The 57,193-nt window shown below is 63.1% G+C and carries 47 protein-coding genes and 1 pseudogene (2 of these 48 only partly in view); 34 read left to right on the top strand and 14 right to left on the bottom strand.

What is annotated here, in order from left to right; genetic code table 11:
• The 3 genes in view from dgcB to LOY54_RS25475 are tightly spaced (at most 15 nt apart) and all read left to right on the top strand, a layout consistent with a single transcriptional unit that may run on beyond the window.
• A protein-coding gene (gene dgcB / locus LOY54_RS25485; RefSeq protein ID WP_213603034.1) for a dimethylglycine demethylation protein DgcB crosses the window boundary here: on the top strand, positions 1-1,615 show its 3' portion. Its footprint begins 335 nt before the window's first position; only the last 1,615 of its 1,950 coding nucleotides appear in the window; its start codon lies beyond the left edge, outside the window; the stop codon is at positions 1,613-1,615.
• Positions 1,615-2,838: an electron transfer flavoprotein subunit alpha/FixB family protein gene (locus tag LOY54_RS25480; protein ID WP_258608398.1), complete on the top strand. Its 1,224-nt coding sequence runs from the start codon at positions 1,615-1,617 to the stop codon at positions 2,836-2,838. The genes dgcB and LOY54_RS25480 overlap by 1 nt, the downstream gene beginning before the upstream one ends.
• Before the next feature lie 15 nt (positions 2,839-2,853).
• Positions 2,854-3,624: an electron transfer flavoprotein subunit beta gene (locus tag LOY54_RS25475; RefSeq protein WP_258608396.1), complete on the top strand. Its 771-nt coding sequence runs from the start codon at positions 2,854-2,856 to the stop codon at positions 3,622-3,624.
• A gap of 642 nt (positions 3,625-4,266) precedes the next feature.
• On the opposite strand, the gene gbcA is transcribed toward LOY54_RS25475, so the two are convergent.
• A complete protein-coding gene (gene gbcA / locus LOY54_RS25470) occupies positions 4,267-5,559 on the bottom strand; it encodes a glycine-betaine demethylase subunit GbcA (RefSeq protein ID WP_115084934.1) in 1,293 nt (430 codons plus the stop codon).
• Between the two features lie 286 nt (positions 5,560-5,845).
• Here gbcA and gbcB point away from each other — a divergent pair, with 286 nt between their 5' ends.
• A complete protein-coding gene (gene gbcB, locus LOY54_RS25465) occupies positions 5,846-6,946 on the top strand; it encodes a glycine-betaine demethylase subunit GbcB (protein ID WP_123565306.1) in 1,101 nt (366 codons plus the stop codon).
• Here the strand turns inward: gbcB and LOY54_RS25460 are convergent.
• Positions 6,867-7,787: a nitrilase-related carbon-nitrogen hydrolase gene (locus LOY54_RS25460; RefSeq protein ID WP_258608393.1), complete on the bottom strand. Its 921-nt coding sequence runs from the start codon at positions 7,785-7,787 to the stop codon at positions 6,867-6,869. The genes gbcB and LOY54_RS25460 overlap by 80 nt on opposite strands.
• Positions 7,788-7,953: 166 nt before the next feature.
• Between LOY54_RS25460 and LOY54_RS25455 the strand changes: the two genes are divergently transcribed.
• Entirely contained in the window at positions 7,954-9,780 is a 1,827-nt protein-coding gene (locus LOY54_RS25455) for a flavin monoamine oxidase family protein (protein ID WP_258608392.1), read from the top strand.
• On the opposite strand, the gene LOY54_RS25450 is transcribed toward LOY54_RS25455, so the two are convergent.
• On the bottom strand, positions 9,770-11,395 hold the full coding sequence (locus LOY54_RS25450; RefSeq protein ID WP_258608391.1) for a methyl-accepting chemotaxis protein: 1,626 nt from the start codon (positions 11,393-11,395) through the stop codon (positions 9,770-9,772). The genes LOY54_RS25455 and LOY54_RS25450 overlap by 11 nt on opposite strands.
• 274 nt (positions 11,396-11,669) lie before the next feature.
• Between LOY54_RS25450 and LOY54_RS25445 the strand changes: the two genes are divergently transcribed.
• The 4 genes and pseudogenes from LOY54_RS25445 (at position 11,670) to LOY54_RS27740 (ending at position 14,293) form a co-directional block, all read left to right on the top strand.
• Positions 11,670-11,900, top strand: coding sequence for a hypothetical protein (locus LOY54_RS25445; RefSeq protein WP_045202365.1), 231 nt, complete (start codon positions 11,670-11,672; stop codon positions 11,898-11,900).
• A complete protein-coding gene (locus LOY54_RS25440; RefSeq protein WP_038998322.1) occupies positions 11,897-12,199 on the top strand; it encodes a cell division protein ZapA in 303 nt (100 codons plus the stop codon). The genes LOY54_RS25445 and LOY54_RS25440 overlap by 4 nt, the downstream gene beginning before the upstream one ends.
• 156 nt (positions 12,200-12,355) lie before the next feature.
• Positions 12,356-13,432 (top strand): annotated as a pseudogene (locus tag LOY54_RS27745) (cache domain-containing protein); the annotation flags it as partial.
• A 123-nt stretch (positions 13,433-13,555) separates the two neighbouring features.
• Positions 13,556-14,293, top strand: coding sequence for a methyl-accepting chemotaxis protein (locus LOY54_RS27740; RefSeq protein WP_408980610.1), 738 nt, complete (start codon positions 13,556-13,558; stop codon positions 14,291-14,293).
• 78 nt (positions 14,294-14,371) lie between these two features.
• On the opposite strand, the gene LOY54_RS25430 is transcribed toward LOY54_RS27740, so the two are convergent.
• Entirely contained in the window at positions 14,372-15,412 is a 1,041-nt protein-coding gene (locus LOY54_RS25430; protein ID WP_093378747.1) for a low specificity L-threonine aldolase, read from the bottom strand.
• A gap of 231 nt (positions 15,413-15,643) precedes the next feature.
• Here LOY54_RS25430 and glyA point away from each other — a divergent pair, with 231 nt between their 5' ends.
• The 7 genes from glyA to fdhA all read left to right on the top strand — a co-directional run bounded on the left by glyA (position 15,644) and on the right by fdhA (position 24,455).
• The gene (gene glyA / locus LOY54_RS25425) at positions 15,644-16,897 is read left to right on the top strand and encodes a serine hydroxymethyltransferase (protein ID WP_195885194.1); all 1,254 of its coding nucleotides are present in this window, start codon (positions 15,644-15,646) and stop codon (positions 16,895-16,897) included.
• A gap of 20 nt (positions 16,898-16,917) precedes the next feature.
• Positions 16,918-18,168, top strand: a complete 1,251-nt coding sequence (locus LOY54_RS25420) for a sarcosine oxidase subunit beta family protein (protein ID WP_038998326.1) — start codon at positions 16,918-16,920, stop codon at positions 18,166-18,168.
• A 14-nt stretch (positions 18,169-18,182) separates the two neighbouring features.
• Entirely contained in the window at positions 18,183-18,512 is a 330-nt protein-coding gene (locus LOY54_RS25415) for a sarcosine oxidase subunit delta (RefSeq protein WP_045199126.1), read from the top strand.
• Positions 18,509-21,526 (top strand): sarcosine oxidase subunit alpha, encoded by a 3,018-nt coding sequence (locus LOY54_RS25410; protein WP_213603043.1) that lies wholly within the window; start codon positions 18,509-18,511, stop codon positions 21,524-21,526. Before LOY54_RS25415 ends, LOY54_RS25410 begins: the two co-directional genes overlap by 4 nt.
• A gap of 67 nt (positions 21,527-21,593) precedes the next feature.
• A complete protein-coding gene (locus LOY54_RS25405; RefSeq protein WP_258608389.1) occupies positions 21,594-22,226 on the top strand; it encodes a sarcosine oxidase subunit gamma in 633 nt (210 codons plus the stop codon).
• 11 nt (positions 22,227-22,237) lie between these two features.
• The gene (purU, locus tag LOY54_RS25400; RefSeq protein WP_093378767.1) at positions 22,238-23,095 is read left to right on the top strand and encodes a formyltetrahydrofolate deformylase; all 858 of its coding nucleotides are present in this window, start codon (positions 22,238-22,240) and stop codon (positions 23,093-23,095) included.
• Positions 23,096-23,255: 160 nt separating this feature from the next.
• The gene (gene fdhA, locus LOY54_RS25395) at positions 23,256-24,455 is read left to right on the top strand and encodes a formaldehyde dehydrogenase, glutathione-independent (RefSeq protein ID WP_045199135.1); all 1,200 of its coding nucleotides are present in this window, start codon (positions 23,256-23,258) and stop codon (positions 24,453-24,455) included.
• Between the two features lie 65 nt (positions 24,456-24,520).
• Here the strand turns inward: fdhA and LOY54_RS25390 are convergent, their stop codons facing one another.
• Positions 24,521-24,976, bottom strand: a complete 456-nt coding sequence (locus LOY54_RS25390; protein WP_258608387.1) for an REP-associated tyrosine transposase — start codon at positions 24,974-24,976, stop codon at positions 24,521-24,523.
• A 493-nt stretch (positions 24,977-25,469) separates the two neighbouring features.
• On the opposite strand from LOY54_RS25390, the gene LOY54_RS25385 reads away from it, so the two are divergent.
• From LOY54_RS25385 to LOY54_RS25360, 6 genes are all read left to right on the top strand, one after another.
• Complete coding sequence (locus LOY54_RS25385) at positions 25,470-25,775, top strand: DUF3077 domain-containing protein (RefSeq protein ID WP_258608385.1); 306 nt, start codon at positions 25,470-25,472, stop codon at positions 25,773-25,775.
• A 172-nt stretch (positions 25,776-25,947) separates the two neighbouring features.
• Positions 25,948-26,514, top strand: a complete 567-nt coding sequence (locus tag LOY54_RS25380) for a DUF2780 domain-containing protein (protein WP_258608383.1) — start codon at positions 25,948-25,950, stop codon at positions 26,512-26,514.
• Between the two features lie 71 nt (positions 26,515-26,585).
• The gene (locus LOY54_RS25375) at positions 26,586-27,014 is read left to right on the top strand and encodes a DUF350 domain-containing protein (protein WP_093378770.1); all 429 of its coding nucleotides are present in this window, start codon (positions 26,586-26,588) and stop codon (positions 27,012-27,014) included.
• Between the two features lie 16 nt (positions 27,015-27,030).
• The gene (locus tag LOY54_RS25370) at positions 27,031-27,798 is read left to right on the top strand and encodes a DUF1190 domain-containing protein (RefSeq protein WP_195885191.1); all 768 of its coding nucleotides are present in this window, start codon (positions 27,031-27,033) and stop codon (positions 27,796-27,798) included.
• A 13-nt stretch (positions 27,799-27,811) separates the two neighbouring features.
• Positions 27,812-28,408 carry a DUF1190 domain-containing protein gene (locus LOY54_RS25365; RefSeq protein WP_258608381.1) on the top strand — a complete coding sequence of 199 codons (597 nt, stop codon included), beginning with the start codon at positions 27,812-27,814 and terminating at the stop codon, positions 28,406-28,408.
• A gap of 9 nt (positions 28,409-28,417) precedes the next feature.
• Complete coding sequence (locus tag LOY54_RS25360) at positions 28,418-29,575, top strand: glutathionylspermidine synthase family protein (RefSeq protein WP_258608379.1); 1,158 nt, start codon at positions 28,418-28,420, stop codon at positions 29,573-29,575.
• On the opposite strand, the gene LOY54_RS25355 is transcribed toward LOY54_RS25360, so the two are convergent.
• Complete coding sequence (locus LOY54_RS25355) at positions 29,576-30,463, bottom strand: acyltransferase (protein WP_258608377.1); 888 nt, start codon at positions 30,461-30,463, stop codon at positions 29,576-29,578.
• A 180-nt stretch (positions 30,464-30,643) separates the two neighbouring features.
• Here LOY54_RS25355 and LOY54_RS25350 point away from each other — a divergent pair, with 180 nt between their 5' ends.
• The 4 genes from LOY54_RS25350 to creD all read left to right on the top strand — a co-directional run bounded on the left by LOY54_RS25350 (position 30,644) and on the right by creD (position 34,807).
• Entirely contained in the window at positions 30,644-31,147 is a 504-nt protein-coding gene (locus LOY54_RS25350) for an ATP-dependent zinc protease (protein WP_258608375.1), read from the top strand.
• A gap of 113 nt (positions 31,148-31,260) precedes the next feature.
• Positions 31,261-31,944 carry a two-component system response regulator CreB gene (creB, locus tag LOY54_RS25345; RefSeq protein WP_258608373.1) on the top strand — a complete coding sequence of 228 codons (684 nt, stop codon included), beginning with the start codon at positions 31,261-31,263 and terminating at the stop codon, positions 31,942-31,944.
• Positions 31,944-33,377 carry a two-component system sensor histidine kinase CreC gene (creC, locus tag LOY54_RS25340; RefSeq protein WP_093378787.1) on the top strand — a complete coding sequence of 478 codons (1,434 nt, stop codon included), beginning with the start codon at positions 31,944-31,946 and terminating at the stop codon, positions 33,375-33,377. The genes creB and creC overlap by 1 nt, the downstream gene beginning before the upstream one ends.
• A 95-nt stretch (positions 33,378-33,472) precedes the next feature.
• Positions 33,473-34,807 carry a cell envelope integrity protein CreD gene (gene creD, locus LOY54_RS25335; RefSeq protein ID WP_045199151.1) on the top strand — a complete coding sequence of 445 codons (1,335 nt, stop codon included), beginning with the start codon at positions 33,473-33,475 and terminating at the stop codon, positions 34,805-34,807.
• A 150-nt stretch (positions 34,808-34,957) separates the two neighbouring features.
• Here creD and LOY54_RS25330 read toward each other — a convergent pair whose 3' ends face one another.
• The 5 genes from LOY54_RS25330 to aceE all read right to left on the bottom strand — a co-directional run bounded on the left by LOY54_RS25330 (position 34,958) and on the right by aceE (position 43,681).
• Entirely contained in the window at positions 34,958-35,590 is a 633-nt protein-coding gene (locus LOY54_RS25330; RefSeq protein WP_045199153.1) for a glutathione S-transferase, read from the bottom strand.
• 9 nt (positions 35,591-35,599) lie between these two features.
• Positions 35,600-36,268: a peptide-methionine (S)-S-oxide reductase MsrA gene (gene msrA / locus LOY54_RS25325; protein WP_093378790.1), complete on the bottom strand. Its 669-nt coding sequence runs from the start codon at positions 36,266-36,268 to the stop codon at positions 35,600-35,602.
• Positions 36,269-36,399: 131 nt separating this feature from the next.
• Positions 36,400-39,093 carry a bifunctional diguanylate cyclase/phosphodiesterase gene (locus LOY54_RS25320; protein WP_045199157.1) on the bottom strand — a complete coding sequence of 898 codons (2,694 nt, stop codon included), beginning with the start codon at positions 39,091-39,093 and terminating at the stop codon, positions 36,400-36,402.
• Between the two features lie 297 nt (positions 39,094-39,390).
• On the bottom strand, positions 39,391-41,022 hold the full coding sequence (gene aceF / locus LOY54_RS25315; RefSeq protein WP_093378794.1) for a dihydrolipoyllysine-residue acetyltransferase: 1,632 nt from the start codon (positions 41,020-41,022) through the stop codon (positions 39,391-39,393).
• A gap of 13 nt (positions 41,023-41,035) precedes the next feature.
• The gene (aceE, locus tag LOY54_RS25310) at positions 41,036-43,681 is read right to left on the bottom strand and encodes a pyruvate dehydrogenase (acetyl-transferring), homodimeric type (RefSeq protein WP_045199161.1); all 2,646 of its coding nucleotides are present in this window, start codon (positions 43,679-43,681) and stop codon (positions 41,036-41,038) included.
• Between the two features lie 434 nt (positions 43,682-44,115).
• Between aceE and glnE the strand changes: the two genes are divergently transcribed.
• From glnE to LOY54_RS25270, 8 genes are all read left to right on the top strand, one after another.
• Positions 44,116-47,052, top strand: coding sequence for a bifunctional [glutamate--ammonia ligase]-adenylyl-L-tyrosine phosphorylase/[glutamate--ammonia-ligase] adenylyltransferase (gene glnE, locus LOY54_RS25305; protein WP_258608370.1), 2,937 nt, complete (start codon positions 44,116-44,118; stop codon positions 47,050-47,052).
• 156 nt (positions 47,053-47,208) lie between these two features.
• The gene (gene waaF / locus LOY54_RS25300; protein WP_045199166.1) at positions 47,209-48,258 is read left to right on the top strand and encodes a lipopolysaccharide heptosyltransferase II; all 1,050 of its coding nucleotides are present in this window, start codon (positions 47,209-47,211) and stop codon (positions 48,256-48,258) included.
• A complete protein-coding gene (gene waaC, locus LOY54_RS25295; RefSeq protein ID WP_045199168.1) occupies positions 48,259-49,317 on the top strand; it encodes a lipopolysaccharide heptosyltransferase I in 1,059 nt (352 codons plus the stop codon).
• Positions 49,317-50,441 carry a glycosyltransferase family 4 protein gene (locus LOY54_RS25290; RefSeq protein WP_258608368.1) on the top strand — a complete coding sequence of 375 codons (1,125 nt, stop codon included), beginning with the start codon at positions 49,317-49,319 and terminating at the stop codon, positions 50,439-50,441. The genes waaC and LOY54_RS25290 overlap by 1 nt, the downstream gene beginning before the upstream one ends.
• Positions 50,438-51,244 carry a lipopolysaccharide core heptose(I) kinase RfaP gene (gene rfaP, locus LOY54_RS25285; RefSeq protein WP_045199171.1) on the top strand — a complete coding sequence of 269 codons (807 nt, stop codon included), beginning with the start codon at positions 50,438-50,440 and terminating at the stop codon, positions 51,242-51,244. Before LOY54_RS25290 ends, rfaP begins: the two co-directional genes overlap by 4 nt.
• A complete protein-coding gene (locus LOY54_RS25280) occupies positions 51,244-51,978 on the top strand; it encodes a lipopolysaccharide kinase InaA family protein (protein WP_045199173.1) in 735 nt (244 codons plus the stop codon). The genes rfaP and LOY54_RS25280 overlap by 1 nt, the downstream gene beginning before the upstream one ends.
• A complete protein-coding gene (locus LOY54_RS25275) occupies positions 51,975-52,727 on the top strand; it encodes a lipopolysaccharide kinase InaA family protein (RefSeq protein WP_258608366.1) in 753 nt (250 codons plus the stop codon). The genes LOY54_RS25280 and LOY54_RS25275 overlap by 4 nt, the downstream gene beginning before the upstream one ends.
• Positions 52,727-54,169 (top strand): lipopolysaccharide kinase InaA family protein, encoded by a 1,443-nt coding sequence (locus LOY54_RS25270; protein WP_258608364.1) that lies wholly within the window; start codon positions 52,727-52,729, stop codon positions 54,167-54,169. Before LOY54_RS25275 ends, LOY54_RS25270 begins: the two co-directional genes overlap by 1 nt.
• Here the strand turns inward: LOY54_RS25270 and LOY54_RS25265 are convergent.
• The 3 genes from LOY54_RS25265 to LOY54_RS25255 all read right to left on the bottom strand — a co-directional run.
• Positions 54,166-56,865 (bottom strand): dermonecrotic toxin domain-containing protein, encoded by a 2,700-nt coding sequence (locus LOY54_RS25265; RefSeq protein WP_258608362.1) that lies wholly within the window; start codon positions 56,863-56,865, stop codon positions 54,166-54,168. The two genes, LOY54_RS25270 and LOY54_RS25265, sit on opposite strands and share 4 nt — an antisense overlap.
• A 69-nt stretch (positions 56,866-56,934) precedes the next feature.
• Positions 56,935-57,120, bottom strand: coding sequence for a hypothetical protein (locus tag LOY54_RS25260; RefSeq protein ID WP_258608361.1), 186 nt, complete (start codon positions 57,118-57,120; stop codon positions 56,935-56,937).
• Positions 57,117-57,193: the 3' portion of a PepSY domain-containing protein gene (locus LOY54_RS25255; RefSeq protein WP_045199179.1), read on the bottom strand. Its footprint extends 1,057 nt past the window's final position; the window shows 77 of its 1,134 coding nt (coding positions 1,058-1,134); its start codon lies off the right edge, out of view; its stop codon occupies positions 57,117-57,119. The genes LOY54_RS25260 and LOY54_RS25255 overlap by 4 nt, the downstream gene beginning before the upstream one ends.

The following is a 57,193-nucleotide window of genomic DNA, read 5'->3' as shown; positions in this document are numbered from 1 at the left end:
TTACAAACGCCGGCTCAATCCGCCGTCGCGGCTGTCCAAAGGCCCATGGATGCGCTTGCCGAAAAGCCTGCTGGTGTTCGCCGCAAGCTTCTTCATCGCCACCTTGCCGGTCGCCGGGATCCTCCCCGAAGGCTTCGGCGGCTGGCTGCTGGTGGCGCTGCTGGGGCTTGGCGTGTTGTGGGGCGTGTCCGAGCTGTTCTTCGGCATGACCTGGGGCGGGCCGATGAAGCATGCCTTCGCCGGTGCCCTGCACCTGGCCTGGCACCGGCGTGCCGAGCGCTTTGGCGGTGGCCGTTCGACCGGGCTCAAGCCCATCGACCTGGAAGACCCGCAAGCGTTGCTGGGGGTAGAAAAGCCCAAGGATTTCACCTGGAACCAATTGCTCGGTTTTGACGCCTGCGTGCAGTGCGGCAAGTGCGAGGCCGTGTGCCCGGCGTTTGCCGCCGGCCAGCCGCTGAACCCGAAAAAACTCATCCAGGACATGGTCGTTGGCCTGGCCGGTGGTACCGATGCCAAGTTTGCCGGCAGCCCCTATCCTGGCAAAGCCATTGGCGAGCATGGCGGCAACCCGCACCAGCCGATCGTCAACGGCCTGGTCGATGCCCAGACCCTGTGGTCGTGCACCACCTGCCGCGCCTGCGTCGAGGAATGCCCGATGATGATCGAGCACGTCGATGCCATCGTCGACATGCGCCGCCACCTGACCCTGGAAAAAGGCGCGACACCGAACAAGGGCGCCGAGGTGCTGGACAACCTGATCGCCACCGACAACCCCGGCGGCTTCGCCCCGGGCGGGCGGATGAACTGGGCGGCGGACCTCAACCTCAACCTGCTCGGCGACATCAAGACCGCCGAGGTGCTGTTCTGGGTCGGCGACGGTGCCTTCGACATGCGCAACCAGCGCACCCTGCGCGCTTTCGTCAAAGTGCTCAAAGCCGCGCAAGTGGACTTCGCCGTGCTCGGCCTGGAAGAGCGTGACAGCGGTGACGTGGCCCGGCGCCTGGGCGATGAAGCGACCTTCCAGCAACTGGCCCGGCGCAATATCCAGACCCTGGCCAAGTACAGCTTCAAGCGTATCGTCACCTGCGATCCGCACAGCTTCCACGTGCTCAAGAACGAATACGGGGCTTTCGGCGGCAACTACCTGGTGCAGCACCACAGCACTTACATCGCCGAGCTGATTGGCGCAGGCGCGCTCAACCTGGGCCAGCACAAGGGCGGCAGCGTGACCTACCACGACCCGTGCTACCTGGGCCGCTACAACGGTGAGTACGAGGCGCCGCGCGAGGTATTGCGCGCGCTCGGCATCGAGGTCAGGGAGATGCAGCGGTCGGGCTTGCGTTCGCGCTGCTGCGGCGGTGGCGGCGGAGCGCCGATTACCGATATTCCGGGCAAACAACGGATCCCCGACATGCGTATGGATGACATCCGCGAAACCGCCGCCGAGCTGGTGGCCGTGGGTTGTCCACAGTGCACGGCGATGCTTGAGGGCGTAGTCGAACCGCGTCCGCTGATCAAGGACCTGGCGGAGCTGGTTGCCGACGCCATTCTCGAAGAACCGGCGGCGCCGAGCAAACCCGCTCCGGCACAGCGTGAACCTGCGGAGGTGCACTGATGAGCGACATTATTCGCCGTGATCCGCGCGCCGAGTGGATCGCCCGCAACCGCCTGCACCCGCTGCACGCGGCCATGCAGCAGGGCCAGCAACACAGCTGGATGGGGCCCAACGGCATCATTCGCAAGAACCCGCACGGGGTCGGCTTCATCGGTCCCAATGGCCTCAAGCGCATCGACCGCAGCGGCGCCCAGCAGGGTGGCAGCAGCAAGCGCACGGCTGCGGCCGTGGTGCAATTGCCGCTGCACCAGGTGGCACAGCCGGCGTTCTACATCGCCGTGGTTCCAGACATGGTCGGCGGTCGCCTGGGCAGTCACGACCGCGACCTGCTGGGCCTGGCCCACAGCCTGGCCGGTAGCGACGGCGCGGTGCTGGCAGTGGTGTTTGGCGAACACAAGGAAAGCAACTTTTCCACAGCCGGCGTCGATCGCCTGCTGGTCATCGAAGGTGACGAGTTCGCAGGTTACGCACCGGAGCAGTTGGTGCAGGGCCTGCGCGCTGTGGATAACCAGTACAGCCCACGCCATTGGCTGCTGCCAGACAGCCGCACGGGTGGCGGCGAGCTGGGCCGGCGCTTTGCTGCGGCCATTGGCGAACGCCCGGCGACTCGGGTCTGGCAGGTCAAGGACGGGCAGTGCAGCGGCCGCGCCGGCGCTGGTCAGCAAGACCTGGTGCGCGGCTTGCCGCGCTTGATCCTGGCGGCTGTCGAATGCGCGGAACCTGTCAGTGAAACCCGCCACGAAGCCTTGCCGGTGCAGTTATCCACAAGTGCTGTGCGCAGCTTGTCGCGCATTGAAGACCTCGGCCCGGTGGCCGTCGATCCGGCGGCCATCGCCATGGCCGAGGCCGAATTCATTGTCTCGGGCGGTAACGGCGTCAAGGATTGGGAACTGTTCCACCGCGCCACCGTGGCCCTCGGCGCTACCGAAGGCGCCTCGCGGGTGGCTGTGGATGATGGCTTTATGCCACGCAATCGCCAGGTTGGTGCCACTGGTACCTGGGTGACCGCGCGGGTTTACCTGGCTGTGGGTATCTCCGGGGCGATCCAGCACCTGCAGGGCATCGGCGCCTGCGACAAAGTGGTGGCGATCAACATGGACCCGGGCTGCGACATGATCAAGCGTGCCGACCTGTCGGTGATCGGCGACAGCGCGGCGATTCTCCAGGCGCTGATCGAGGCTGTGGAAAACTACCGCAACGACGTCAAGCGCGATGCGGCTTGAGGGCAGGGGATAACTATGCACACCAAGGTCATCAGTCTGGTTTCAATCGGTGCCCACCCAAGCTCCGGCCGCACTCGACGTGCCGAGCAGGATGCCCGGGCGGTAGAGCTGGGCCTGCAGCTGGCTGGGGATAACTTGCAGGTGCTGCACGCCGGCGACCCGCAGGAGCCGGCCTTGCGCGCTTACCTGGGTATGGGCCTGGAGCACATCGACGTGCTCGAACAGCCACATGGCGCCGATGCCCTGGGCGTACTCGGCGATTACCTGCGCGACGCTGGCGCTCAATTGGTGCTGACCGGCAGCCAGGCGGAAACCGGCGAAGGTTCGGGGATGCTGCCGTTCCTGCTGGCCGAGCGTCTGGGCTGGCCGCTGGTGGTGGGCCTGGCCGAAGTTGAATCTATCCACAATGGTGTCGCCCAGGTGCTGCAGGCCCTGCCACGGGGCCAGCGGCGGCGTCTGAAGGTACGCCTGCCGCTGCTGGCGACTGTGGATAACGCCGCGCCCAAGCCGCGCCAGAGCGCCTTTGGCCCGGCCCGGCGCGGGGTGTTGGCAGCGCGCCAGGTGGATATTGTCGAAGACGAGTTATTCACAAGCGCCGAGCTGCAACCGGCCAAGCCACGGCCCAAGCGCCTGAAAGTGATCAAGGCCAAGAGCGGCGCCGACCGCATGAAAGCTGCTACCGCCAAGGCCAGTGGCGGTGGTGGGCAAGTACTCAAGGACCTCTGCCCCGCAGACGGCGCGCAAGCCATCCTCAAGCTGCTGGTGGAAGAGGGCGTATTGCGCTGACAGTTGCTCACAAAGTCTGTTGGCCGATCTGTGGATAAAGTGTTCGTGTATGGCTGCAGGGCACGCATTGCGTGCCCTTCGGCGTTATGGTTAAAAAATGATCAAGCTAAGTTGTGGATTTTTCGAGGTTTTCTCCCTCTGGCTCGGCTGAGTTTGCCCACAATCGCTGTTGGCGGGTCTGTGGATAATATGTTCGCCCATGGCTGAGAGGCCCGTGTGGCAAGGGCTGCGCACGGTTGATCAAAAACTAGCCAATTGCCGTGTTTATGCCTGCCCACGCCCGTTGTTTCGGTTGTTCAGGGCGTTATCCACAACGCTTTTTCACCGCTGGGACTTTTGCACACAAAGTCTGTTGGCGTCTCTGTGGATAAGGTGTTCGCCTTCCGCTGTGAGCCTTGTATTTAAAGGCGTGCAGAGATTTGATCAAATATTGATCAATAAAATTTAGTGGGAAAAACAACGACTTGCCCACATTAGCTGTGGGCTGTCCTGTGGATAAAGTGTTTGTTCTATCGAGGGCCCCAGTAAGGCCGGGGTGTTGCGGGGTATGGTCAAAATTTGATCAGCTCCCACAGGATTTACAGGTACCTACAAATCCGGTGGGAGCGGCGGTGCGACGCCTCGACTTGCCCCGCGATAAGGTTACTGCGCAGCCACACCCTTCAGATAAGGCGCCGGCGCCGCCCCCAGGTTGCTCAGCATCCGCTCGCTGTACCAATCGACGAAATTAACCACGCCAAACTCATAGGTCTTCGAATAAGGCCCGGGCTGATACGCCGTGGAGTTGATCCCACGCTGGTTCTCTTCAGCCAGGCGCCGGTCCTGGTCGTTGGTGGCGTCCCACACCTGGCGCATGCGCGCCGGGTCGTAGTCCACACCTTCAACCGCATCCTTGTGCACCAGCCACTTGGTGGTGACCATGGTCTCCTGGGCGCTGATCGGCCATACGGTGAAGACGATGATGTGATCGCCCATGCAGTGGTTCCACGAGTGCGGCAGGTGCAGGATGCGCATCGAGCCGAGATCCGGGTTCTTGATCCGGCCCATGAGCTTCTGGCAGCCCTGCTTGCCATCCAGGGTCATCGACACCGTGCCCTTGAGCAGCGGCATGCGCACGATACGGTTACGCAGGCCGAAGCTTGCGTGGGCGTAGGGGATCTTCTCGGCATCCCAGGCGGCAGCCGAGGCGGCGACGTGGTCCTTGAACGCCTGGTCGGCGCGTGGGTCGGTGACGTCGTCCCATTCCAGCAGGGTTTTCAGCAGTTCAGGATGCGAGCCGCTGCAGTGGTAGCACTCGCGGTTGTTTTCCAGCACCAGCTTCCAGTTGGCCTTCTCCATCAAGGTGGTTTGCACCGCCACCTTGGTGTTCTCCATGTCGTAGGGTTCCATGTAGTGGGTCAGGGTGGCGAGGAAGTCGTCAATCGCCGGCGGGTTCTCGGCCAGGCTGATGAAGATGTAGCCACCGGCGGTCTTGACGTTCACAGGCTTGAGGCCGTACTGCTTCATGTCGAAATCGGCGCCCATTTCGGTGCCGGCAAACAGCAGGCGGCCGTCCAGCTCGTAGGTCCACTGGTGGTAATGGCAGACCAGCTTGGCGACCTTGCCCTTGTCGCTGGTGCACAGGCGTGAACCGCGATGGCGGCAGACGTTGTGGAAGGCGTGCACCTGGCCTTCGGCACCGCGCACCACCAGGATCGGGTTCTTGCCGATCTGCAGGGTGATGAAGTTGCCCTTGGTCGGGATCTCGCAGGTCATCCCGGCGATCAGCCATTCCTTCTGGAAGATTTCTTCCATGTCGATCTGGAACAGGCGCTCGTCGCAATAGAACGGCTGTGGCAGCGAGAAGGTTCGCTCGCGGCTCTGCAGCATCTCGGCGGTGGCCTTGCGTGCAGGTTCCAGTGGATCGCCCAGACTCAAAGTTGCGGTGACGTCCATCGTGTAGGTCCTCATGGCCAGTGCTTGTGGCCGGTGAAAGTGGCTAATCGTTGTTATGGCGACGCAAGGCTCAAGTACAGCAGGATCATGTGCGATGGAGTGTGCGTTCGAAGGGCGCAGGAACCATATCCATGGACGACATGATCAGATCCGTTTCCGACGCGTAAGCCCGCGTGGCTGGGGGCTGGTCGCGATAAGCACGCCAATGTCGCGGATAGGTAAGTGTCGCCTGCGCGGCTTAAGCAGAATCGCAGCCATCAGGCCGCAGTCGGCCGTGGAGACGAGCATGTCCAACAGCTTCCTCAATCCGGTCAGCACCCAGACCTGGGCCAACGGCCGCCACATCGTCCGTTGCGTCAAGGTGATCCAGGAAACCTGGGACGTGCGCACCTTCTGTTTCATGGCCGACCAGCCGATCATGTTCTTCTTCAAGCCCGGGCAGTTCGTCACCCTGGAGCTTGAGATCGATGGCGAGCCGATCATGCGTTCGTACACCATCTCAAGCTCGCCGTCGGTGCCCTACAGTTTCTCGGTGACCATCAAGCGCGTGCCCGGTGGCAAGGTCTCCAACTGGCTGCACGACACGTTGCACGAGGGCCAGGAGCTGGCGGTACACGGCCCGGTCGGGCTGTTCAATGCCATGGATTTCCCCAGCCCCAAGGTGCTGTACCTGAGTGGCGGCGTCGGTATCACCCCGGTGATGTCCATGGCCCGCTGGTTCTATGACACCAACGGCAATGTCGACATGGTTTTCGTTCATAGCGCGCGCTCACCGAAAGACATCATCTATCACCGCGAGCTGGAGCACATGGCCTCGCGGATCGACAACTTCAGCCTTCATATCATTTGCGAGAAGCACGGCTTGGGCGAGCCCTGGGCGGGCTATCGCGGCTACCTGAACCAGAAACTGATGGAGTTGATCGCCCCGGACTACCTGGAACGGGAGATTTTCTGCTGCGGCCCGACGCCCTACATGAATGCAGTCAAGCGCCTGCTGGAAAGCAGCGGCTACGACATGAGCCGCTACCACGAGGAGTCGTTCGGCGCGACCCCGGCAGAGGTCAAGGCCGATGCCGTGGAACACGCCGAACAAGCCGCTGAAGCTGCCGAGGTGGACGCCGGCGACCTGCACCAGGTCGAATTCACCGCCACCGGCAAGAGCATCCGCGTGGCCCCGGGCGAGACCGTGCACGCGGCGGCGGCCAAGCTCGGGCTGATGATCCCCAAAGCCTGCGGCATGGGCATCTGCGGCACCTGCAAGGTGCTCAAGCTGGGCGGCGAAGTGGAGATGGAGCACAACGGCGGCATCACCGAAGAGGATGAGGCCGAGGGCTATATTCTGTCTTGCTGTAGCGTGCCGAAGGGCGACGTGCGGATTGAGTACTAGTGTTGCAGACACCGCCGTAGAGCTGCGGCTGGCGATCTTCATGGACATGGTTGTGGTCGCTGATCCACTTGTAGTCGGCGTCGCTCAGGTCCAGGTCGGCCAGCAGCAGTTGCGCTTCGGGCAGGCTGCTGGCGCCAGCCAGGGGAAAGCCGTCGGCATCGACAATGGTTGAACCGCCCACCCAGTCGACCCCGCGTTCGCTGCCATGGCGATCACAAACCGCGATGAACATGCGATTCACTGCTGCCCCCGCCTGAACCCGGACGATTTCTGCCGGGCGCTCCTCGGGAGGGCGGGGGAATTCTGGCCAGTTGGCGGGCGCACACAACAACTGTGCACCACCCAGCGCAGCCAGGCGTACCCACTCCGGGAGCTCTAGGTCATAACAGATCATCAGTGCTATTCGCCCTTTGGCCGTTCGCACAACCGGTGGCGGTTGCTCGCCCGGGGTGAAGATGAGTTTTTCCCGGTCCCACAGGTGCACCTTGCGATAACAGGTGATCCAGCCTTGAGGTTCGATCAGCACAACGCTGTTGGCGACTTTGGTTGCCGACAGGCGTTCGCACAGGCCGGCCACCACCATGATCTGGTGCTGCCGGGCGAGGGCGAACCAGCCCTTGACCGTGGCGTCGTACAAGCCCTCGGCAACGCTCAAGGCTTCGTCGCGGTCTTCAAACACGTAGCCGCTCTGCATAAGCTCCGGCAGCACGACCAGTTCCGCACCTTCCCGGGCAGCCTCGATGATCGCTGCATTGGAGACTTCGCGGTTATGGATTACATCGGCAACTTTCGGTGCAACTTGGGCGCAAGCAATGCGCAGCGGCAGTGATGATGTGTTCATGTGTGCTCTCCTGAAAATAATGATCAGGCGATATAAAGTAGTTAGCGTCAACTGGCATTTTTGCTAGTTCAAGTGCCGTGCTTTTGATTGCCAATCAATATAACTATTGAATACCCCCGGCTCTATGCTGTGAGTTCTTCATCACTGTTTTCAGACGGAGCCTGATATGTCCTCGATCCCTTCACGAATTCTTTCCGCCAAGCGTGTTCTGGATAATCAGGTTCGGGCGCTGATTCCAGACTTTCCTTTCGACTATGGGCAGTACCTGGCGGACAAGGGGCCGGCGCCGCTTGGCCGAATCCAGCCACAGCATCATGGCCAGCAAGTGCTGGTGGTGGGGGCCGGCGTGGCCGGGCTGGTTGCCGCCTATGAAGCGATGCGCATGGGCCTGCATCCGGTTTTGGTGGAGGCCAGCGGACGCATAGGCGGGCGCCTGTATTCGACCGCAGTTAACGATAGCGTGCCGTTTGAGCGCGGTGCCATGCGCTTTCCGTTGTCGGGCCAGGCGCTGATGCACTACTTCAGCAAAGTGCGCATGCGGGACAACACTGAAGACTTCCCCAATCCCGGAAGTGCCGCCGCCGTTAGTACTGTCGTTGATTATGCCGACGAAAAATATTACTACGAAGTCGGCAACGACAACTTTCCCCGGCCGCCGGCGTTCGAGAACATTGAAATCAAGTTCTTCGATGAGTTTCTCGAGCAGGCGCCTATCCATTTCAAGGAAATGGAACACGCCATGTCTGCCGGGACAATAGACCCGGCGAAAATCAAACTGTTGTGGAATGCCATTTTGCGCGAAGGCTGGGACAACCTCAGCTTTCATGCGGCGATGGTCGAGCAGGCGCGTTGGCCTGCCGACGAGATTAACCTGTTCGGCCAGATCGGCTTTGGTACGGGTGGCTGGAACACCGACTTTCCCAATTGCTTTCTGGAAGTACTGCGGGTGCTGTATACCGGGCTGGATATCAACCACCTGTTGATGCGCGACGGTGCCGACCAGTTGCCCCTACGGCTTTGGCAGCAACCTGCAGCGGCCTTTGGCGATGACAGCGTGTTCTGGCCGCAGAACATGACCCTGGAAGAACTGGCGAGCGCGTTTCCGGGCGACCCGCTGCGCCAGGAAGTTCGGCAGATCAAGCGCCTGACAGCGGGCGAAGGTGGCGGTTTCGAAGTGCTCTGCCATGACCTGCAGAGCGGACGCGACCAGCGCCTGCGCTACGCCAGTGTGGTCTACACCCCGCATGTGCGGATACTCGACAAGTTCCGCTACATGAACGGCGCCGAAGGCCTTGAGGCCAGCCGTTCGCTGCTGACGCAGCAGCAATGGGAAGCGGTGATGTATACCCACTACATGCAGTCGGCCAAGGTATTTGCCGCTACCCGCGAGCCGTTCTGGACCCAGCGCGGGCCGGACGGCAAGCAACTGATGAGTATTACCCTGTCTGACCGCCTGACCCGTGGCACCTACCTGGTGGACTACAGCCGAAACCCGGGAGCCTACAAAGGTAGTGGGGTTTTCTTGTCATATACCTGGAACGACGACAGCCTGAAGTTTCTCGGTGACCGTCAGGGCGACCTGCCGCAGCATGGCGAGTTGTGCACCGCCTTGCTCGATCAGGTTTATCCCGGCCTGGACCTGGCTTCGCATTTCCCTGCGCCAGACCCCTTTGTCGAGATCAACTGGGAGAACGAGCCTTTCTATCTTGGGGCTTTCAAGATGAACCTGCCGGGCCAGTACGAGTACCAGCGGCTGTTGTTCAGCCAGTTCAAGGAGGGCAGTGACGGTAGCGCGGTGGATGGCTTCATCCTGGCCGGCGACGATGTGTCCTGGACCGGCGGTTGGGCTGAAGGGGCGGTGACCACGGCACTTAATGCCGTGGACAAACTGGCCACGCGCTACAACAACGGCTTCAGCCCCGAGGGCGGTCCCATTGCGCAGTGGGACCCCCTCAAGCCGGCTGCGCTGGCCGATCTGCAGGTCAAACGCTAAAGCGCGCCACCAGCCCGCTCAGGTCCACCGCCAGGCGCGACAGCTCGGCACTGGCGGCGCTGGTCTGGTGGGCGCCGGTGGCCGACTGCACCGAAAGATCGTTGATGTTGACCAGGTTGCGGTCGACTTCGCGGGCAACCTGGGCCTGCTCTTCGGCGGCGCTGGCGATCACCAGATTGCGCTCGTTGATCTCGGCCACCGCGCCGGTGATGGTTTCCAGCGCCAGGCCGGCGCCACGGGCGATGTTCAGGGTCGACTCGGCGCGTTCGGTGCTGTTGCGCATGGAGTTGACCGCCTGCTCGGTGCCGCCCTGGATACTGCCGATCATCCGTTCGATTTCGCTGGTCGACTGCTGGGTGCGGTGGGCCAGGGCGCGCACTTCATCAGCCACTACGGCAAAGCCGCGGCCGGCTTCCCCGGCACGCGCCGCTTCGATGGCGGCGTTGAGTGCCAGCAGGTTGGTCTGGTCGGCCAGGCCGCGAATCACATCGAGCACCTTGCCAATATCACGCGACTCTTCCGCCAGGTTGCCGATCAGTTCGGCAGTGCCTTGCACGTCGGTGCTCATGCGCTCGATGGCGCTGACGGTTTCCATGACCAGGTCACGGCCGTCACCGGCCGAACGGGTGGCTTCCTTGGAGGCTTCCGAGGTGCTCACGGCATTGCGCGCGACTTCTTCGACGGCGCTGGTCATCTCGGTGACGGCCGTGGCGGCCTGTTCGATTTCGTTGTTCTGTTGCTGCAGGCCACGGGCGCTTTCGTCGGTGACGCTGTTGAGCTCTTCGGCCGCCGATGCCAGCTGGGTGGCCGAGCCGGAAATCTGCTGCAGGGTGTCGCGCAGCTTGTTCTGCATCTTGGCCATGGCCTTGAGCAGACGCGCTGCTTCGTCCTGGCCTTCGGCGTGGATGCTGCGGGTCAGGTCGCCTTCGGCAATCCGCTCGGCGGCCTGCAGGGCTTCGTCGATCGGCTTGACGATGCTGCGGGTCAGCAGCAGGGCGCAGATCAGGGTCAGGGCGGTGGCGGCCAGCAGCAGGCCGATCACCAGAGTCACGGCATTGGAATATTGTTCGGCGGCGGTGCGGTTGATCTCGCTGGTTTGTTCGGTGTTGATGCTGACCAGCTGATCCATGACGCTGTTGATCTGCTCGGAGCTGTCGAGCATGTCGCGGTTGATCAGGTTGCGCAGGGTCTCCAGGTCATTGTTCTGCGAGGCCAGGCGCATGCGGTTTTCCAGTTGGCGGTACTGGCCCAGCAACTGCACGTACTGGTTGTAGGCCGAGCGCTCCTGGTTGCCGAAGATCAACGGCTCGTAGTTGCGGCGCGCGTCGTCGATCTGCTGGTTGCGCTGGTCGATCAGCTTGAGGGTGGCCTGCAGGGTGTCGGCTTCGCGGTTGAGCAGCAGGCGGTACGACAAGGTGCGCAGGCGCAGGGTCAGCTGGGTCAGTTGGTCGAGGTTGGTCAGGCTCGGCACCGTCGAGGTCTCGATGGTTTCGCCGGCCTGGCGAATCTTGCTCATCTGGTTCAGGGCGAACAGACCTAGGGCCAGCATCAGCGCACCGATCAGAGCAAAGCCCAGAAGCGCGCGCGGGGCGATATTCATGTTGCGTAGGGACATGGTGGTATCCAGGAGGGAAAAGGGCACGCGAACCGTGCGCAGGAGTCAGGACTGCCATGCCTATCGGTCGGCCGGCTAAAGACTTGAGCGGGCGAAGATGAAATTGTGAGGCAGCTATCTTTTTTCCTGACCGGTGGTAGGCAAAACGGGGAACCGGACCCGCATCGGCGGGTCAATCTGCACCAGGCCGAAGCGTCTAAACCCGATATCCCTGGCTAGCACGCGGACTTTTCTTTATCGTGTGCGCCCCCTGAAACACCCCGAGAAGGCAATCATGTTGGAAACTTCCCTTAGTCAACTGGAGCAACTGGTCAGCGACCTGGTGCAGAAGAATCAGGAACTGACCGAGCGCAACGCGCAAATCAGTGCCGAACTGGCCCAGGCCAAAGATGAAAACGACAGCTTGCAATTGAGCCTGCTGGAGCAGGAAGAAAAGCAGGGCGCTACCGCCGCACGCATCCAGGCCCTGGTTGAGCGTGCCAGCGTTGGTGCCGTGAACGCATGAAAACCTCAGCGCAGCCGATCAATGTCGTGTCGATCCTCGGCAGCGATTATTCGATCAAGGCCCCCGAAGGCCAGGAGCAGGCGCTGGCGCAAGCGGTGCAGATGCTCAATGCCTCATTGGCCGATACCAAGCGTAAATACCCGACTCTGATCGGTGACAAGCTGCTGGTACTGGCAGCCCTCAACCTGTGCTCGCAGCAGATCGAACTGCAACAGCAGCACCAGCAGGCCCTCGACCGTTACCAAGAGCAAGTCAACGCCACGGTCGATGTGATTGCGCGGACCATCAGCAACAGCTGATCGCCTCCAAAGCCCCAAGCTAAACCTTTTTGCCAGCTCACCGCCTTCGGGAGGGTGGGCCGGCATTGCTGTGGATCACTGTCATTATTGTATTTCCTGTTGTATACAATCGGCCTGTCTCTTGCACTACAGGGCTTATTTACCCAGGGGAAATACATGCAGTTCTGGCGGCGCAGTATCCAGTGGCAATTGATCGCAAGCATGGGCGCAGCGCTGTTGCTGAGCATTCTGGTGGTGGTTGGCATCTACAGCGTGGCGGTCAATCGGCTGACCGAGCGTTACCTGGTCGACACTGCCTTGCCGGCGAGCATTGAGGCGATTCGTAACGACATCGAGCGCATGCTTGGCCGGCCGCTGACGGCGGCGGCGGACATCGCCAACAACACCCTGCTGCGCGACTGGCTGGCGGCGGGCGAAGACAGTGTCCAGGCGCCGCAATTCATCGAGTACCTCGAAGCCCTGCGCAAGCACAACCAGGCCTTTACCGCGCTGTTTGCCGCGACCGCGAGCAACCACTACTACAACGAGAACGGCCTGGACCGCACCCTCAGCCGCAGCAACCCGGCGGACAAATGGTTCTTCGGCTTCATCGACAGCGGCAACCCGCGCCTGCTGAACATCGATACCGATGGCAGCACCGGCGAACTGGCGCTGTTCATCGATTATCGGGTGGAAAAAGCCGGGCAACTGGTGGGCATCGCCGGGCTTGGCCTGCGCATGACCGAACTGTCCGAGCTGATTCACAACTTCAGTTTTGGCGAGCACGGGCGAGTCATGCTGGTGCGCGGCGACGGTTTGATCCAGGTGCATCCGCAGGCGCAGTTCAGCGGCAAGCGGCAGTTGGCCGAACAGATTGGTGGCGAGGCTGCCAAAGTTGTCTTGAGCCGTGAGCAGGGCCTGCACAGCAGCCGCTTCGAGCGCGATGGCGAGGGCTACCTGGCCCTCAGCCTGCCGCTGCGTGAGCTCAACTGGACGCTGGTCGCCGAAGTGCCAGAAGCGCAGATCTACGCCCAGGTACGCGAGACCGTCTGGCTGACCAGCCTGATTGGCGGCGCAGTGGCGTTGGTGTCGCTGTTGCTGGTGGTACTGCTGGCACGTGGTATCGTCCGGCCGATCCGCCGCGTGACCGCTGCCCTGATGGCCATCGGCAATGGCGGCGGCGACCTGACCCAGCGCCTGGACGAGAACCGTGCAGACGAACTCGGCGACCTGGCCCGTGGCTTCAACCGCTTTCTCGACAGCCAGCGTGACCTGATCGGCGAAGTGCTGAGCACCAGTGAGCGCCTGCGGGCCTCGGTGGCGCAAGTCACGCAAGTGGTGGACAACACCGCCGAGCGTTCCGGCCGCCAGCAGGAAATGACCGAGATGGTCGCCACCGCCGTGCATGAGATGGGCCTGACCGTGCAGGACATTGCCCAGAATGCCGGCAATGCCGCGCACGCCTCGCAAACTGCGCGCAGCGAAGCGCTACAGGCCCGCGACGTAGTGCGCCGCTCGATTGCCCATATCGAGGGCATGTCCGAGGAGATTGGCCAGGCGGCCAGTGCAGTGGGGGAGCTGGCTACGGAGGTGGCGTCGATCGACGAAGTGCTGGCGGTGATCCGCAGCATCTCCGAGCAAACCAACCTGCTGGCGCTCAACGCTGCCATCGAAGCGGCGCGGGCCGGCGAGATGGGCCGCGGCTTTGCCGTGGTCGCCGATGAAGTACGAACCCTGGCGCGGCGCACCCAGGTGTCCACCGATGAAGTGCAGCAGATGATCCTGCGCCTCAAGCAGGGTGCGGGCAGTGCGGTGGCGTCGATGCAGGCCGGGCAGGCGGCAACCGGTACGGGCGTGGAGTCGAGCCAGCAGACCGGTGCTTCGCTGGGGACCATCACCGAGCAGGTCGAGCACATCAGTGACATGAACCATCAGGTGGCGACAGCGACTGAAGAGCAGTCGGCGGTGACCGAGGAGATCAACCGCACGGTGCAGGGGATTTCCGATCTGGCGCGGGAAACGGCGGTGGATGTGCAGGGGTGCCGGGAGGAGTGCCAGGCGCTGCGCGGGCTGGCGGATGATCTGGCGCGGCAGATGGGAGGGTTTCGCCTTTGAAATTATCGCGGGGCAAGCCCGCTCCCACCGGATTTCATTGATCTTCGGTAGGAGCGGGCTTGCCCCGCGATAAGGCCCTCAAGCCCCCATCACCGCCCGGATATCCGCCGCCAGTTCACGCACCCGCGCCTCTTCGGTATCCCACGAGCACATGAAGCGTGCGCCGCCGCTGCCGATGAAGGTGTAGAAGCGCCAGCCCTTGTTGCGCAAGGCTTCCAGCGCCGGTTCCGACATCTGCAGGAACACCCCGTTGGCCTCCACCGGGAACATCAGCTCAACGCCCGGCACATCGCGAACCAGTTCGCTGAGCAACTGCGCGCAGTGGTTGGCATGCACAGCGTGGCGCTGCCAGGCGCCGTCTTCCAGCAAACCGACCCAGGGCGCGGACAAAAAGCGCATCTTCGACGCCAGTTGCCCGGCCTGCTTGCAGCGGTAGTCGAAGTCTTCGGCCAGCTCGCGGTTGAAGAACAGGATCGCTTCACCCACCGCCATGCCGTTCTTGGTGCCGCCAAAGCACAGCACATCGACTCCGGCCTTCCAGGTCAGCTCCGCCGGGCTGCAGCCAAGGAACGCGCAGGCGTTGCTGAAGCGGGCGCCGTCCATGTGCAGATTCAGGCCCAGCTCCTTGCAGGTAGCGCTGATGGCCTTGAGCTCGTCCGGGCGGTAAACGCTGCCGACCTCGGTGGCCTGGGTGATGGTCACCACCCGCGGCTTGGGGTAGTGGATGTCCTGGCGCTTGAGCGCCACTTCGCGGATCGACTCGGGGGTCAGTTTGCCGGCTTCGCTGCGCGCGGTGAGCAGCTTGGAGCCGTTGGAGAAGAACTCCGGGGCGCCGCATTCATCGGTCTCGACGTGGGCGGTCTCCGAGCAGATCACGCTGTGATAGCTCTGGCACAGCGACGACAGCGCCAACGAGTTGGCGGCGGTGCCGTTGAAGGCGAAGAACACTTCGCAGTCGGTTTCGAACAATTTGCGGAAGTATTCCGAGGCACGTGCCGTCCATTGGTCGTCGCCATAGGCGCGCTCGTGGCCCTGGTTGGCCTTTTCCATGGCGGCCCAGGCTTCGGGGCAGATACCTGAGTAGTTGTCGCTGGCGAATTGCTGGCTTTTATCTGGCATGACACTGTCCTGTGAACGACGCAGACGAGCACTCTAAACCAAGAATTGCGGCGTCGCCTATACAAAGCATTGCCCCCGTGGAAGCGGGCTTGCCCCGCGATGAGGCTACATGTCGTAAACGCACCTTTGCGTGGCGTCCGTAGGCATCTGGGCTGTCTGCGTCGGTCATACCATCGCTGCAAAAGGGCAATTGCCCGACAAGAACCGATGCCGCTGCCGGGAGAGACTGCGATGTTCAGCAAGCAAGACCAGATCCAGGGTTATGACGATGCACTGCTGGCGGCGATCAATGCCGAAGAGCAACGCCAGGAAGATCACATCGAGCTGATCGCCTCGGAAAACTACACCAGCAAGCGTGTCATGCAGGCCCAGGGCAGCGGCCTGACCAACAAATACGCCGAAGGCTACCCGGGCAAGCGCTATTACGGCGGTTGCGAGCATGTGGATAAAGTCGAGCAACTGGCCATCGACCGCGCCAAGCAGCTGTTCGGCGCCGATTACGCCAACGTTCAGCCGCACTCCGGCTCCTCGGCCAACAGCGCCGTATACCTGGCCCTGCTGCAGGCCGGCGATACCATCCTGGGCATGAGCCTGGCCCACGGCGGTCACCTGACCCACGGTGCCAAGGTGTCGTCCTCGGGCAAGCTGTACAACGCCGTGCAGTACGGCATCGACACCAACACCGGGCTGATCGACTACGACGAAGTCGAGCGCCTGGCGCTGGAGAACAAGCCGAAGATGATCGTCGCCGGGTTCTCGGCCTACTCGAAAACCCTCGATTTCCCACGCTTTCGTCAGATCGCCGACAAGGTCGGTGCTTATCTGTTTGTCGACATGGCTCACGTTGCCGGCCTGGTTGCCGCTGGCCTGTACCCGAACCCGCTGCCTTACGCTGACGTGGTCACCACCACCACCCACAAGACCCTGCGCGGCCCGCGTGGCGGCCTGATTTTGGCGCGCAGCAACGAAGAGATCGAGAAGAAGCTCAACGCCGCGGTGTTCCCCGGGGCCCAGGGCGGCCCGCTGATGCACGTGATCGCCGCCAAGGCGGTGTGCTTCAAGGAGGCGCTGGAGCCTGGCTTCAAAACCTATCAACAGCAGGTGATCGACAACGCCCAGGCCATGGCCGAAGTGTTCATCAAACGCGGTTATGACGTGGTTTCCGGCGGCACCGACAACCACCTGTTCCTGGTCAGCCTGATTCGCCAGGGCCTGACCGGCAAAGAGGCCGACGCCGCCCTGGGCCGTGCGCACATCACCGTCAACAAGAACGCCGTGCCCAACGACCCGCAGTCGCCGTTCGTCACCTCCGGCCTGCGCATCGGCACCCCGGCGGTCACCAGCCGCGGCTTCAAGGTCAGCCAGTGCGTGGAGCTGGCCGGCTGGATCTGCGACATCCTCGATAACCTCGGCGATGCCGACGTCGAGGCCGATGTTGCGAAGAACGTGTCGGCACTCTGTGCAGATTTTCCGGTTTATCGCTGAGTGGTCCAGGAGTAAAGACTATGCAACGTTACTCAGGCTTCGGCCTCTTCAAGCACTCGCTCAGCCACCACGAAAACTGGCAGCGCATGTGGCGCACGCCCACCCCGAAAAAAGTCTACGACGTGGTCATCGTCGGTGGTGGCGGGCATGGCCTGGCCACCGCCTACTACCTGGCCAAGGAACACGGCATCACCAACGTGGCAGTGGTCGAGAAAGGCTGGCTGGGTGGCGGCAACACCGCGCGCAACACCACTATCGTCCGCTCCAACTACCTGTGGGACGAGTCGGCGCACCTGTATGAACACGCGATGAAGCTCTGGGAAGGGCTGTCACAAGACATCAACTACAACGTGATGTTCTCCCAGCGCGGCGTCTACAACCTCTGTCATACCTTGCAGGACATGCGCGACTCCGAGCGTCGGGTCAGTGCCAACCGCCTCAATGGCGTCGACGGCGAGCTGCTCAATGCTCAACAAGTAGCTGAAGAAATCCCTTACCTGGACTGCTCGAAGAACACCCGCTACCCGATCATTGGCGCCACCGTGCAACGCCGCGGTGGTGTTGCCCGTCACGACGCCGTGGCCTGGGGCTTTGCCCGCGCCGCCGACGCCCTGGGTGTCGACCTGATCCAGCAAACCGAAGTGATCGGTTTTCGCAAGGAAAACGGCGTGGTCATCGGCGTCGAGACCAACAAAGGCTTTATCGGCGCCAAGCGCGTCGGTGTGGTCACCGCCGGTAACTCCGGGCACATGGCCAAGCTCGCAGGTTTCCGCCTGCCGATCGAATCGCATCCGCTGCAAGCACTGGTGTCCGAGCCGCTCAAGCCGATCATCGACAGCGTGATCATGTCCAACGCCGTGCACGGCTACATCAGCCAGTCGGACAAGGGCGACCTGGTCATCGGCGCCGGCATCGACGGCTGGGTCGGTTACGGCCAGCGCGGTTCGTACCCGGTGATCGAGCACACCCTGCAGGCCATCGTCGAAATGTTCCCGATCCTCTCGCGGGTGCGCATGAACCGCCAGTGGGGCGGCATCGTCGATACCACCCCGGACGCCTGCCCGATCATCTCCAAGACCCCGGTGAAGAACATGTTCTTCAACTGCGGCTGGGGCACCGGCGGCTTCAAGGCCACCCCGGGCTCGGGCAACGTCTTTGCCGCAAGCCTGGCCAAGGGCGAAATGCACCCGCTGGCCAAACCCTTTTCCATCGACCGTTTCCACAACGGTGCACTGATCGACGAACACGGCGCCGCCGCTGTCGCCCACTAGCAGGAGAAATCCCCATGTTGCATATCTTCTGTCCCCACTGCGGCGAGCTGCGCTCCGAAGAGGAGTTCCACGCCGCAGGCCAGGCGCACATTCCCCGGCCGCTGGACCCCAACGCCTGCTCCGACGAGGAGTGGGGCGACTACATGTTCTTTCGCGATAACCCCCGTGGCCTGCACCACGAGCTGTGGATTCACGCCGCTGGTTGCCGCCAGTATTTCAACGCCACGCGTGACACGCTGACCTACGAAATTCTCGAAACCTATCCGATCGGCGCCAAGCCGCAGGTCACCGGCAAGAACACCAGCCCGCAGTTGGCAGTCAGTGGTCAGGGAGAAAAGGTATGAGCCAGGTCTATCGCCTGTCCAACGGCGGTCGTATCGATCGCAGCAAAGTCTTGAACTTCACCTTCAACGGCCAGACCTACCAGGGCTTTGCCGGTGACACCCTGGCCGCTGCACTGCTGGCCAACGGCGTCGACATTGTCGGGCGCAGCTTCAAGTACTCGCGCCCGCGCGGGATCATCGCCGCAGGCAGCGAAGAGCCCAACGCCATCCTGCAGATCGGCGCCACCGAAGCCACCCAGGTGCCCAACGTGCGCGCCACCCAGCAGGCGCTGTACGCCGGCCTTGTGGCCACCAGCACCAACGGCTGGCCGAATGTGAACAACGACGTCATGGGCATCCTCGGCAAGGTCGGCGGCAAGCTGATGCCGCCGGGTTTCTACTACAAGACGTTCATGTACCCGCAGTCGTTCTGGATGACCTACGAGAAGTACATCCGCAAAGCCGCCGGCCTTGGCCGTGCGCCGCTGCAGAACGACCCGGACAGCTACGACTACATGAACCACCACTGCGACGTGCTGGTGGTCGGCGCCGGCCCCGCCGGCCTGGCCGCAGCCCTGGCGGCTGGCCGAAGCGGCGCGCGGGTGATCCTCGCCGATGAACAGGAAGAGTTCGGCGGCAGCCTGCTCGACAGCCGTGAAACCCTCGACGGCAAGCCGGCCGCCGACTGGGTTGCGGCAGTGGTGGCCGAGCTCAAGGCACTGCCGGAAGTCACCCTGTTGCCACGGGCGACGGTCAACGGCTACCACGACCACAACTTCCTCACCATTCACGAGCGCCTGACCGACCATCTCGGCGATCGCGCGCCGATCGGTCAGGTGCGCCAGCGCATGCACCGAGTACGCGCCAAGCGTGTGGTGCTGGCGACTGGCGCCCACGAGCGGCCTTTGGTGTACGGCAACAACGATGTGCCGGGCAACATGCTCGCCGGTGCGGTCTCGACCTACGTGCGCCGCTATGGTGTGGCGCCGGGGCGCAAGTTGGTACTGTCGACCAACAACGACCATGCCTATCGCGTGGCCCTGGACTGGCACGACGCCGGCCTGAACGTGGTCGCCGTCGCCGATGCCCGCCACAACCCGCGCGGTTCGTTGGTGGAAGAGGCGCGGGCCAAGGGCATTCGCATCCTCACCTCCAGCGCGGTGATCGAGACGCGCGGCAGCAAGCACGTGACTGCAGCCCGGGTTGCCGCCATCGACGTCAAGGCGCATAAGGTCAGCAGCCCCGGCGAGTGGCTGGATTGCGACCTGGTAGCCACCTCCGGCGGCTACAGCCCGGTGGTGCACCTGGCTTCGCACCTGGGCGGCAAACCGGTCTGGCGTGAAGACATTCTCGGTTTCGTACCCGGTGAAGCACCGCAAAAACGCGTGTGCGTGGGTGGCATCAACGGTGTGTTCGCCCTTGCCGACACCCTCGCCGATGGTTTTGAAGGCGGCGTGCGCGCCGCCACCGAAGCCGGTTTCAAGGCGGTGCTGGGGGTGATTCCGAAAGTCCTGGCACGCCAGGAAGAACCAACCGTGGCGCTGTTCCAGGTGCCCCACGACAAGAACACAGCACGGGCGCCGAAGCAGTTCGTCGACCAGCAGAACGACGTCACCGCCGCCGCCATCGAACTGGCTACCCGCGAAGGCTTCGAGTCGGTCGAGCACGTCAAGCGCTACACCGCGCTGGGCTTTGGTACCGATCAGGGCAAGCTGGGCAACATCAACGGCCTGGCGATTGCCGCCCGTTCGATGGGCATCACCATCCCGGAAATGGGCACCACCATGTTCCGCCCCAACTACACGCCGATCACCTTCGGCGCGGTGGCGGGCCGGCACTGCGGGCACCTGTTCGAGCCGGTACGCTTTACTGCCCTGCATGCCTGGCATGTGAAGAACGGCGCCGAATTCGAAGACGTCGGCCAGTGGAAGCGCCCCTGGTACTTCCCGCGCAACGGCGAGGACATTCATGCCGCCGTGGCTCGCGAGTGCAAGGCGGTGCGTGACAGCGTCGGCCTGCTCGACGCCTCGACCCTGGGCAAGATCGACATCCAGGGCCCGGACGCGCGCGAATTCCTCAACCGCATCTACACCAACGCCTGGACCAAGCTCGATGTTGGCAAGGCCCGCTACGGCCTCATGTGCAAAGAAGATGGCATGGTCTTCGACGACGGCGTCACCGCCTGTGTCGGCGACAACCACTTCATCATGACCACCACCACTGGTGGCGCGGCGCGGGTGCTGCAGTGGCTGGAGATCTACCAGCAGACCGAATGGCCGGACCTGAAAGTGTACTTCACCTCGGTCACCGACCACTGGGCGACCCTGACCCTGTCGGGCCCCAACAGCCGCAAGCTGCTCAGCGAAGTCAGCGATATCGACCTGGACAAGGACGCCTTCCCGTTCATGACCTGGAAGGAGGGCCTGGTCGGCGGTGTGCCGGCGCGGGTGTTCCGTATCTCGTTCACCGGCGAGCTGTCGTATGAAGTCAACGTCCAGGCCAACTACGCCATGGGCGTGCTGGAGAAGATCGTCGCTGCCGGCAAGCAATACAACCTGACCCCGTACGGCACCGAAACCATGCACGTACTGCGCGCCGAGAAGGGCTTCATCATTGTCGGCCAGGACACCGACGGCTCGATGACCCCGGACGACCTCAACATGGGCTGGTGTGTTGGCCGCACCAAGCCGTTTTCGTGGATCGGCTGGCGCGGGATGAACCGCGAAGACTGCGTGCGCGAGAACCGCAAGCAGCTGGTCGGGCTCAAGCCGGTCGACCCCAACAAGTGGCTGCCGGAAGGCGCGCAACTGGTGTTCGACCCGAAACAAGCGATCCCGATGGACATGGTCGGTCACGTCACCTCCAGCTACGCCAGCAACTCCCTGGGCTATTCGTTTGCCATGGGTGTGGTCAAGGGCGGGCTCAAACGCATCGGCGAGCGGGTCTACTCGCCACAGGCCGATGGCAGCGTGATCGAGGCCGAGATCTGCTCTTCGGTGTTCTTCGATCCGAAGGGCGAGCGGCAGAACATCTAACGCCGGCGTGATGTAGCTCCCACAGGGATCGCGTTACCAGGTCCACAGAATTCAAGGCAGGTGTGTAATGAGCACGATCAACCTCTACCAGCAACGCCCCGGCAACGACGCCAAGGCCGAAACGCCACTGCACCACGCCGACCTGCCGAGCCTGATCGGCAAGGGTCGCAAAAACGCCGGGGTAACCCTGCGCGAGAAAAAGCTCCTCGGCCACCTGACCATCCGAGGCGATGGCAAGGACCCGGCCTTTGCCGGCGGTGTGTTCAAGGCCCTGGGCCTGGAGCTGCCGGTGGCCCTGACCGTGGTCGCCAACGGCGAGATGTCGCTGCAGTGGCTGGGCCCGGATGAGTGGCTGCTGATCGTCCCCGGCGGAGAGGAATTTGCCGTCGAGCAAAAACTGCGCGACGCCCTCGATGGCCTGCACATTCAAATCGTCAACGTCAGCGGCGGGCAAACCGTGCTGGAACTGAGCGGCCCCAACGTGCGCGACGTGCTGATGAAATCCACCAGCTACGATGTACATCCAAACAACTTTCCGGTGGGCAAGGCCGTCGGCACGGTATTCGCCAAGTCGCAACTGGTGATCCGCCGCACCGGTGAAGAAACCTGGGAGCTACTGATCCGCCGCAGTTTCTCCGACTACTGGTGGCTGTGGCTGCAGGACGCCTCCGCCGAATACGGCCTGAGCATTCAGGCTTAAGGAGCAATGCCATGAGTCGTGCACCGGACACCTGGATTCTCACCGCTGACTGCCCGAGCCTGCTCGGCACGGTCGATGCGGTGACGCGTTATCTGTTCGAGCAGCACTGCTACGTTACCGAGCACCACTCGTTCGATGACCGGCTGTCCGGGCGCTTTTTCATTCGCGTGGAATTCCGCCAGCCGGATGATTTCGACGAGGCCAGCTTTCGCGCAGGCCTGGCCGAGCGCGGCGCGGCGTTTGGCATGCTGTTCGAGCTGACCGCGCCCAAGCACCGACCGAAAGTGGTGATCATGGTCTCCAAGGCCGATCACTGTCTCAACGATCTGCTCTATCGCCAGCGCATCGGCCAGTTGAGCATGGACGTGGTGGCAGTGGTTTCCAACCACCCGGACCTCGAGCCCCTGGCCCATTGGCACCGTATTCCTTACTACCACTTCGCCCTCGACCCTCACGACAAACCGGCGCAGGAGCGCAAGGTGCTGCAGGTGATCGAAGAGTCCGGCGCCGAGCTGGTAATCCTTGCCCGCTACATGCAGGTGCTGTCGCCCGAGTTGTGCCGCAAGCTCGACGGCTGGGCGATCAACATCCATCACTCGCTGCTGCCCGGCTTCAAGGGCGCCAAGCCCTACCACCAGGCCTACAACAAGGGCGTGAAACTGGTCGGTGCCACCGCGCACTACATCAACAACGACCTCGACGAAGGGCCGATCATCGCCCAAGGCGTCGAGGCGGTGGACCACAGCCATTACCCCGAAGACCTGATCGCCAAGGGCCGTGATATCGAGTGCCTGACCCTGGCGCGGGCGGTGGGCTATCACATCGAGCGGCGGGTGTTCCTCAACGCCAACCGGACGGTAGTGCTCTGACGGCCGCCATCGCGGGGCAAGCCCGCTCCCACACCGGTAGGAGCGGGCTTGCCCCGCGATGAGGCCTTCAAGGCAATAACAGATTCCAGTAACACAGCGCCGCCTACGGGCAGCGCACTTTGCACCGCTACATAACAATAAACTTTAGCGAGGTGAAAGCATGTCTGGTAATCGTGGTGTGGTGTATCTCGGCGCTGGCAAGGTCGAGGTGCAGAAGATTGACTACCCGAAAATGCAGGACCCGCGCGGTCGCAAGATCGAGCACGGGGTGATCCTGCGGGTGGTCTCCACCAATATCTGTGGCTCCGATCAGCACATGGTCCGTGGCCGTACCACGGCCCAGGTCGGCCTGGTGCTGGGCCATGAAATCACCGGCGAAGTCATCGAGAAGGGCAGGGACGTCGAAAACCTGCAGATCGGTGACCTGGTTTCGGTACCCTTCAACGTCGCCTGCGGCCGCTGCCGCTCGTGCAAAGAGCAGCACACCGGCGTCTGCCTCACCGTCAACCCGGCCCGCGCCGGCGGTGCCTATGGCTATGTCGACATGGGCGACTGGACCGGTGGCCAGGCCGAATACGTGCTGGTGCCTTACGCCGACTTCAACCTGCTGAAACTGCCGAACCGCGACAAGGCCATGGAGAAGATCCGCGACCTGACCTGCCTGTCGGACATCCTCCCTACCGGCTATCACGGCGCGGTGACGGCCGGGGTTGGCCCGGGCAGCTCGGTGTACATCGCCGGTGCCGGCCCGGTGGGCCTGGCTGCAGCGGCGTCGGCGCGCCTGCTGGGCGCTGCGGTGGTGATCGTCGGCGACGTCAACCCGGTGCGCCTGGCCCACGCCAAGGCCCAGGGTTTCGAAATTGCCGACCTGTCCCAGGACACCCCGCTGCACGAACAGATCGCCAACCTGCTGGGCGAGCCGGAAGTCGACTGCGCGGTCGATGCCGTGGGCTTCGAAGCCCGTGGCCACGGCCATGCCGGTGCCAAGCACGAAGCGCCGGCCACCGTGCTCAACTCGCTGATGGGCGTGGTGCGGGTTGCCGGCAAGATCGGTATCCCTGGCCTGTACGTCACCGAAGACCCGGGCGCGGTGGATGCCGCGGCGAAGATCGGCAGCCTGAGCATCCGTTTTGGTCTTGGCTGGGCCAAGTCGCACAGCTTCCACACCGGGCAGACCCCGGTGATGAAATACAACCGCCAACTGATGCAGGCGATCATGTGGGACCGCATCAACATTGCCGAAGTGGTGGGTGTGCAGGTGATCAGCCTCGACCAGGCACCTGAAGGCTATGGCGAGTTCGATGCCGGCGTGCCGAAGAAATTCGTCATCGACCCGCACAAGCTGTTCAGCGCGGCCTAAAAACATCGCGGGGCAAACCCGCTCCCACTGTGCCTGTGGGAGCGGGCTTGCCCCGCGATAGGGTCTCACAGCCAAACCGCATCCCAATGCGGATAATCTCCCAGCCTCTTCACCAGCCCAGCCCGCAGCGGGTTGGCCACCACATAGCGCGCCACCGCGCATACATTCTCTTCCCGACGCAAGCCATGGTCATGGTACCCAGGCTGCCACAGCCTGCCTTGCAGTGTGCCGAGCTTGTACAGCGCACAGCGGCTGCGTGACTTGAAGCGGCGCATCAGGCAGGCCAATGAGCCCTGCTGCAGTTCGATCAGCCAGTGCACGTGATCGGGCATCACCACCCAGGCCAAGGTGCGAGCGGCGCCTTCGAGTTGTGCCTGGCGAAACTGCCTGGGAATGCAGCGAGCGGCGTGGAAGTTGTCGAATATTGGCACTCGGTCGCGAGTAATGCTGGTCAGCAGGTACAGGCGGCCGGGTTCGGAGAAACGACCGCGACGCAGGCGATGGGAAGCGGGACTGTCCATGTCTTGGCTCCTTGGTTGGTGAATATTCAAGGTAGATGCCGGACGGTGGCGACAGTGGACCCGATTGAATCCTGATGTTGCCAGGACCTTTGTGGGAGCGGCGGTGCGGCGACCCGACTTGCCCCGCGATAGAGGTCTGTCAGTCACATCGGATCGCGGGGCAAGCCCGCTCCCACAAAAGTGGGTGACGGTGTTACTTCAGGATGTTTCCAGGCTGGTTAATTTTGGTCCTAGGAAATAACCTACGCAGTCTGTCGATGCCATTCTGATTGCCCTTGGAAACTCGGCCTTCTAGGCTCTCCGGATCGCTGTAGGTTCAGCGATCGGGTGTGGAAACCTGAACGGTATTGGTTGCAGTCGTTATGGCGGCTGTGCGCGGGAGACCTTCGGGTCTGCCGGGTTTTCCAATGCCTCGGTTTTCCACCCCGCGTACAGCTGCCACCTTTCGTGTGGAAACGAACGGTGCCAGCCTGACTCGCATTGGATACCGATCATGAAAAAACTCGTCCCAGATCCCCCAGCCTCTCTCTGCTCAACCCTCGAAAAACCTTTCGGCGACTGTGCCGCCGGTCACCCCCAACTCTTTTCTGTAAACGCCGGTATTGCCCCGCATGACGCGCTGGTACATATCACGTTGTATCTGCGCTGCGCCTATGACACGGGGTACAAGGCTTTTGAAGGGGTTGATGAGTCAGCCAAGGGCGTTCTCTGGTCCACCTTGCACTCGGTGGAGATGGCCAAGGGCATGGTAGAAGCCTTGCTGGATGCTCTGGAGAATCGGGAGCTGAACCAAATGTAGAACCACGGTGTGGGAGCGGCCGTGCGGCGACCCGACTTGCCCCGCGATAGAGGTCTGTCAGTCACATCGCATCGCGGGGCAAGCCCGCTCCCACCGGGTACAAGGGAACAATCCCCCGCCCACAAGGTCGAAACCTCGTTTTCCCTGCCTAAACGGCTGACGAGGTATTTCGATGAAACGTTTCGCACTGGTCACCCTGGTGGCCCTGGCTGCCACTCCGGTATTCGCAGGCTTCAGCCTCAATGACGCGGCCAATGTCTACAACGCCGCCAAGGGCCACAGCGGCGATGCCGCGGTACAGGCCCCCGCTGCTTCGGCGAACCTGCTCAATACCCTCGGCAGCGAACTGAAAGTCACCCCCGAACAAGCCATCGGCGGCACCGGCGCATTGCTGGGCCTGGCCAAGAACCAGCTCAACAGCGGCGATTACGAGCAACTGAGCAAAGCCGTGCCCGGCCTTGACCTGCTTTCCGGCGAGAAGGCCCTGGGCGGTTTGAACGGTCTGGGCACGCTGCTGGGCAAGAGCGACAAGTCCTCGGCCCTGAGCAATGCCCTGGGTAATGTCAAAGACACCAATGACCTCAACAACGCCTTCAGCGCGCTGGGCATGGACTCCGGCATGATCGGCCAGTTCGCGCCGTTGATCCTGCAGTACTTGGGCCAGCAAGGCGTCGGCGGCTCGCTGTTGCAGAGCCTGGGCAGCCTGTGGGGCACAGGGGCGGGCGTACCTTCCGTGTAAGCCAGCTATTTGCGCGGGCGGGGCGGTGTGCTATATGTCCCGCCCCGTTTTACAAGGAAGTGTGATTCGCCATGTTCATGGACGCCCTGAAGATGTCTTTGCCTGCCGACGCCGTGCTCGGCTTTGTGGTCTACATGCTCGGCGCCGCCGTGCTGTTCGGCCTCTACGCATTCATCTACACCCGCCTGACCCCCTACAACGAATTGCGCTTGATCCGCGAAGGCAACAATGCCGCCGCCATTGCCCTGGCCGGTGCCTTGATCGGTTTTGCGATTCCGGTGGCCAGTGCCATTTCCCATTCGATTTCGCTGCTCGACTTCCTGCTCTGGGCGCTGATTGCCGCAGTGGTGCAGTTGCTGGCGTTCGTGGTGGTCAACCGCTGCGTCAAAGGCATGGCTGAACGGGTTGCCCGCCAGGAAACCGCCTCGGCCATTTTGCTGGCCGCCGTGTCCATTGGTATTGGCCTGCTCAACGCCGCCTGCATGACCCCCGCCGCCTGATCAGGGACGATCGACAATGAAACGCAGCAAAACCATTCGCCTGGTCGCCCTCGGCAGCCTGCCGCTGGTGCTGTCCGCCTGTGGCGACCGGCCGACCAAAATCATCAGCGAAACCAAGCGCTACCAGGACGTCGACTATTGCGTCATGGACGGCAAGCCGCGCCAGGTGTGCCAGCAAGCCTGGGTCGCCGCGCAGAACCACCATGCCGCCAACGTCCCGCGCTTTTTGACCGCCGAGGCCTGTGAAGCGGTCTATTTCAAGTGCGATTTTCGCCGTTACGCCAACAACTACGTGCCGCCGATGGAAGGCTTTGCCCTGACCACCGAACGCCAGGTGTACGCCGACGATGAGGACAACAGCAGCAGTTCGTCGACCAACAGCTCATCGTCGAGCGGCGGCTCCGGCGGCGGTCGTCGCTATTACGAGTACACCGACACCGATGCGCGCTATTCGACCGAGGCGATCTATCACGAGCGCGACGGGCGCAATGCGTTCAAGGTCAGCACCCTGACCGAGCAAGTGGCAAACCACAATTACTACGCCGGCCTGGACACCTCGCACCCGGCCTCGCAGCCGTTCAGCGAAGCCGCGCAGCATGCGGCGGCGAGTGGCGGCGGTAGCGCCGTTGCCGGCAGCGACCCGGCGCACGTCGGCAGCGCCCATCCGGCGATTATCCCCGTGGCCCAGTCAAACAAGCTGATCAGCTCGGCCCGGCCGTTCGCGGTGGGTACCCACAACGGTTTTGTCTCGCGTGCTTCGGGGCGTGGCGGCTTCGCTTCCTGAACGAGGTCAGCCGATGAAACGCAGCAAATCCCTGCGCCTGCTGGCCTTGGGTAGCCTGCCGCTGGTACTCAGTGCCTGCGACAGCCAGGTGGCGGCAATCAAGCCGTATAGCGAGGTGCGTCACCATCAAGGGGTGCAGCAGTGCATTGGCAGTGGCACCCGCGCCGAAGCGTGCAACGAGGCGCGGGATGTCGCGCAGCAACTGCACTATGCCCACGCGCCGCGCTTTGACGACCTCAACGCCTGCCAGCTGCGCTTTGAGCACTGCCAGCAGGTCGAGGGCAACGGCTTTTTCCTGCCGGCCATGGACGGTTTCAACCTGACCACCGAGCGCCAGGTCTATGACGACGGGGTGCCGATCGACCAGGCGCACTGGACCAGCCTGCGCTATGTCGATGCCGCACCGCGCTACCTGGCGGAGCCTGTGTACCGGGCGCGCAAGGGCCGCGAGGCGTTTGTCAGCAGTGCATTGAGCGAGCAGGGCAGGGCCGACGTGGCGCCTGCCCTGTTGCGTGTTTTCGGCGGTAACAGCTACGGCTCGACGCGCTGGTTGACCCTGGATAGCAGCGGGTTCAACAGCCGTTCGTCGCTGCGCAGTTACAGCACCTGAGGATTACAGATGAAGCGAATTTCCATCGCCCCGCGCCCGGACTGGCGCGCCACCGCCGAGCAGTTCGGCTTCAATTTCCACACCTTCGGCGACGAGCCCTACTGGGACGAGTCGGCCTATTACCAGTTCAGCCTGCGGCAGATCGAAGACGATCTTGAAGAGCCCACCCGCGAGCTGCATGAACTGTGCATGGCGCTGGTGGCCGAGGTGGTCGACAGTGAAGAGCTGCTCGAGCGCCTGGCGATTCCGGCGCCGTACTTCGATTTGATTCGCCGCTCGTGGCGCGACGGCCACCCGCATTTCTACGGGCGCATGGACCTGTGTTACGACGGCAAGGGCCCGGCCAAGCTGCTGGAGGCCAACTACGACACGCCGACGTCACTCTACGAAGCCAGTTTCTTCCAGTACCTGTGGCTGGAGCAGCAGATGCAGCGCGGCATGCTGCCGGCCGACGCCGACCAGTTCAACAGCCTGGAAGACAAACTCACCCAGGTGATGGGTGCTAATACCTTTGCCACGCCGTTCTACTTTTCTTCGGTGAAAGACTCGATCGAAGACCGCGGCACCGTCGAATACCTGCGCGATATCGCCCTCGGCGCCGGGCTCGATGCGCGCCTGGTAGACATGGAAGACATCGGCCTGAGCCGCGGCGGGCGTTTTGTCGATGATGTTGGCGCACCGATCCCGAGCCTGTTCAAACTCTACCCCTGGGAAGACATCTTCCATGACCCCTACGGCCCGGCGATCGCCACTAGCGGTACCTTGTTCGTCGAGCCGCCGTGGAAGGCGATCCTTTCCAACAAGGGCATGCTGGCGCTGCTGTGGGAGCGCCACCAGGGTCATCCGAACCTGCTGCCGGCGTTCATCGAGCAAGCGCCGGGCGCGAGTCTCGACAAGGGCTGGGTGCGCAAACCGTTCTTCTCGCGCGAAGGCGCCAACATCGAGATCCACACCGGCAGTGGCAAGCGGGTGGTCGAAGATGGCCCGTATGGCGGCGGGCCGAGTATCATCCAGCAGTTCCAGGCGCTGCCGCGCTTTGGCGACAGCTACACGGTGATCGGCAGCTGGGTGGTCGGCGACCTGCCGGCGGGCATCGGCATTCGCGAAGACAACTCGCTGATCACCAAGGACAGCAGCCGCTTTTTGCCCCACGCGATCATCGACTGATCAGCGCAGCTCGGCGCGCAAGGCCTCGATGCGGGCGTCCTTGGCGTGCCAGAGCTGGTTGACCCAGTCCTGCACGGTCTGGCGAAACACCGGGTCGTTCTCGTAGTCGCCGCTCCACAGTGTCGGGTCCAGCTCATGCACCTGGATGTCGATGATCACCTTGGGCAAATTGCCGCTGAGCAGGTCCCAGAACCCTGGGGCCTTGTCGCCGGGGTAGACGATGGTGACATCCAGCAGGGCGTCGAGCTGTTCGCCCAGCGCCGCCAGCACGAAGGCCACGCCGCCGGCTTTGGGCTTGAGCAGATGCTTGAAGGGTGACTGTTGGGCGGCGCGCTTGGCCTCGGTGAACCGCGTGCCTTCGAGGTAGTTGACCACGGTCACCGGCTGGCGCTTGAACAGCTCGCAGGCGGCCTTGGTGATTTCCAGGTCCTGGCCCTTGAGCTCGGGGTGCTTGTCGAGGAAGGTCTTGCTGTAGCGCTTCATGAACGGGTAGTCCAGGGCCCACCAGGCCAGGCCCAGCAACGGTACCCAGATCAGCTCCTTTTTCAGGAAGAACTTGAAGAACGGTATGCGCCTGTTGAGCACCTGAATCAGCGCCGGGATATCCACCCAGCTCTGGTGGTTGCTGACCGCCAGGTACGAGGTGTCGAGGCGCAGGTCGGCGGCGCCGCGCACGTCCCAGATGGTCGGGATGCACAGGCGGAAGATCAGTTTGTCGATTTCGGCCCAGGTTTCGGCGATCCACATCACCGCCCACGAGGCATAGTCGCGGTAACGGCCGGGCAGGACCAGTTTGAGCAGGGCAAAGACCATCAGCGGGCCGATCAGGACCAGGGTGTTGAGCAGCAACAGCAAGGTCACAAGAATGCCCGTCAGCAAGCGGCGCATAAGAAAGCTCTTATATTCAAGTAAGCGGTCGACAATGATAAGCACCCGGTCGGCGTACGCCAAATGCTCCGGTCTGCTCCCGCCGGACAAATGTTTCACATTGTGTTGAATAAGCTATTGGCGCGAACCTATCCTGCCTTCGCAGTCTAAACACTGTCTTATCTCAAGGAAGCGGATCCTGTGAAATCGGTACTTGCACTGCTGTCCCTGTTAGCCCTGCCGGTCATGGCCGCCGAGCCGACCCTGTATGGCCGCTACGAATACATCAAACTGCCGGAAGTCGGTGGCCAGACCTTCAAGGCCAAGATGGACACCGGCGCGCTGACCGCTTCGCTGTCGGCCAAGGACATCGAAACCTTCACCCGTGACGGCGAAGAGTGGGTGCGCTTTCGGGTCGCCACCAAGGACGCCGACGGCAAGGTCTATGAACACAAGCTGGCGCGCATCAGCAAGATCAAGAACCGCGCCGATGAAGACGAAGACGGCGAGGGCGCCGAGATCAGCAAGCGCCCGGTGGTCGACCTGGAGCTGTGCCTGGGCGACGTGAAACGCACCGTCGAGGTCAACCTGACCGACCGCAGCAGTTTCAACTACCCGTTGCTGATCGGTGCCAAGGCGTTGCGCGAGTTCAAGGCGGCGGTAAACCCGGCGCGACGCTTTACCGCAGACAAACCGAGCTGCTGAGCAGCTCACTAGCTGCAAGCTTTAAGCGACAAGCTGCAAGAAAAAGCGGTTCAGTGTAACTTCACGCGATCCGCTTCTTCTTGAAGCTTGTCGCTTGAGGCTTGCCGCTCCAGATGCCCCACATTTTAATTGTCGAAGACGAAGCGGCCATCGCCGATACGCTGATTTTCGCCCTGCAAGGCGACGGTCACAGCACCGAGTGGGTGACCCTGGGCAGCGCCGCGCTGGAGCAGCAACGCCAGCGCCCGGCCGACCTGATCATCCTCGACATTGGCCTGCCGGACATCAGCGGCTTCGAAACCTGCCGGCAACTGCGCCGTTTCAGCGAGGTGCCGGTGATGTTCCTCAGTGCTCGCGATGGCGAAATCGATCGGGTGGTGGGCCTGGAAATCGGCGCTGACGATTACGTGGTCAAACCCTTCAGCCCCCGCGAAGTGGCGGCCCGGGTGCGGGCGATCCTCAAGCGCATAGCGCCGCGCGCGGAACCTGTGGTGAGCGCCGCCGAGCTGTTCCAGGTCGATACCCTGCGCATGCAGATCCACTACCGTGGCCAGGCCCTGAGCCTGACCCGCCACGAGTTTCGCCTGCTGCAAAGCCTGCTGGAGCAACCGGAGCGGGTGTTCAGCCGCGAGCAGTTGCTCGATGCCGTCGGGGTCGCCGCCGATGCCGGCTACGAGCGCAGCATCGACAGCCATATCAAGAGCCTGCGCGCCAAGCTGCGTGCGGTGGCTGCCGACGCCGAGCCGATCCAGACCCACCGCGGCCTGGGCTACAGCTACAGCCCGAGCCATAGCTGATGCGCCTGGGGATCCGGATTTTCCTGGTGTACTTCCTGTTCGTCGGGCTGACCGGCTACTTCATCCTCAGCACCGTACGCGAGCAGATCCGCCCCGGTGTGCGCCAGTCCACCGAGGAAACCCTGGTCGACACCGCCAACCTGCTGGCGGAAATCCTCCACGACGACGTCAAGGCCGGCACCCTTGGCCAGAGCCGTTTGCCGGTGCTGCTGCGCGCCTACGGCCAGCGCCAGCCCAAGGCCGATATCTGGGGCTTGTCGAAGAACCAGGTCAACCACCGCATCTATGTCACCGATGCCCAGGGCAAAGTGCTGCTCGACTCGGCCGGCGTGGCGGTAGGCGAGGACTATTCGCGCTGGAACGACGTCTACCTGACCCTGCGCGGCCAATACGGTGCACGCTCGACTCGCAGCAACCCGGACGATCCGGATTCGTCGGTGATGCACGTGGCGGCGCCGATCCTCGATGACGGCAAGATCATCGGCGTGATCACCGTGGCCAAGCCGAACAAATCGCTGCAACCCTATATCGACCGCTCCGAGCGGCGCCTGCTGTACCTCGGCCTGGGCCTGATCGGCCTTGGCCTGCTGGTGGGCGCAGCATTGTCGTGGTGGCTGGCGCGCTCGCTGCGCCGCCTGACGCGCTACGCCCAGGCGGTCAGTGAAGGCGAGCGCACGGCGCTGCCGCATTATCGCGGGGGTGAGTTGTGGCAACTGGCGGCGGCGGTGGAGCGCATGCGCACCCAGCTTGAAGGCAAGGATTACGTCGAGCGCTATGTGCACACGCTGACCCACGAGCTGAAAAGCCCGTTGGCGGCGATTCGCGGCGCCAGCGAGCTGCTCCAGGGGCCGATGAGCGACGAACAGCGCCAGCGTTTTGCCGGCAATATCGAAAGCGAAAGCGCACGTATGCAGCAATTGATCGAACGCCTGCTCAACCTGGCTCAGGTCGAGCAGATGCAAGCGCTGGAAGAACAGCAACAGGTGCCGCTGGCAGCATTGGTCGACGAGCTGCTGCTGGCCCAGGGCGCGCGGATCGAAAGCGCCGAGCTGCAGGTGCGTCAGCGTCTGCCCGCGGCCGCGCGCCTGCTGTGTGACCCGTTCCTGATGCGCCAGGCCATCGCCAATCTGCTCGACAACGCCCTGGACTTCACCCCGCCAGGCGGTTTGCTGGTGTTCGAGCTGGAGCACGGCGATGGCCGCGTGGCCTTGAGCCTGTTCAACCAGGGCGAGTCGATTCCGGACTACGCCCTGGGCCGGCTCAGCGAGCGCTTCTATTCGCTGCCACGACCGTTTAGTGGGCGCAAGAGCACCGGCCTGGGGCTGAATTTCGTCGAAGAGGTGATGCAGTTGCATGGTGGCGCGCTGGAAGTGGCCAACGTCGAGGACGGCGTGCGCGTACGGTTGTGGCTGCCGGCCAAGCGCCTGGGCTGAAAACTTCACAGAGTCTGCACACAGACTCCACATAAGTCCGCAAGGGCTCCATTTCGTTTGCGCAGACTCTGCCCATCGAAACCGGAGTCCTGTCCATGCACCGCAAACTGAGTTACAAACTGGCCGTGATCGGCTTTCTGATCGTATTGCTGCTGATCCCGTTGTTCATGATCGGCGGCTTGATCCAGGACCGTCAGTACCAACGCGATCGCGTGGTGCGCGACATTGCCGAAAGCTCAAGCTTCGCCCAGCAGATTACCGGGCCGATGCTGGTGGTGCCGTACCGCAAGATCGAACGGCGCTGGAAGACCGAAGAGGGCAAGAGCTTCCAGGAAATCAGCCAGGTCAACGGTCATTTGTATTTCCTCCCGGAAACCTTCGACCTCAACGCCAGCATCGACACCGAGCTGCGTTCGCGCGGTATCTACGAAGCGCGCCTGTTTCACGCCAATAGCCACATCAACGGCCATTTCGAGATCCCGGCCAACTGGGGCATTACCGAAGACTTCGAGGATTACCGCTTCGAACCTGCGTTCCTGGTCGTCGGTATCAGCGACATCCGCGGCATCGAAAAAGGCCTGCAACTGCAGCTCAACGACCAGCGCCTGGACTTTGCCGCCGGCACCAAGCTGGGCTGGATGAGTGGTGGTGTGCACGCGCTGTTGCCCGGCGTCGATGGCAAGGTCGCCAGCGTGCTCAACTATGCCTTCGACCTCAGCCTGCAAGGCACCGAACAGCTGCAGGTGGTGCCGGTAGGGCGTAGCACCAGCGTGGCCATGGCCGCCAACTGGCCGCATCCGAGCTTTGACGGCAACTACCTGCCGGTCAGCCGCAAGATCGATGCCGGTGGTTTCTCGGCGCGCTGGCAGACCTCGTTCTTCTCCACCAACCTCGAAGACGCCCTGACCCAGTGCGTGGTCAATGACAAGTGCAATGCCTTCAACGGTCGCGCTTTCGGGGTCAGCTTCATCGACCCGGTGGACCAGTACCTCAAGAGCGAGCGGGCAATCAAATATGCGCTGCTGTTCATCGCCCTGACCTTTGCCGGCTTCTTCCTCTTCGAAGTGCTCAAGGGCCTGAGCGTACACCCGATCCAGTACGGCCTGGTGGGCGTGGCCCTGGCATTCTTCTATCTGCTGTTGCTGTCGTTGTCCGAACACCTGGGTTTTGCCATGGCCTATGCCTTGTCGGCGAGCGGCTGTGTGTTGCTGATCGGCTTCTACCTGTGCCACGTGCTGCACAGCGTGTTGCGCGGCATGGGCTTTGCCTTGGGCCTGGCGATGCTCTACGGCATGCTTTACGGTCTGCTGACGGCCGAGGATTACGCTTTGCTGATGGGTTCGCTGCTGCTGTTCGCGCTGCTGGGTGTGTTCATGGTCCTGACCCGTCGCCTGGACTGGTACGGGGTTGGCCAGGTGAAACTGTCGTGAGCGGCTTGCGCGAGGAGAGGTATCTGGGGGCAGTGCTGGCGATGAAAATCGCCAGGCTGTTCGTGCGCTGGGAGGCAGAAGTCAGCATCGCGGGGCAAGCCCGCTCCTACCACGCACGTAGGAGCGGGCTTGCCCCGCGATAAGGCCGGCTCAGACAATCGACGGGTCAGTCGCGCGCATCGATTCACGCAGGCAAACCTGCGCATACCACCCCGCCAGCTGCGGCTGTTGCTCACGCCAGCCGAAGTCGGGGAAGCGCAGGTCGAGGTAACCCAGGGCGCAGGCCACACCGATGGCGGCGATGTCGAAGCCTGAGGCAAGGTCGGCGAAATGCTGCTGCTCAAGGTTGCTCAGGCCACGACGGATCTTGTCCTGCTGCGCCTCGATCCAGCTGTCCCATTGCTTGTCCTTGGGCCGCAGGAAGGTTTCGTAACGGGTCAGCACCGCGGCATCCATGATCGCATCGGCCAGCGACGCCAGGGTCAGGCGATGCCAGCGCGGCCAGCCGTCACGGGGGATCAGCGGGTTGCCAACATGCTGCAGGTCGAGGTATTCGCAGATCACCCGGCTGTCGTGCAGCACGCTGCCGTCAGCCAGGCGCAGGGCCGGGATCTTGCCGGCCGGGTTGCCCTGGTTGAGCTCGGCCACCGGATCGACCGGGGTGAGGTTGACGGTCTGCAGCGCCACCCGGTCGGTTTGCCCGGTTTCGTGCAGCACCACCAGGACCTTGCGCACGAACGGCGAGGCCGGCGAATGGAACAGGGTCATGCTTGGTGCGGACATGTCGATCCCTCAGTTGCCTTGCAGGCTCGGTGGCAGGCAGACACCGGTACCGCCGATGCCGCAGTAGCCGTCGGGGTTCTTGGCCAGATACTGCTGGTGGTAGGCCTCGGCAAAGTACACGGTCGGCGCCTGCTCGATCTCGGTGGTGATCTCGCCGAAACCGGCTTTGCTCAGTTCGGCCTGGTAGGCCTGCTTGCTGGCCAGTGCCTCGTCCAGTTGCTGGGGGCTGGTGCAGTAGATTACCGAGCGGTACTGGGTGCCGATGTCGTTGCCCTGGCGCATGCCCTGGGTCGGGTTGTGCAGTTCCCAGAACATCGCCAGCAGCTCTTGGTAGCTGACTTTGTCCTTGTCGAACACCACCAGCACCACTTCGGTGTGGCCGGTCAGGCCCGAGCAGACTTCTTCGTAGGTCGGGTTGGGAGTGAAACCGCCGGCATAGCCGACCACGGTGCTGACCACGCCTTCACGCTGCCAGAAGCGCCGCTCGGCCCCCCAGAAGCAGCCCAGGCCAAAGATTGCGAAGTCGATGGCGCCTTCGAAGAACGGGCCGAGCAGCGGGGTGTCCTTGAAGACAAAATGCTTCTCGGGCAGGGTCATCGGGGTTTCGCGGCCAGGCAAGGCCTGTTCGGCAGTGGGCAGGACGTTTTTGTTCACCAGAATCTCCGAGCGCAGGACCATGATCGTTCCTCTGCTGATTGGGGTAGGCAAGGCTGGTCCCATCGCGGGTCAAGCCCGCTCCCACTGTGGGAGCGGGCTTGGCCCGCGATGGGACCCGAATGAACCTATATTGCCCGAGACAAACGCCGCTGTCAGGCGATAGGGCCACGCGGATAGCGTTTGAGTTTGGTGATCAGCTCGCTGCCCGGAATCGGCCGGTCGAACAGGTAGCCCTGGCCGACATCGCAGCGGTGGCGACGCAGGAAGGCCAGCTGCTCGGCGGTCTCGATGCCTTCGGCCACCACCTTGAGCTTGAGGTTGTGGGCCATGGCCACCACCGCCGAGGTAATCTCCATGTCGTCTTGGTTGTCGGGGATTTCGTGGATGAAGCTGCGATCGATCTTGATGATGTCGATCGGGAATTTCTTCAGGTAGCTCAACGACGAATAGCCGGTGCCAAAGTCGTCCATGGCCAGGGTCAGGCCCAGTTGCTTGAGCTGGTCGAGCTGGCGGTGAGTGTCTTCGGTGGCTTCCAGCAGCAGGCCCTCGGTCAGCTCCAGCTCCAGCAGGTGCGGGGGCAGGGCTTCTTCCTTGAGGATATTGGCGATCGAGGCGACCAGGTCCGGGTCGGAAAACTGCTTGGGCGAGAGGTTGATCGCCACCTGCAGGTTGCCCAGGCCCTCCAGGCGCAGCGTCTGGCTCATGCGGCAGGCCTGGCGGGCGATCCACTTGCCGATGGGGATGATCAGCCCGGTCTCTTCGGCGACGCTGATGAACTGGTCGGGGCGAATCATGCCCTTTTCCGGGTGGTTCCAGCGCAGCAGCGCTTCCAGGCCCAGCAGGCGGCCGCTGCGCAGGCACAGCTTGGGCTGGTAGAACACGTCCAGCTCGTTCTGGGTCAGGGCGCGGCGCAGGTTGTTCTCGACGAACAGCTTGTAGCTGGCCTCGGCATTGAGCGCTTCGGTGAACACCTGGACCTGGTGCTTGCCGTTGGCTTTGGCCTTGTGCAGGGCAAGGCCTGCGTTCTTCATCAGCGTCTGCGGGTCGCGCCCGTGCAGCGGCGCGCAGGCCAGGCCCACGGAGCCGGTGACGTTGATCAGCTGGTTGTCGACGAACATCGGTTTGTCGAGGGTGCGCAGCAGTTGCTGGGCCACCTGCTGGCCGCTTTCAAGGTCGGTGTCTTCGAGCAGCACGGCGAATTCGTTACTGGCAAAGCGCGCCAGACTGCCGCCGGGGCTCAGGCTGTTGCGCAGGCGCCGGGCCAGGCTGATCAGCAGCTTGTCGCCGGTCTGGTGGCCGAGGCTGTCGTTGATCCGCTTGAAGTTGTCGATGTCCACCAGCAGCAGGCTGATCGGGCTGTCGCTGTCACGGGCGAAGCGCTCGTCGAGGTTGCGGATGAACGCCGGGCGGTTGCCTAGGCTGGTCAGGTTGTCGGTGTAGGCCAGGCGCTCGATGCGCTGCTGGGCCAGCTTGCTCTGGGTGATGTCTTCGTAGATGCCGATATAGTGGGTCAGTTCGCGATTGTCGCCGAACACCTTGGAAATCGACAGCTGGCCCCAGTAGGGCTCGAGGTTCTTGCGCCGGCTCTTGAACTCGCCTTGCCAGCTGTTGCCCATGGCCAGGCTCGACGGCGCGTCGAACAGCAGCTCGCTGAGGTTTTCCAGCGCCGGCAGCTCCGACAGGCGGTGGCCGTGGACTTCATCGGTGCTGTACTGGGTGATGGCGGTAAAGCTTGGGTTGACGTACTCGACCACACCGTCGCGGTTGACCAGCAAGAAGGCGTTGGCGCTTTGCTCGACGGCGCGCTGGAACAGGTGCAGGGCATTGGTCGCGGTGCGCCGGTTGTGGTTGTTGATGACCTGGGCGAACTGGTCGGCCAACTCGCCGGCAAAGGCGATCTCATCGGTTTGCCAGGCCCGCGCCGAGCCGGTCTGCTCCAGGCACAGCACCCCGACCACCTGGCCATCGATGCGGATACTGGCATCGAGCATGGCGTTGATATCGCGTGGGCGCAGGCTCTCGGCCATGTCGCGGGTGCGCGGGTCGTGGGTGGCGTTGTGGGCGTCGATGGCGCGGCTGGTGTGCAGCGCTTCAAGGTAGTCGGGAAAGCGGCTGGCGTCGATGGGCTCGGGCAGGCGGTATTCCTGGGTCGAACGGTAGAACGCCGAAATCGGCTGCAGTTGCTGCTCTTCCAGGTACCAGATGCTTGCGCAGTCGATCTTGTAGATCTCGCAGGCACTGCGGGTGATCAGCTCGGCGGCTTCGAGCAGCGAGTTGCTGGCGCTGTAGCGATGGCGCGCCAGGTGCAGGATCAGGTCCTGCTGGGCGCGCACCCGCTCCAGGTGCTCGAGCTGTTCCTGCTGGGCGCGCTGGTTGAGCTGCAGGGCGATCTGCAGGCGACTGTTGCGGGTCTCGAGGTCGGCGGCCGACAGGTCCGGGGTATCTCCCGGCTGGCTGTCGAGGACCATCAGGTAACCGCGCAGCAGCTGGCGGTTGTGCTGCTTGTAGGCTTCGCCCAGCTCCAGCAGGTGCAGCGGGCCCTGGCCGGTGTGCAGGGTGTAGCGCACCAGGTAATGCGGGCGCTGGGCCAGTTGCAGCTGGATGGCGTCGTGCAGTTTGTAGCGCGCTTCGGGCTCCATCAGGCTGGCGTAGGGCGAGCCGACCAGGGCGCAGAGTTCGACGGCGGCCAGGCCAAATTGCCGTTCGCAACCAGGGTCCAGATAGAGCAGCGCCCAGCTCGCCTCGTTCAGCCGCTCGAAACGCAGCATCCCGAGCCGCGAGGGCACGGGCAACTGCGTCACGACCTCGGCCACCATACGGCTGGCGGCATCAGGTTGGCTTTTCATCGAGAGCTCGCTTCAAGAAGGCTGTTCGCGCAAATAGAGCAATCTGCTACTACGCGTGTCGGCAAGGTTGCATCATGCGCTTGAGGCTGACAAGCGATACAGAGACCTCCGTACTAACTGTGTCGGCATTGGCGTAGGAATCTTAAGTCGGACACAGCGCATCGCGGGCTCAGCCCACTTCCACAGGACCTTTCCAGCAGATAAAAAAAGCCCCGCCAAAATGACGGGGTTGAGGTACGAGCGTGGCAGCTCGAAAAGGGAGCCTGTCTCCCCGGCAGGGGAGACAGGAAACAGCAATTACAACAGCATGGTGCGGATGTCGGTCAGCAGGTCGCCCAGGCGCTTGGTGAAGCGCGCAGCAGCAGCACCGTTGATCACGCGGTGATCGTAGGACAGCGACAGCGGCAGCATCAGCTTCGGCTGGAAGGCTTTACCGTCCCAGACTGGCTGGATGGTTGCCTTGGAGACACCGAGGATCGCCACTTCCGGCGCGTTGACGATCGGCGTAAAGCCGGTGCCGCCAATGTGGCCGAGGCTGGAAATGGTGAAGCAGGCGCCTTGCATGTCGTCGGCCGAAAGCTTCTTGGTCCGGGCTTTTTCTGCCAGGGCCGCCGCTTCGCCAGCCAGTTGCAGCAGGCTCTTCTGGTCGACGTTCTTGATCACAGGAACCAGCAGGCCGTCCGGGGTATCCACCGCGAAGCCGACGTTGACGTACTTCTTGCGGATGATCGCCTTGCCGCTAGGGGCCAGCGAGCTGTTGAAGTCCGGCAGTTCCTTGAGCAGGTGCGCGCACGCCTTGAGCAGCAGTGGCAGCACGGTCAGCTTGACGCCAGCCTTCTCGGCCACGGCCTTCTGGGCTACGCGGAAAGCTTCCAGCTCGGTGATGTCGGCGCTGTCGAACTGGGTCACGTGTGGCACGTTCAGCCAGCTGCGGTGCAGGTTGGTGGCACCAACTTGCATCAGGCGGGTCATCGGCACTTCTTCGATTTCGCCGAAGCGGCTGAAATCGACTTCCGGGATCGGCGGGATGCCAGCACCACCGGTGGCACCGGCGGCTGGAGCTTCCTTGGCCTTCTGCATCATGGCCTTGACGTAAACCTGCACGTCTTCCTTGAGCACACGACCGTGCGGGCCGCTGGCGGCAACCGCGCTCAGTTCGACGCCGAACTCACGGGCCAGCTGACGCACGGCAGGGCCGGCGTGAACCTTGGCACCGCTTGGTGCAGGGGCAGCGGCAGGCGCCGCTGCGGCCTCGGCTTTGGCAGCCGGAGCAGGTGCAGCAGCAGGTGCGGCTTCAGCCTTGGCGGCCGGGGCAGCAGCGGCAGGCGCTGGCGCCGGGGCAGCAGCGCCCTGGACCTTGAGCTTGAGGATGAAGTCGCCAGTGCCGACTTCGTCTTCAAGCTTGACGCCGATGCTTTCCACCACGCCGGCAGCCGGCGACGGGATTTCCATCGAGGCTTTGTCCGATTCCAGGGTGATCAGCGACTGGTCGGCTTCGACGCTGTCGCCGACCTTGACCAGCAGCTCGATGATCTTGGCCTTGCCCGAGGAGCCGATGTCCGGAACATGAATGTCCTGGACGGTTGCGGCAGCCGGTGCTGCGGCCGGGGCCGCTGGGGCCGGGGCAGCAGCAGGTTTTTCTTCGCCAGCAGGCGCTGCGGCAGGGGCGGCAGCCGCCGGGGCCGCAGCAGCGGCGCCCTCGACTTCCAGCTCCAGCAGTTCGTCGCCTTCTTTCAGACGGTCGCCCAGCTTGACCTTCAGGCTCTTGACCACGCCGGCCTTGGGAGCAGGGATTTCCATGCTCGCCTTGTCCGATTCCAGGGTCAGGATGCTCTGGTCGGCTTCGATACGGTCGCCAACTTTGACGAACAGCTCGATGACTTCACCTTCACCGCTGCCGATGTCAGGTACGCGAATGAGTTCGCTCACTTAAAAATACTCCTCAGCAGTCCAGTGGGTTGCGTTTGTCCGGGTCGATGCCGAACTTGGTGATGGCTTCAGCCACGACCTTCGGTTCGATATCGCCACGGTCAGCCAAGGCTTCCAGGGCAGCCAGCACCACGAAGTGGCGGTCGACTTCGAAGAAGTGACGCAGCTTCTTGCGGCTGTCGCTGCGACCGAAGCCATCGGTACCCAGGACTTTGAACTCTTTGCTCGGAACCCACTGGCGAATCTGCTCGGCGAACAGCTTCATGTAGTCGGTGGAGGCAATGACCGGGCCCTTACGGCCAGCCAGGCACTCTTCGACGTAGGTAACCTGAGGTTTCTGACCAGGCTTGAGGCGGTTGCTGCGCTCTACGGCCAGGCCGTCGCGACGCAGTTCGTTGAAGCTGGTAACGCTCCAGACGTCGGCGCCAACGTTGAACTCTTCACGCAGGATCTTCGCCGCTTCGCGAACTTCACGCAGGATGGTGCCGGAGCCCAGCAACTGAACGTGGTGCGCCGCTTCGCGGGTGTCTTCCTCGAGCAGGTACATGCCCTTGATGATGCCTTCCTCGACACCGGCCGGGATGGCTGGCTGCTGGTAGGACTCGTTCATCACGGTGATGTAGTAGAAGACGTCCTGTTGCTCTTCGGTCATCTTCTTCATGCCGTCCTGGATGATCACCGCCAGCTCGTAGCCGTAGGTCGGATCATAGGTGCGGCAGTTCGGGATGGTCGCGGCCAGCATGTGGCTGTGACCGTCTTCGTGCTGCAGGCCTTCACCGTTGAGGGTGGTACGGCCGGCGGTACCGCCGATCAGGAAGCCGCGGGTGCGGCTGTCGCCAGCGGCCCAGGCCAGGTCGCCGATACGCTGGAAGCCGAACATCGAGTAGAAGATGTAGAACGGCAGCATCGGCTGGTTGTGGTTCGAGTACGAAGTACCCGCAGCGATGAAGGAGGACATGGCGCCTGCTTCGTTGATGCCTTCTTCGAGGATCTGGCCCTTTTTGTCTTCGCGGTAGAACATCACCTGGTCTTTATCGACTGGCTCGTAGAGCTGGCCGACGGACGAGTAGATGCCCAGCTGGCGGAACATGCCTTCCATACCGAAGGTACGGGCTTCGTCCGGGATGATCGGGACGATGCGCTGGCCGATTTCCTTGTCCTTGACCAGTTGCGCGAGGATCCGCACGAAGGCCATGGTGGTGGAGATTTCACGGTCGCCCGAGCCGTCGAGGATCGCCTTCAGGGTTTCCAGTGGCGGGGTCGGGATGCTGAAGCTCTTGGCGCGGCGCTGCGGCACGAAGCCACCCAGGGCGCTGCGGCGCTCGGCCAGGTAACGGGCTTCGGCGCTGCCTTCTTCAGGCTTGAAGAACGGCAGGTTTTCCAGCTCTTCGTCCTTGACCGGGATGTCGAAACGATCGCGGAAGTGACGCAGGCTGTCGACGTCGACCTTCTTGGTGTTGTGCGCGGTGTTCTTGGCTTCGCCAGCACCGGTGCCGTAACCCTTGATGGTCTTGGCCAGGATGACGGTCGGTTGCTCTTTGTGGTTGACCGCCTGGTGGTAGGCCGCATAGACCTTGTACGGGTCGTGGCCGCCACGGTTGAGCTTCCAGATCTCGTCGTCGGACAGGTCGGCGACCATGGCCTTGAGTTCTGGGGTGTTGAAGAAGTGCTCACGGACGAACGCGCCGTCCTTGGCCTTGTAGTTCTGGTACTCGCCGTCGATGACTTCGTCCATGCGACGCTGCAGGATACCGTCGACGTCCTTGGCCAGCAGTGGGTCCCAGAAACGGCCCCAGACCACTTTGTTGACGTTCCAGCCACCACCACGGAACACGCCTTCGAGTTCCTGGATGATCTTGCCGTTGCCGCGAACCGGGCCGTCGAGGCGCTGCAGGTTGCAGTTGATGACGAAGATCAGGTTGTCGAGCTTCTCGCGGCCAGCCAGCGAGATTGCGCCCAGGGATTCCGGCTCGTCGCACTCGCCGTCGCCCATGAAGCACCAGACTTTCTGCTTGCCTGCAGGGATGTAGCCGCGGCTTTCCAGGTACTTCATGAAGCGTGCCTGGTAGATCGCCTGGATCGGGCCCAGACCCATGGAAACGGTCGGGAACTGCCAGAAGTCAGGCATCAGCCATGGGTGCGGGTACGAAGACAGGCCCTTGCCATCGACTTCCTGGCGGAAGTTGTTCATCTGGTCTTCGCTGATGCGGCCTTCCATGAAGGCGCGGGCGTAGACGCCAGGCGAGGCGTGGCCCTGGAAGAAGATCAGGTCGCCGCCGTGTTCTTCGGTCGGAGCCTGGAAGAAGTAGTTGAAGCCGATGTCGTACAGGGTGGCACTGGAGGCGAAGCTCGAAATGTGGCCGCCCAGGTCCGAGTCTTTCAGGTTGGTGCGCATCACCATGGCCAGCGCGTTCCAACGGACCAACGAGCGAATGCGGCGTTCCATGAACAGGTCGCCAGGCATGCGTGCTTCGTGGGTAACGGGGATGGTGTTGCGGTATGGCGTGGTGATGGCATATGGCAGCTGAGAGCCACTACGGGTGGCCAGCTCGCCCATACGGGTCATCAGGTAGTGAGCGCGGTCTTCGCCTTCTTTGTCGAGAACCGACTCCAGGGCGTCCAGCCATTCCTGGGTTTCGACGGGATCGAGGTCTTGCATGGCTTGCTCCAGGGCGGAAAGGCTTCCAGAATCGGTTGCCTGAGTTTGCGACTGGCCTTTTGGGCAGACGACATAAAATTCTTGGATTACCGGAGAGTGTACCGGCGTTGTGTAGTTTTACTACAAATGAATCACCATTTCATGCTTTTGAAGTGATCGGGCAGTAGTAAAACTACACAAAAATGGCTCGTGGCCGCAGTTCGGGTTGTGGGAAAAATCGATACCGGTGGTTAAAAACAAGTTAAGAAAAGGTTTGCTGCGATGGTTTCTGCCAGAAAATCAGTTTTTACAGCTATTTCTAACTTTTGTACGACAGTCCAGCAGTGGTCGGTAGGAGCGGGCTTGCCCCGCGAAGCGATTTTCCTGAAAAAGCCCAATCGCGGGGCAAGCCCGCTCCCACTCGCCAATCTTTTCTCGCCGATCAAGGATAGACCATGAGCCTGCCTTTGCTGGCCGAACTGCCGGCCACCCTCACTGCCTTGGTCAGCCGTAACGAGCAATCGTTTCGTGCGGCTGTCGCCCTGCAGCCTGAACTGACCGTTGCTGACTGGAACGCCGAACGCTGGGCGCAGTTCGCCCGGGTGACTGCGGCCAGTGATTTTGCCCTTGAACAGGTGCTGCGCGACCCGGCGATGCTGGTCGATCTGGCCGCCAGTGGCGAACTCGACCGGGCCTTTGCCGCGGGCCAGTTGTGCGCGCAGATCGCTGCCGCCAGCCAGGCCGCCGAGAGCGAGGACGAACTGGCGCGCAACCTGCGCCGCCAGCGCAGCCGCCAGCAGGTGCGGATCATCTGGCGCGACCTGACTCGCCAGGCCGACCTGGTGCAGACCTGCCGCGACCTGTCCGACCTTGCCGACGCCTGTATAGACCAGGCCTACAACTGGCTGTACCCGCGCCATTGCCAGCAGTTCGGCACGCCGATCGGCCATCGCAGCGGTGAGCCGCAGCACATGGTGGTGCTGGGCATGGGCAAGCTCGGCGCGGTGGAGTTGAACCTGTCGTCGGACATCGACCTGATCTTCGCCTTCCCCGAAGGCGGCGAAACCGAAGGGGTCAAGCGCTCGCTGGACAACCAGGAGTTCTTCACCCGCCTGGGCCAGCGCCTGATCAAGGCCCTGGACCCGATCACCGTCGACGGCTTTGTATTTCGGGTCGACATGCGCCTGCGCCCGTACGGCTCGGCCGGCGCTCTGGTGCTCAGCTTCAATGCTCTGGAGCAGTACTACCAGGACCAGGGCCGCGACTGGGAACGCTACGCGATGATCAAGGCGCGGGTGGTGGCCGGTGACCAGGTGGCCGGCGCGCAGTTGCTGGACCTGCTGCGGCCCTTCGTTTACCGGCGTTACCTGGATTTCTCGGCGATCGAAGCGTTGCGCACCATGAAGCAGCTCATCCAGCAGGAAGTGCGGCGCAAGGGCATGGCCGAGAATATCAAGCTGGGTGCCGGCGGCATCCGCGAAGTCGAATTTATTGCCCAGGCCTTCCAGTTGATTCACGGCGGGCGCGACCTGAGCCTGCAGCAGCGGCCGTTGCTCAAAGTGCTGTCGACCCTCGAAGGCCAGGGTTACCTGCCGCCGGCGGTGATTGCCGAGCTGCGCGAAGGCTATGAATTCCTGCGTTACACCGAACACGCGATCCAGGCGATTGCCGACCGCCAGACCCAGATGCTCCCAGACGATGAGCTGGACCGCGCGCGCATCGCCTTCATGCTTGGCTTTGCCGACTGGCCGAGCTTCCATGCGCAACTGATGCACTGGCGTGGGCGCATCGACTGGCACTTTCGCCAGGTGATTGCCGACCCGGACGAAGACGAGAATGAAGAAGGCGAAGTGATCGTCGGCGGCGAATGGCTGCCGCTGTGGGAAGAAGCCCAGAATGAAGAGGCCGCCTGCCGTCAGCTGCAGGACGCCGGTTTTGCCGACCCGCAAAAAGCCCTCAAGCAACTCGCCGGCTTGCGTGTCAGCCCGCAGTTGCGGGCCATGCAGCGCCTGGGGCGTGAACGTCTGGATGCCTTTATTCCGCGCCTGCTGGCCCAGGCGGTGGAGCACGCCGACCCGGACCTGGTGCTGGAACGGGTGTTGCCGCTGGTCGAAGCGGTAGCCCGGCGTTCGGCCTACCTGGTGCTGCTCACCGAAAACCCCGGCGCCCTGCGCCGTCTGCTGACCCTGTGCGCCGCCAGCCCATGGATCGCCGAGCAGATCACCCGCTTCCCGCTGCTGCTCGATGAACTGCTTAATGAAGGCCGCCTGTTCGGCCCGCCGCAGGCCCCGGAACTGGCCGCCGAGCTGCGCGAGCGGCTGACGCGCATCCCCGAGGACGACCTCGAGCAGCAAATGGAAGCCCTGCGCCACTTCAAACTGGCCCACAGCCTGCGCGTGGCCGCTTCAGAAATCGCCGGCAACCTGCCGCTGATGAAAGTCAGCGACTACCTGACCTGGCTGGCCGAGGCGATTCTCAACCAGGTGCTGGCCCTGGCCTGGCGCCAGACGGTCAGCCGTCACGGCCAGCCCAAGCGCAGCGACGGCAGCCTGTGCGACCCGGGCTTCATTATTGTCGGCTACGGCAAGGTTGGCGGCATCGAGCTGGGCCACGGCTCGGACCTGGACCTGGTGTTCATCCACGACGGCGACCCGCAGGCCGAAACCGATGGCGCCAAGCCGATCGACAGCGCGCAGTTCTTTACCCGCCTGGGCCAGCGCATCATTCACCTGCTGACCACCCAGACCAACTCCGGGCAACTCTACGACGTAGACATGCGCCTGCGACCTTCGGGTGCGTCGGGGTTGCTGGTCAGCTCCCTGGGCGCCTTCGAGCGTTACCAGCAGAACGAAGCCTGGACCTGGGAGCACCAAGCCCTGGTCCGCGCCCGGGTGCTGGTCGGTTGCCCGCAGGTGGGTACGGCGTTCGAGGCGGTGCGCGCGCGCATCCTTGGCCAGGCCCGCGACCTGCCCAAGCTGCAGGCCGAGGTCAGCGAGATGCGCGCCAAGATGCGCGACAACCTCGGCACCAAGCTCAGCGCCGCCGGGACTGCGGCCAATGCTTTCGAGGCCGGCGTGCCCTTCGATATCAAGCAGGATGCCGGTGGTATCGTCGATATCGAATTTATGGTGCAATACGCCGCTTTGGCCTGGTCTCACGACCATCCGGCACTGCTGCGCTGGACCGACAACATCCGCATCCTCGAAGAGCTTGAGCAGGCCGGGCTGATGCCCGCCAGCGATGCCGTGCTGCTGCGCGAGGTGTACAAGGCGTTCCGTTCCGCCGCGCACCGCCAGGCTCTGCAAAAGCAGGCCGGGGTAATCGATGCCGGGCAGTTCGTCCAGGAGCGCCAGGAGGTGCGGCGGATCTGGTCGCAGCTGGGTTTGAGTTGAGCCATCGGCCAGGCGGTTCAGGCACCAGGACGCCTGCCACGACCACAGTACAGCCCGAGTGGCGTACACTGGTCGACATATAGCCTGAATATAAAGAGGGGAGGCCAGGCTGTTTGCGAACAGTTTGCAGCCTCCCTGATCGTTTCTGGATAAAGCATGAGAATTTTGATCATTGGCCCCAGCTGGGTGGGCGACATGGTAATGGCGCAGACCCTGTTCCAGTGCCTGAAGCAGCGTCACCCGGAATGTGTGATCGATGTGCTGGCGCCCGAGTGGAGCCGGCCGATCCTCGAGCGCATGCCTGAAGTGCGCCAGGCCTTGAGCTTCCCGCTCGGCCACGGCGCGCTGGAGCTTGCCACGCGCCGGCGTATCGGCAAGTCCCTGGCCGGCCAGTACGACCAGGCGATCCTGCTGCCCAACTCGCTGAAATCGGCGCTGGTGCCGTTCTTTGCCGGCATCCCCAAGCGTACCGGCTGGCGCGGCGAGCTGCGTTTCGGCCTGCTCAACGACGTGCGCAAGCTCGACAAGGCCAAGTACCCGCTGATGATCGAGCGCTTCATGGCCCTGGCCTACCCGGCCGGCGCCGAGTTGCCGCAGCCGTACCCGCGCCCGAGCCTGCAGATCGAAGCGCCGAGCCGCGACGCCGCCCTGGCCAAGTTCGGCCTGAGCCTGGATCGCCCGGTGTTGGCACTGTGCCCCGGTGCCGAGTTCGGCGAAGCCAAGCGCTGGCCGTCGGAGCATTACGCCAAGGTCGCCGAGACCAAGATCCGCGAAGGCTGGCAGGTCTGGTTGTTCGGCTCGAAGAACGACCACGCGGTCGGCGAGGCCATTCGTGCGCGGCTGATCCCGGGCCTGCGTGAAGAAGCAACCAACCTCAGCGGCGAAACCTCGCTGGCCGAGGCCATCGACCTGCTGTCGTGCAGCGATGCGGTGGTGTCCAACGATTCCGGGCTGATGCACGTGGCGGCGGCGCTGAACCGCCCGCTGGTGGCGGTCTACGGCTCTACTTCGCCGGGCTTTACCCCACCTTTGGCCGATCAGGTCGAGGTGGTGCGCCTGGGCCTGGAGTGCAGCCCATGCTTCGACCGTACCTGTCGCTTCGGCCATTACAACTGCTTGCGTCAGCTGGAACCGGAAGCCGTGGAAGCTGCGTTGCAGCGCCTGAACGGCCCGAGCCTGATCGACGTCATGGCCGAGGTCGACTAAGTGCGGGTACTGCTGATCAAGACCTCGTCCCTGGGCGATGTGATCCACGCGCTGCCGGCGCTGACCGACGCTGCCCGGGCGATCCCCGGCATCCGCTTCGACTGGGTGGTGGAAGAAGGCTTCGCCGAGATCCCCAGCTGGCACCCGGCAGTCGACACGATCATCCCGGTGGCCATCCGTCGCTGGCGCAAGAACCTCTGGCAGACCTTCAAGAGCGGCGAATGGCGCCAGTTCAAGCAGCGTCTGCGCGAGCGCAAGTACGATTTGGTGATCGACGCCCAAGGCCTGGTCAAGTCGGCCTGGCTGACCCGTTACGTCAAGGCGCCGGTGGCCGGCATGGACCGTTACTCGGCCCGTGAAGGGCTGTCCAGCCGCTTCTACGACCGGCGTTTGTCGGTCGAGCGCGGCCAGCATGCGGTGGAGCGGGTACGCCAGTTGTTTGCCCTGGCGCTGGGCTACAACCTGCCAGCAGGCCTGGGTGACTACGGCCTGGACCTGAACCGCCTGCAGTTGCCGCCGGCGGCGCCGTTCGTGGTGTTCCTGCACGGCACCACCTGGGCAACCAAGCACTGGCCGGAAGCCTACTGGCGCCAGTTGGCTGAACGCCTGGGCCAGCAAGGCCTGCAGGTACGCTTGCCGTGGGGCAACCCGGCCGAGCAGGCGCGTGCCGAGCGCATCGCCAAGGGCCTGGCCAACTGTCAGGTACTGCCCAAGCTCAACCTGGTGGGTGTCGCCCGGGTGCTGGCGGCGGCCAAGGCCTGCATTGCCGTGGACACCGGCCTCGGTCACCTGGCGGCGGCGCTGGATGTGCCGACCCTGTCGCTGTTCGGGCCGACCAACCCGGGGCTGACCGGGGCCTATGGCAAGTCCCAGGTGCACATCGCCAGCGATTTTGCCTGCGCGCCGTGCCTGCAGAAAAAATGTACCTACAAGCCGAGCGCTGATGACCAGCGCCGGTTTGATCTCAAACGCGAGTGGCCGCTGTGCTTCACTCGCCTGAATCCCGAGCGTGTGGCGAGCCAATTGCGCGCGTTGCTGCTGGCTGAGGATGTTCGTTGATGCAACTGGCTTTTGTTCTGTACAAGTATTTCCCCTTCGGTGGCCTGCAGCGCGACTTCATGCGCATTGCCCTGGAGTGCCAGCGGCGCGGTCATCAGATCCGCGTCTATACGCTGATCTGGGAAGGTGACGTGCCCGAGGGCTTCGAGGTGCTGGTGGCGCCGGTCAAGGCGCTGTTCAACCACCGGCGTAACGAGAAGCTCAGCGCCTGGATGCAAGCGGACCTGGCCAAGCGCCCGGTCGATCGCCTGATCGGCTTCAACAAGATGCCCGGGCTGGATGTCTACTTTGCTGCTGACGGCTGCTTCGAAGACAAGGCGCAGACCCTGCGTAATTCGCTGTATCGGCGTTGGGGCCGTTACCGGCATTTCGCTGAATACGAGCGGGCGGTGTTCGCCAAGGACGCCAAGACCGAGATCCTGATGATCTCCGAAGTCCAGCAGCCGCTGTTCATCAAACACTACGACACGCCGATCGAGCGCTTCCACCTGCTGCCACCCGGCATCAGCCAGGATCGCCGGGCGCCGGCCAATGCCGCCGAGATCCGCGCCGAGTTCCGCCGCGAATTCGACCTGAAAGACGATCAGCTGCTGCTGGTGCAGATCGGTTCGGGCTTCAAGACCAAGGGCGTCGACCGCAGCCTCAAGGCCCTGGCCGCCTTGCCGTCGGCCTTGCGCAAGCGCACGCGGCTGATGGTAATCGGCCAGGACGACCCCAAGGTGTTCCAGTTGCAAAGCGCGACCCTCGGCCTGACCGAGCAGGTGCAGTTCCTCAAGGGCCGCAGCGATATTCCGCGATTCCTGCTCGGCGCCGACCTGCTGATTCACCCGGCCTACAACGAAAACACCGGCACCGTGCTGCTTGAAGCACTGGTCGCCGGGTTGCCGGTGCTGGTCTCGGCTGTGTGCGGCTATGCCCACTACATCGCCGAGGCCGACAGCGGCCTGGTGCTCGATGAGCCGTTCGCGCAGGAGCAGCTTAATCGCTACCTGCAGCGCATGCTCGAAGACGGCCCGGCCCGCGCCGACTGGGCGCGCAATGGCCTGGCATTTGCCGATACCGCCGACCTCTACAGCATGCCCGAGCATGCCGCCGACGTGATCCTGGCGCAGGAGCGCGCATGAAACTGATATTGGCTGAGCCGTTCAAGCGCCTGTGGGCCGGGCGTGATGCCTTCGAGGCCGTCGAGGCCTTGCAGGGCGAGGTGTACCGCGAGCTGGAAGGCCGCCGTACCCTGCGCACCGAGGTCGAAGGCCGTGGCTATTTCGTCAAGATTCACCGCGGCATCGGCTGGGGCGAGATCTTCAAGAACCTGTTCACCGCCAAGCTGCCGGTGCTCGGTGCCGGCCAGGAATGGCAGGCTATCCAGCGCCTGCACCAGGTGGGCGTGCCGACCATGACCGCGGTTGCCTATGGCGAACGTGGCGACAACCCGGCGACCCAGCATTCGTTTATCGTCACTGAAGAGCTGGCACCGACCGTCAGCCTTGAAGACTTCAGCATCGACTGGCTCAAGCAACCGCCGCAGCCACGCCTCAAGCGTGCGCTGATCGCTGAAGTGGCGCGTATGACCGGCATGATGCACCGCGCCGGGGTCAACCACCGTGACTGCTACATCTGCCACTTCTTGCTGCACACCGACCGGCCGGTGACGGCCGATGACTTCAAGTTGTCGGTCATCGACCTGCACCGCGCCCAGACCCGGGCGAAAATCTCTCGCCGCTGGCGTGACAAGGACCTGGCCGCGCTGTATTTCTCGGCGCTGGACATCGGCCTGACCCGGCGCGACAAGTTGCGCTTCTTGCGGGGCTACTTCCAGCAGCCGCTACGCCAGATCCTGGCCGAAGAAGCGGGGCTGCTGGCCTGGCTGGAAGGCAAGGCGCGCAAGCTCTACGAGCGTAAACAACGGTACGGAGACGCGCTCTGATGGCGGGTTGGAAACTGGAGCCTGCGTATCAGGCCCTGGCAACGGATTTTGGCAGTATCGACGCGGTATTCGCCCTCAAGGGCGAGCGCCTGACCCACGACCCGCTGAGCGAAGTGATCCGGGTCGAGCGCGACGGGGTCAACTATTACGTCAAACGCTATACCGGCGCCGGCAAAGGCTTGCGCCGCTACCTCGGGCGCCCGCGGATCAAGGCTGAATGGCAGAACCTCAAGCAGTTCGCCAAGTGGGACATCCCCACCGCCGAAGTGGTCGCCTTCGGTCATGAGCGCAATGGCCTGGCGTTCGGCCGCGGGGCGATGATCACCCGCGAGCTGCCGCGCACCGAAGACCTTTCGGCCCTGGCCGAGCGCAACGATGCGCGCCTGGCCGATCGCGCCTGGGTCGATCACATCAGCCGTCAGCTGGCCCGCCATACGCGGATCATGCATGACCACCACTTCACCCATAACGACCTGAAGTGGCGCAACCTGCTGGTGGACGACCAGGCCACGCTATTCTTCATCGACTGCCCGACCGGCGATTTCTGGTGGGGCTTCATGCTGCGTTACCGCATCACCAAAGACCTGGCGTGCCTGGACAAAGTGGCCAAGTATCACTTGTCCAACACCCAGCGCCTGCGCTTTTACCTGCAGTACCGCGGGCGCGAGCGTCTGAATGAATCGGACAAGCGCCGCATTCGTCATGTGGTGACGTTTTTCGAGGGACGCGAATGACTGATTTTCTTGCCGGTGCCGATAAGGCATTGCTAGAGCGCCATGGCCTCAACGGTTTCGACCAGCTCTGGGCCCTGCAGCTCGATGCGGTGGATGAGCCCAACACCGGCCGTGGCGGCTGGAGCAGCGTCTATCGCCTGGAACTTGAAGGCAAGGGCTACTACCTCAAGCGCCAGAGCGACTACCTGACCCGCACGTTGCACAAGCCGTTTGGCGAGCCGACCTTCGCCCGCGAGTTTCGCAATATCAGCCGCTACCAGAAGCTCGGCATTCCCGCATTGCAGGCGGTGTATTACGGCGAGCGCAAGGTTGAAGGCGAGCGCCGGGCGATCCTCATGACCCGCGCCCTGGATGACTGGAGCGACCTCGACAGCCTGCTGGCGCAGTGGCCACAGCTGGACATCGGCCAGCGCCAGGGCATCCTGCGCGCCTGCGGGCAGCTGGCGCGCACCCTGCACGCGGCCAACCAGGTGCATGGCTGCTTTTATCCCAAGCATATCTTCCTGCGCACCCGCAGCGACGGCTGGTTGGCGCAACTGATCGACCTGGAGAAAACCCGGCCGTTGCTGCTGGGCATGCGCGACCGCCTCAAAGACCTTGAGCCGCTGTTACGCCGGGCGCCGATCTGGAGCGAAGGCGAAGTGCGGGTGATGCTCTCGTCCTACCTGGACCAGCCCAGCGACAGCCCGCTGGTCGATACCTGGCTGCAGCGCCTGACGCGCCGCCGCCGTGAGAAAGAGGCTCGCTGATGCGTTTGTCTGAACTCAAGGATGCCGGGCGCAGCCCGGACCTGCCACTGAACATCAGCCTGGCCGACGCCGCTGGCAGCGCCGAGCTGCAATTGCTCAGCCTGTTGCGGGTGTTGCCCGGCCAGCGATACGTCGGCGCCGGGATCTGGCGCGGCAAGCCGGTGTTGGCCAAGTTGCTGGTTGGCAGCAGCGCCGCCCGGCATTTTCAACGCGAGTTGGACGGCGCACGGCTGCTGGCCACGCAGGGCCTGACCACGCCGTTGCTGCTGGCCGATGGCTTGCGCGAAGGCGAGGGTGGCTGGCTGCTGTTCGAGTTTCTCGAAAACGCGCAAAGCCTGGCCGATGCCTGGGCGCAGGTCGAAGCCCTGCCGCCGCTGGCCGATGAACAGCACCTGGTACTTGGCGAAGCGCTGACCGCCGTGGCGCAGATGCACGCCAAGGGCCTGTGGCAGGACGACCTGCACCTGGACAACCTGCTGCGTCACGACGGCCAGCTGTATCTGATCGATGGCGCCGGGATCAAGGCCGAAACCCTCGGCCAGCCCCTGTCGCGCCAACAAGTGCTACACAACCTCGGGGTGCTGTTCGCCCAGTTGCCCAAGCGCCTGGAGCCTTTTATCGAAGAGCTGCTGGTGCATTACCTGCTGGCCAACGCCGAGCACGCCTTGCCGCTCGAAGCACTGCAAAAGCAGATCGACAAGGTGCGCAGCTGGCGCCTGAAGGACTACCTCGACAAGGCCGGGCGCGAGTGCACGCTGTTCAGCGTCGAGCGCGGCCCGTCGGGCCTGCGTTCGATCCGCCGCACTGAAGTGGCCGCCATGCTGCCAGTGCTGGAGCAGGCCGATGCGCTGATCGACCAGGGCCACCTGTACAAGACCGGCGGCGCTGCCAGTGTCGCGAAAGTCGAGGTCGATGGCCGGCCGCTGGTGCTCAAGCGCTACAACATCAAGAACACCGCCCACTGGTTCAAGCGCTTCTGGCGTCCGAGCCGGGCCTGGCATTCGTGGATCGAAGGGCATCGCCTGGAGTTTCTCGGCATTGCCACGCCCAAGCCGCTGGCGGTGCAGGAGCTGCGCTTCATGGGCTTGCGCAGCCGCGCCTACCTGGTTACCGAGTATGCCGATGGCCCGGACTTGCTGGCCTGTTTTGCGCCTTATGTCGAGTCTGGCGAGGTGCCAGAGGAGCAGTTGCAGGCCTTGCAACTGCTGCTTGGGCAACTGATCCACGAGCGCATCAGCCATGGCGACATGAAAGGCCACAACCTGTTCTGGCAGGACGGCCAATGGTCGCTGATCGACCTCGATGCCATGTGCCAGCACGCCACCCAGATGAGCTTCGCCCAGGCCTTTGCCCGCGACCGCGCGCGGCTGCTGCGTAACTGGCCCGCCAGCAGCGCCCTGCATCAGCGTCTGGACGCTGCACTGCCTTCGCTCGAAGGCTAGTTTTCGGGCAAGGGCAACCAGTCACTGGCACGTCCCGTCTGACGAACGCGGATGTGCCAGTTCGGTGTTTGCCAACGCAGGCTGATGCTGGTGGGGATTGCGCCCTTTAGATGGTCGGGCAGTACCAGCCGGTATTGGTCCATCAGCAGGCTGGGTTCCACGGCCAGTTGCCGGGCTCCCCACTGCAGGTAGTAGCGCCCACCACTGTTGAGTATTCCATTTTCTTGCGCGGTTGCGAGCATTGGCGTTGCAAGCTGACTGTCATCGATCAGCCTGGGCAGATCCGGCAGGCCTTCACTCCAGCGCACGGGTGCATCGTATTCCCAGTGGCCTTGGGCATTGCGCCGGATCGGCAGGTGCAGGTAGGCGTCGGGTTGGCGCGGGTCCTGAATGCGCCAGCGGCTGCCGTCGAAGCTTACCCGGTAGTAACGGTCGGCCAGATCCTTGATGTAGTACTGGCTCAATCCCTGATAGTCGGATACCTGTTCATACACCCCTTCGTGATAGTGGCCATCGATGCGATAGCGCAATTTGTCGGGGCTGATCTGGGTGGCCAGGTGCGGGCTTATCAGCTTCGGTGCCCGTCCTGGAAGCCTGCGCATGGTCTGGCGCATCAAGGCCGATCCGCCCAGGTGAGCCAGGCCATCGGTGGCGTGCGACAGCGCGCCGTAGAAGTGTTCAAGCGTTTTCGCTGCATCTGCTTGGGGAAGGCTTTCCAGCCCGTCCCAGATCGACCACAGGCAGCGAGCAAAGGCCAGTGGCACCTGCACCCTGCTTGGGAGAAACACGGTAATCAGGTCAACTATCAGCCATATGCCTTGCCACACCTGCTCGGCGTCGAGCTGTCCGGTGCTTGTGCCTTGGGCTGCGGCATTGCTGATGAAGTGGCGGACTTCGGCCTGGTAACACTGGGCAAAAAAGTCCGCGGTAATCGTCAATGATCGTACCTGGCCCTGGTTATGCTGACTTGCAAACAGGTGACGAGCAGCTGTTTGTGCTGACCGGGCCAAACGACCGATCAGGTAGGCTTGCAGGCTCGGGCTTTGCTGCAGGGCTTGCCACAACTGGCTGCGATCATCGAATTCGCGCCAGGGTTTACGGTCCGGTGCGTCGGGGGTGTAGAGCAGTATTGACGGCAAGCCTTGAGTCGCTTGCGGGCTGATTACCAATACCCCCTGGGCTGTCGCTCCCGCTATCAGCAGTTGCTGAACATCCAGCTTTTGTCCTGCCACAGCCGGGCGGTTGCTGCTGTCGGGGTAGTCGATCACATTCATCGCCCAGCGGTAGCCGCGCTCCTCTCGATCGGGGCGAAAATAACCGGCATAGCGGCCTTTGATCGCTTCGGCGCGCATGCGTGCACGGTTGATGTCCCGGTAGGCCTGGCGGCGCCAGTGTGAGGCCGATGCAGTGAGTAAATGCCGGCGCAGGAATTGCTCATAGCTGCCGGCAACATCTAGGTCGCGGACCATGCGTTTGACGTAACCCGCTGATAGCCAGGGTATTGCTCGGCCATCGCTGTGGGTAATGCGGGCGGTCAACCAGTAATCGACATCGAACAGGCTGACATTTTCCAGGGCCAGCTCGCTGAGTGTGCGTTTGCGGCGTACAGGAATCAGTATGTCGCCGGCTTGAGGCCGTGATCTGCCGGGAACACTGCTGCCAGGGTTGGTGGGAATGTGCAGCGGTCCGCCCTGGTGGATCAGCGTGGTGCTGACCAGAACCTTATCCGGGTCCAGGTCCTGGCCATGATCGTTTAGCAGTCGCCGGCGCAAGGTGTCGCGGCAATAGTCGAGCAGGGTGTTGCGCTGCTGGAATTGCTGCAAGGTCAGCAGGCCTGGCGCGCTGGCCAGTTCGATGGCACTGGCCAGCTCCTGCAATGACTGCATCATGTGGGTCAGGCCTTGAAGCGGGGTACTTCTGAACCATGGCGGCATATGCCGGTCCAGCAGTGCGCTGTAGCGGGTTGCCAGGCTCCCGGCGCTGCCCAGCCGGGTCTGCAGGGCGATGGCCGGGCCTGGTGCGGCAGCGGCGTGCCAGGCGTTTTTCAGGGCGCGGCGTTGATGGGCGATGACAGCGTCGAGCAAGTGCTGGAATACGTCCTGCTCCTGCGTCGCCAAAGTCATCGTCTGCGCCGAGCGGCATTGTAGCTGGCGTTCTGCCGGTAGCAGGTCCAGCAGCCCAGCGCCTTGCACCTCGTCGTCCAGGCGCTCAGCCAGTTCGGTTGTCAGTGCCTGTAGGTTATTGAAACCTTCGAAGCCATGCGCCAGGCTGAACAGCACCACCTCATCTTCGGTTTCGGCGGCAGTGATCACCAGGCAACTGCGAAGTTGAGTGCGCCAGAAGGGCTGGCTGGCGCTTAGTACTACCGCTTTGATCTGGGCCTGCTCGGCGCGAGGCAGGCCTTGGCGCAACGCCGCACTGGGGTGGGTAACGATGCGTGAGACCAGGCGATGCTGGGCATGGCTCATGGTCTGGTCGTCCAGGCGCAGGTCGGCCTCCGCCTGCCACTGGCCGGCGCATAGTGTGCGCAGGCGTTCACGGCGACTTTGCTGGCTGTCGGGGCGAAAGGGCTGGTTGTAGTACTGACGCAGGGCGGCGCGCCATTGGCCGAGTTTTATGTAGGGGCCTTGCGGGGTATCGGCGAGGATGCTGTGGATGGCGCTGTCGATTTCTTCGAGGCGTTCGAGGGGTTGCATGACCTGTCTCCCGGTGGTGAGCAGGTCATGCTAGGGGGCGCTGTTCAGTGACTGTCGCTATACATGTATTCAGTTGCCCCTGGCAGGCCATAGCCCGCGCAAACTGTATAGCGCCGGCAAGCCCAAGCCGACCCAGGCCAGCGCGTCCCACCCGCCATCGCCGAGCAGGGCAGCAAACAGCCCTAGCGCGCCCAGCAGGGCAATGACTGTCGGTATGCCGAATACGCTCCAGAATCCTGACGACCTGCGCTTCATTGCAGCGTCTCCATCTGCGCCGCAACCAGCGGCTTGCTGGCCCGCCGGCGCACCACCCAAAGGTACACGCCGC

Origin of the sequence: Pseudomonas sp. B21-032, from assembly GCF_024748965.1 — a bacterium.
Taxonomy (GTDB): Bacteria; Pseudomonadota; Gammaproteobacteria; order Pseudomonadales; family Pseudomonadaceae; genus Aquipseudomonas.
Note: the sequence above shows the minus strand (reverse complement) of the source record. Positions and strands in the feature narration are given on the sequence as shown.

Excerpts from the sequence above, each read along its gene's own strand:
- LOY54_RS25480 (WP_258608398.1), top strand. The coding sequence starts at position 1,615 with ATGAGCGACATTATTCGCCGTGATCCGCGCGCCGAGTGGATCGCCCGC.
- LOY54_RS25475 (WP_258608396.1), top strand. The coding sequence starts at position 2,854 with ATGCACACCAAGGTCATCAGTCTGGTTTCAATCGGTGCCCACCCAAGC.
- gbcA (WP_115084934.1), bottom strand. The coding sequence starts at position 5,559 with ATGGACGTCACCGCAACTTTGAGTCTGGGCGATCCACTGGAACCTGCA.
- gbcB (WP_123565306.1), top strand. The coding sequence starts at position 5,846 with ATGTCCAACAGCTTCCTCAATCCGGTCAGCACCCAGACCTGGGCCAAC.
- LOY54_RS25460 (WP_258608393.1), bottom strand. The coding sequence starts at position 7,787 with ATGAACACATCATCACTGCCGCTGCGCATTGCTTGCGCCCAAGTTGCA.
- LOY54_RS25455 (WP_258608392.1), top strand. The coding sequence starts at position 7,954 with ATGTCCTCGATCCCTTCACGAATTCTTTCCGCCAAGCGTGTTCTGGAT.
- LOY54_RS25450 (WP_258608391.1), bottom strand. The coding sequence starts at position 11,395 with ATGTCCCTACGCAACATGAATATCGCCCCGCGCGCGCTTCTGGGCTTT.
- LOY54_RS25445 (WP_045202365.1), top strand. The coding sequence starts at position 11,670 with ATGTTGGAAACTTCCCTTAGTCAACTGGAGCAACTGGTCAGCGACCTG.
- LOY54_RS25440 (WP_038998322.1), top strand. The coding sequence starts at position 11,897 with ATGAAAACCTCAGCGCAGCCGATCAATGTCGTGTCGATCCTCGGCAGC.
- LOY54_RS27740 (WP_408980610.1), top strand. The coding sequence starts at position 13,556 with ATGACCGAGATGGTCGCCACCGCCGTGCATGAGATGGGCCTGACCGTG.
- LOY54_RS25430 (WP_093378747.1), bottom strand. The coding sequence starts at position 15,412 with ATGCCAGATAAAAGCCAGCAATTCGCCAGCGACAACTACTCAGGTATC.
- glyA (WP_195885194.1), top strand. The coding sequence starts at position 15,644 with ATGTTCAGCAAGCAAGACCAGATCCAGGGTTATGACGATGCACTGCTG.
- LOY54_RS25420 (WP_038998326.1), top strand. The coding sequence starts at position 16,918 with ATGCAACGTTACTCAGGCTTCGGCCTCTTCAAGCACTCGCTCAGCCAC.
- LOY54_RS25415 (WP_045199126.1), top strand. The coding sequence starts at position 18,183 with ATGTTGCATATCTTCTGTCCCCACTGCGGCGAGCTGCGCTCCGAAGAG.
- LOY54_RS25410 (WP_213603043.1), top strand. The coding sequence starts at position 18,509 with ATGAGCCAGGTCTATCGCCTGTCCAACGGCGGTCGTATCGATCGCAGC.
- LOY54_RS25405 (WP_258608389.1), top strand. The coding sequence starts at position 21,594 with ATGAGCACGATCAACCTCTACCAGCAACGCCCCGGCAACGACGCCAAG.
- purU (WP_093378767.1), top strand. The coding sequence starts at position 22,238 with ATGAGTCGTGCACCGGACACCTGGATTCTCACCGCTGACTGCCCGAGC.
- fdhA (WP_045199135.1), top strand. The coding sequence starts at position 23,256 with ATGTCTGGTAATCGTGGTGTGGTGTATCTCGGCGCTGGCAAGGTCGAG.
- LOY54_RS25390 (WP_258608387.1), bottom strand. The coding sequence starts at position 24,976 with ATGGACAGTCCCGCTTCCCATCGCCTGCGTCGCGGTCGTTTCTCCGAA.
- LOY54_RS25385 (WP_258608385.1), top strand. The coding sequence starts at position 25,470 with ATGAAAAAACTCGTCCCAGATCCCCCAGCCTCTCTCTGCTCAACCCTC.
- LOY54_RS25380 (WP_258608383.1), top strand. The coding sequence starts at position 25,948 with ATGAAACGTTTCGCACTGGTCACCCTGGTGGCCCTGGCTGCCACTCCG.
- LOY54_RS25375 (WP_093378770.1), top strand. The coding sequence starts at position 26,586 with ATGTTCATGGACGCCCTGAAGATGTCTTTGCCTGCCGACGCCGTGCTC.
- LOY54_RS25370 (WP_195885191.1), top strand. The coding sequence starts at position 27,031 with ATGAAACGCAGCAAAACCATTCGCCTGGTCGCCCTCGGCAGCCTGCCG.
- LOY54_RS25365 (WP_258608381.1), top strand. The coding sequence starts at position 27,812 with ATGAAACGCAGCAAATCCCTGCGCCTGCTGGCCTTGGGTAGCCTGCCG.
- LOY54_RS25360 (WP_258608379.1), top strand. The coding sequence starts at position 28,418 with ATGAAGCGAATTTCCATCGCCCCGCGCCCGGACTGGCGCGCCACCGCC.
- LOY54_RS25355 (WP_258608377.1), bottom strand. The coding sequence starts at position 30,463 with ATGCGCCGCTTGCTGACGGGCATTCTTGTGACCTTGCTGTTGCTGCTC.
- creB (WP_258608373.1), top strand. The coding sequence starts at position 31,261 with ATGCCCCACATTTTAATTGTCGAAGACGAAGCGGCCATCGCCGATACG.
- creC (WP_093378787.1), top strand. The coding sequence starts at position 31,944 with ATGCGCCTGGGGATCCGGATTTTCCTGGTGTACTTCCTGTTCGTCGGG.
- creD (WP_045199151.1), top strand. The coding sequence starts at position 33,473 with ATGCACCGCAAACTGAGTTACAAACTGGCCGTGATCGGCTTTCTGATC.
- LOY54_RS25330 (WP_045199153.1), bottom strand. The coding sequence starts at position 35,590 with ATGTCCGCACCAAGCATGACCCTGTTCCATTCGCCGGCCTCGCCGTTC.
- msrA (WP_093378790.1), bottom strand. The coding sequence starts at position 36,268 with ATGGTCCTGCGCTCGGAGATTCTGGTGAACAAAAACGTCCTGCCCACT.
- LOY54_RS25320 (WP_045199157.1), bottom strand. The coding sequence starts at position 39,093 with ATGAAAAGCCAACCTGATGCCGCCAGCCGTATGGTGGCCGAGGTCGTG.
- aceE (WP_045199161.1), bottom strand. The coding sequence starts at position 43,681 with ATGCAAGACCTCGATCCCGTCGAAACCCAGGAATGGCTGGACGCCCTG.
- glnE (WP_258608370.1), top strand. The coding sequence starts at position 44,116 with ATGAGCCTGCCTTTGCTGGCCGAACTGCCGGCCACCCTCACTGCCTTG.
- waaF (WP_045199166.1), top strand. The coding sequence starts at position 47,209 with ATGAGAATTTTGATCATTGGCCCCAGCTGGGTGGGCGACATGGTAATG.
- LOY54_RS25290 (WP_258608368.1), top strand. The coding sequence starts at position 49,317 with ATGCAACTGGCTTTTGTTCTGTACAAGTATTTCCCCTTCGGTGGCCTG.
- rfaP (WP_045199171.1), top strand. The coding sequence starts at position 50,438 with ATGAAACTGATATTGGCTGAGCCGTTCAAGCGCCTGTGGGCCGGGCGT.
- LOY54_RS25280 (WP_045199173.1), top strand. The coding sequence starts at position 51,244 with ATGGCGGGTTGGAAACTGGAGCCTGCGTATCAGGCCCTGGCAACGGAT.
- LOY54_RS25275 (WP_258608366.1), top strand. The coding sequence starts at position 51,975 with ATGACTGATTTTCTTGCCGGTGCCGATAAGGCATTGCTAGAGCGCCAT.
- LOY54_RS25270 (WP_258608364.1), top strand. The coding sequence starts at position 52,727 with ATGCGTTTGTCTGAACTCAAGGATGCCGGGCGCAGCCCGGACCTGCCA.
- LOY54_RS25265 (WP_258608362.1), bottom strand. The coding sequence starts at position 56,865 with ATGCAACCCCTCGAACGCCTCGAAGAAATCGACAGCGCCATCCACAGC.
- LOY54_RS25260 (WP_258608361.1), bottom strand. The coding sequence starts at position 57,120 with ATGAAGCGCAGGTCGTCAGGATTCTGGAGCGTATTCGGCATACCGACA.